Annotated in this window: 49 protein-coding genes (1 of these 49 only partly in view); 28 read left to right on the top strand and 21 right to left on the bottom strand. The window is 71.3% G+C overall.

Annotated features, from left to right (window positions below; translation table 11 throughout):
- Positions 1-294: the 3' portion of a hypothetical protein gene (locus ACFQU4_RS18000; RefSeq protein WP_377494356.1), read on the top strand. The gene continues 174 nt to the left of window position 1, outside the view; the window shows 294 of its 468 coding nt (coding positions 175-468); the start codon falls outside the window, past its left edge; its stop codon occupies positions 292-294.
- Between the two features lie 103 nt (positions 295-397).
- On the opposite strand, the gene ACFQU4_RS17995 is transcribed toward ACFQU4_RS18000, so the two are convergent.
- The 4 genes from ACFQU4_RS17995 to ACFQU4_RS17980 form a co-directional block, all read right to left on the bottom strand.
- Positions 398-1,504 carry an alcohol dehydrogenase catalytic domain-containing protein gene (locus ACFQU4_RS17995; protein WP_377494354.1) on the bottom strand — a complete coding sequence of 369 codons (1,107 nt, stop codon included), beginning with the start codon at positions 1,502-1,504 and terminating at the stop codon, positions 398-400.
- Positions 1,501-4,395 (bottom strand): FAD-binding and (Fe-S)-binding domain-containing protein, encoded by a 2,895-nt coding sequence (locus ACFQU4_RS17990; protein ID WP_377495148.1) that lies wholly within the window; start codon positions 4,393-4,395, stop codon positions 1,501-1,503. The genes ACFQU4_RS17995 and ACFQU4_RS17990 overlap by 4 nt, the downstream gene beginning before the upstream one ends.
- Positions 4,396-5,181: 786 nt before the next feature.
- Positions 5,182-5,949 (bottom strand): helix-turn-helix domain-containing protein, encoded by a 768-nt coding sequence (locus ACFQU4_RS17985; protein WP_377494352.1) that lies wholly within the window; start codon positions 5,947-5,949, stop codon positions 5,182-5,184.
- A gap of 315 nt (positions 5,950-6,264) precedes the next feature.
- Positions 6,265-6,732, bottom strand: a complete 468-nt coding sequence (locus ACFQU4_RS17980) for a MarR family winged helix-turn-helix transcriptional regulator (RefSeq protein WP_377494350.1) — start codon at positions 6,730-6,732, stop codon at positions 6,265-6,267.
- Between the two features lie 116 nt (positions 6,733-6,848).
- On the opposite strand from ACFQU4_RS17980, the gene ACFQU4_RS17975 reads away from it, so the two are divergent.
- Positions 6,849-7,400 (top strand): YceI family protein, encoded by a 552-nt coding sequence (locus ACFQU4_RS17975; RefSeq protein WP_377494348.1) that lies wholly within the window; start codon positions 6,849-6,851, stop codon positions 7,398-7,400.
- Here the strand turns inward: ACFQU4_RS17975 and ACFQU4_RS17970 are convergent.
- Together ACFQU4_RS17970 and ACFQU4_RS17965 are read right to left on the bottom strand one after the other, a co-directional pair.
- A complete protein-coding gene (locus ACFQU4_RS17970) occupies positions 7,390-8,109 on the bottom strand; it encodes a hypothetical protein (protein ID WP_377494346.1) in 720 nt (239 codons plus the stop codon). The genes ACFQU4_RS17975 and ACFQU4_RS17970 overlap by 11 nt on opposite strands.
- Entirely contained in the window at positions 8,106-8,429 is a 324-nt protein-coding gene (locus ACFQU4_RS17965; protein ID WP_377494344.1) for a PadR family transcriptional regulator, read from the bottom strand. Before ACFQU4_RS17965 ends, ACFQU4_RS17970 begins: the two co-directional genes overlap by 4 nt.
- Before the next feature lie 64 nt (positions 8,430-8,493).
- Here ACFQU4_RS17965 and ACFQU4_RS17960 point away from each other — a divergent pair, with 64 nt between their 5' ends.
- Entirely contained in the window at positions 8,494-9,147 is a 654-nt protein-coding gene (locus ACFQU4_RS17960) for a 3'-5' exonuclease (RefSeq protein WP_377494342.1), read from the top strand.
- Here ACFQU4_RS17960 and ACFQU4_RS17955 read toward each other — a convergent pair whose 3' ends face one another.
- Positions 9,148-10,299 (bottom strand): winged helix-turn-helix domain-containing protein, encoded by a 1,152-nt coding sequence (locus ACFQU4_RS17955; protein WP_377494340.1) that lies wholly within the window; start codon positions 10,297-10,299, stop codon positions 9,148-9,150. It lies immediately after the preceding gene.
- Positions 10,300-10,428: 129 nt separating this feature from the next.
- Between ACFQU4_RS17955 and ACFQU4_RS17950 the strand changes: the two genes are divergently transcribed.
- The 3 genes from ACFQU4_RS17950 (at position 10,429) to ACFQU4_RS17940 (ending at position 14,364) form a co-directional block, all read left to right on the top strand.
- The gene (locus ACFQU4_RS17950; protein ID WP_377494338.1) at positions 10,429-10,896 is read left to right on the top strand and encodes a hypothetical protein; all 468 of its coding nucleotides are present in this window, start codon (positions 10,429-10,431) and stop codon (positions 10,894-10,896) included.
- Positions 10,893-12,467: a multicopper oxidase family protein gene (locus ACFQU4_RS17945; RefSeq protein WP_377494336.1), complete on the top strand. Its 1,575-nt coding sequence runs from the start codon at positions 10,893-10,895 to the stop codon at positions 12,465-12,467. The genes ACFQU4_RS17950 and ACFQU4_RS17945 overlap by 4 nt, the downstream gene beginning before the upstream one ends.
- Before the next feature lie 82 nt (positions 12,468-12,549).
- Positions 12,550-14,364, top strand: a complete 1,815-nt coding sequence (locus tag ACFQU4_RS17940; protein WP_377494334.1) for an AMP-dependent synthetase/ligase — start codon at positions 12,550-12,552, stop codon at positions 14,362-14,364.
- On the opposite strand, the gene ACFQU4_RS17935 is transcribed toward ACFQU4_RS17940, so the two are convergent.
- On the bottom strand, positions 14,349-15,524 hold the full coding sequence (locus tag ACFQU4_RS17935; RefSeq protein ID WP_377494332.1) for a M20/M25/M40 family metallo-hydrolase: 1,176 nt from the start codon (positions 15,522-15,524) through the stop codon (positions 14,349-14,351). The genes ACFQU4_RS17940 and ACFQU4_RS17935 overlap by 16 nt on opposite strands.
- A 40-nt stretch (positions 15,525-15,564) precedes the next feature.
- Here ACFQU4_RS17935 and ACFQU4_RS17930 point away from each other — a divergent pair, with 40 nt between their 5' ends.
- A complete protein-coding gene (locus ACFQU4_RS17930) occupies positions 15,565-16,191 on the top strand; it encodes an SET domain-containing protein-lysine N-methyltransferase (protein WP_377494330.1) in 627 nt (208 codons plus the stop codon).
- Positions 16,192-16,264: 73 nt separating this feature from the next.
- Here the strand turns inward: ACFQU4_RS17930 and ACFQU4_RS17925 are convergent, their stop codons facing one another.
- The 4 genes from ACFQU4_RS17925 to ACFQU4_RS17910 are packed head-to-tail and all read right to left on the bottom strand — an operon-like array spanning position 16,265 to position 22,880.
- Positions 16,265-18,109 (bottom strand): beta-galactosidase trimerization domain-containing protein, encoded by a 1,845-nt coding sequence (locus tag ACFQU4_RS17925; protein ID WP_377494328.1) that lies wholly within the window; start codon positions 18,107-18,109, stop codon positions 16,265-16,267.
- Between the two features lie 22 nt (positions 18,110-18,131).
- A complete protein-coding gene (locus tag ACFQU4_RS17920; RefSeq protein ID WP_377494326.1) occupies positions 18,132-19,883 on the bottom strand; it encodes a hypothetical protein in 1,752 nt (583 codons plus the stop codon).
- A gap of 19 nt (positions 19,884-19,902) precedes the next feature.
- Positions 19,903-20,703 carry an amidohydrolase family protein gene (locus tag ACFQU4_RS17915; RefSeq protein WP_377494324.1) on the bottom strand — a complete coding sequence of 267 codons (801 nt, stop codon included), beginning with the start codon at positions 20,701-20,703 and terminating at the stop codon, positions 19,903-19,905.
- Positions 20,700-22,880, bottom strand: coding sequence for a hypothetical protein (locus ACFQU4_RS17910; RefSeq protein WP_377494322.1), 2,181 nt, complete (start codon positions 22,878-22,880; stop codon positions 20,700-20,702). The genes ACFQU4_RS17915 and ACFQU4_RS17910 overlap by 4 nt, the downstream gene beginning before the upstream one ends.
- Positions 22,881-23,045: 165 nt before the next feature.
- Between ACFQU4_RS17910 and ACFQU4_RS17905 the strand changes: the two genes are divergently transcribed.
- The 4 genes from ACFQU4_RS17905 to ACFQU4_RS17890 are packed head-to-tail and all read left to right on the top strand — an operon-like array spanning position 23,046 to position 26,921.
- Entirely contained in the window at positions 23,046-23,597 is a 552-nt protein-coding gene (locus ACFQU4_RS17905; RefSeq protein ID WP_377494320.1) for a CGNR zinc finger domain-containing protein, read from the top strand.
- Positions 23,594-24,535, top strand: coding sequence for a Gfo/Idh/MocA family protein (locus tag ACFQU4_RS17900; protein ID WP_377494318.1), 942 nt, complete (start codon positions 23,594-23,596; stop codon positions 24,533-24,535). The genes ACFQU4_RS17905 and ACFQU4_RS17900 overlap by 4 nt, the downstream gene beginning before the upstream one ends.
- The gene (locus ACFQU4_RS17895; RefSeq protein ID WP_377494316.1) at positions 24,532-25,662 is read left to right on the top strand and encodes an aminotransferase class V-fold PLP-dependent enzyme; all 1,131 of its coding nucleotides are present in this window, start codon (positions 24,532-24,534) and stop codon (positions 25,660-25,662) included. Before ACFQU4_RS17900 ends, ACFQU4_RS17895 begins: the two co-directional genes overlap by 4 nt.
- Positions 25,659-26,921, top strand: coding sequence for a M20 family metallopeptidase (locus ACFQU4_RS17890; RefSeq protein ID WP_377494314.1), 1,263 nt, complete (start codon positions 25,659-25,661; stop codon positions 26,919-26,921). Before ACFQU4_RS17895 ends, ACFQU4_RS17890 begins: the two co-directional genes overlap by 4 nt.
- Positions 26,922-27,033: 112 nt before the next feature.
- Here ACFQU4_RS17890 and ACFQU4_RS17885 read toward each other — a convergent pair whose 3' ends face one another.
- Entirely contained in the window at positions 27,034-28,095 is a 1,062-nt protein-coding gene (locus ACFQU4_RS17885; protein WP_377494312.1) for a LacI family DNA-binding transcriptional regulator, read from the bottom strand.
- A gap of 154 nt (positions 28,096-28,249) precedes the next feature.
- Here ACFQU4_RS17885 and ACFQU4_RS17880 point away from each other — a divergent pair, with 154 nt between their 5' ends.
- The 4 genes from ACFQU4_RS17880 to ACFQU4_RS17865 all read left to right on the top strand — a co-directional run bounded on the left by ACFQU4_RS17880 (position 28,250) and on the right by ACFQU4_RS17865 (position 35,642).
- Positions 28,250-30,823, top strand: a complete 2,574-nt coding sequence (locus tag ACFQU4_RS17880) for a family 78 glycoside hydrolase catalytic domain (protein WP_377494310.1) — start codon at positions 28,250-28,252, stop codon at positions 30,821-30,823.
- On the top strand, positions 30,823-31,989 hold the full coding sequence (gene rhaI / locus ACFQU4_RS17875) for an L-rhamnose isomerase (RefSeq protein WP_377494308.1): 1,167 nt from the start codon (positions 30,823-30,825) through the stop codon (positions 31,987-31,989). Before ACFQU4_RS17880 ends, rhaI begins: the two co-directional genes overlap by 1 nt.
- A gap of 164 nt (positions 31,990-32,153) precedes the next feature.
- Entirely contained in the window at positions 32,154-34,214 is a 2,061-nt protein-coding gene (locus ACFQU4_RS17870) for a bifunctional aldolase/short-chain dehydrogenase (RefSeq protein ID WP_377494306.1), read from the top strand.
- Positions 34,215-34,226: 12 nt separating this feature from the next.
- Positions 34,227-35,642, top strand: coding sequence for a rhamnulokinase family protein (locus ACFQU4_RS17865; RefSeq protein ID WP_377494304.1), 1,416 nt, complete (start codon positions 34,227-34,229; stop codon positions 35,640-35,642).
- Positions 35,643-36,221: 579 nt separating this feature from the next.
- On the opposite strand, the gene ACFQU4_RS17860 is transcribed toward ACFQU4_RS17865, so the two are convergent.
- Complete coding sequence (locus ACFQU4_RS17860; RefSeq protein ID WP_377494302.1) at positions 36,222-37,031, bottom strand: GNAT family N-acetyltransferase; 810 nt, start codon at positions 37,029-37,031, stop codon at positions 36,222-36,224.
- A gap of 60 nt (positions 37,032-37,091) precedes the next feature.
- Here ACFQU4_RS17860 and ACFQU4_RS17855 point away from each other — a divergent pair, with 60 nt between their 5' ends.
- The 5 genes from ACFQU4_RS17855 to ACFQU4_RS17835 all read left to right on the top strand — a co-directional run bounded on the left by ACFQU4_RS17855 (position 37,092) and on the right by ACFQU4_RS17835 (position 42,309).
- Positions 37,092-38,042, top strand: a complete 951-nt coding sequence (locus ACFQU4_RS17855) for a helix-turn-helix transcriptional regulator (protein WP_377494300.1) — start codon at positions 37,092-37,094, stop codon at positions 38,040-38,042.
- 52 nt (positions 38,043-38,094) lie between these two features.
- Positions 38,095-39,321: a Gfo/Idh/MocA family protein gene (locus tag ACFQU4_RS17850; protein ID WP_377494298.1), complete on the top strand. Its 1,227-nt coding sequence runs from the start codon at positions 38,095-38,097 to the stop codon at positions 39,319-39,321.
- A 22-nt stretch (positions 39,322-39,343) separates the two neighbouring features.
- On the top strand, positions 39,344-40,162 hold the full coding sequence (locus tag ACFQU4_RS17845; protein WP_377494296.1) for an acyl-CoA thioesterase: 819 nt from the start codon (positions 39,344-39,346) through the stop codon (positions 40,160-40,162).
- 83 nt (positions 40,163-40,245) lie between these two features.
- On the top strand, positions 40,246-40,845 hold the full coding sequence (locus ACFQU4_RS17840) for a GNAT family N-acetyltransferase (RefSeq protein ID WP_377494294.1): 600 nt from the start codon (positions 40,246-40,248) through the stop codon (positions 40,843-40,845).
- A gap of 156 nt (positions 40,846-41,001) precedes the next feature.
- Positions 41,002-42,309 carry a M20 family metallopeptidase gene (locus tag ACFQU4_RS17835; RefSeq protein ID WP_377494292.1) on the top strand — a complete coding sequence of 436 codons (1,308 nt, stop codon included), beginning with the start codon at positions 41,002-41,004 and terminating at the stop codon, positions 42,307-42,309.
- A 17-nt stretch (positions 42,310-42,326) separates the two neighbouring features.
- On the opposite strand, the gene ACFQU4_RS17830 is transcribed toward ACFQU4_RS17835, so the two are convergent.
- Complete coding sequence (locus ACFQU4_RS17830) at positions 42,327-42,809, bottom strand: MarR family winged helix-turn-helix transcriptional regulator (RefSeq protein WP_377494290.1); 483 nt, start codon at positions 42,807-42,809, stop codon at positions 42,327-42,329.
- A gap of 71 nt (positions 42,810-42,880) precedes the next feature.
- Here ACFQU4_RS17830 and ACFQU4_RS17825 point away from each other — a divergent pair, with 71 nt between their 5' ends.
- Together ACFQU4_RS17825 and ACFQU4_RS17820 are read left to right on the top strand one after the other, a co-directional pair.
- The gene (locus ACFQU4_RS17825; protein ID WP_377494288.1) at positions 42,881-43,933 is read left to right on the top strand and encodes an LLM class flavin-dependent oxidoreductase; all 1,053 of its coding nucleotides are present in this window, start codon (positions 42,881-42,883) and stop codon (positions 43,931-43,933) included.
- A 1-nt stretch (position 43,934) separates the two neighbouring features.
- Entirely contained in the window at positions 43,935-44,627 is a 693-nt protein-coding gene (locus ACFQU4_RS17820; protein ID WP_377494286.1) for an NADPH-dependent F420 reductase, read from the top strand.
- Positions 44,628-44,636: 9 nt separating this feature from the next.
- Here ACFQU4_RS17820 and ACFQU4_RS17815 read toward each other — a convergent pair whose 3' ends face one another.
- From ACFQU4_RS17815 to ACFQU4_RS17805, 3 genes are all read right to left on the bottom strand, one after another.
- The gene (locus ACFQU4_RS17815) at positions 44,637-44,972 is read right to left on the bottom strand and encodes a GNAT family N-acetyltransferase (RefSeq protein WP_377494284.1); all 336 of its coding nucleotides are present in this window, start codon (positions 44,970-44,972) and stop codon (positions 44,637-44,639) included.
- Positions 44,973-45,027: 55 nt separating this feature from the next.
- Complete coding sequence (locus tag ACFQU4_RS17810) at positions 45,028-45,408, bottom strand: DoxX family protein (RefSeq protein ID WP_377494282.1); 381 nt, start codon at positions 45,406-45,408, stop codon at positions 45,028-45,030.
- Between the two features lie 81 nt (positions 45,409-45,489).
- Entirely contained in the window at positions 45,490-46,080 is a 591-nt protein-coding gene (locus ACFQU4_RS17805) for a hypothetical protein (RefSeq protein ID WP_377494280.1), read from the bottom strand.
- A 114-nt stretch (positions 46,081-46,194) separates the two neighbouring features.
- On the opposite strand from ACFQU4_RS17805, the gene ACFQU4_RS17800 reads away from it, so the two are divergent.
- From ACFQU4_RS17800 to ACFQU4_RS17790, 3 genes are all read left to right on the top strand, one after another.
- Entirely contained in the window at positions 46,195-47,361 is a 1,167-nt protein-coding gene (locus ACFQU4_RS17800; RefSeq protein WP_377494278.1) for a sensor histidine kinase, read from the top strand.
- The gene (locus ACFQU4_RS17795; protein ID WP_377494276.1) at positions 47,358-47,963 is read left to right on the top strand and encodes a response regulator; all 606 of its coding nucleotides are present in this window, start codon (positions 47,358-47,360) and stop codon (positions 47,961-47,963) included. The genes ACFQU4_RS17800 and ACFQU4_RS17795 overlap by 4 nt, the downstream gene beginning before the upstream one ends.
- 78 nt (positions 47,964-48,041) lie before the next feature.
- Positions 48,042-49,079 carry an NAD(P)-dependent alcohol dehydrogenase gene (locus tag ACFQU4_RS17790; RefSeq protein WP_377494274.1) on the top strand — a complete coding sequence of 346 codons (1,038 nt, stop codon included), beginning with the start codon at positions 48,042-48,044 and terminating at the stop codon, positions 49,077-49,079.
- On the opposite strand, the gene ACFQU4_RS17785 is transcribed toward ACFQU4_RS17790, so the two are convergent.
- Positions 49,064-49,918 (bottom strand): helix-turn-helix domain-containing protein, encoded by an 855-nt coding sequence (locus ACFQU4_RS17785; RefSeq protein ID WP_377494272.1) that lies wholly within the window; start codon positions 49,916-49,918, stop codon positions 49,064-49,066. The two genes, ACFQU4_RS17790 and ACFQU4_RS17785, sit on opposite strands and share 16 nt — an antisense overlap.
- 96 nt (positions 49,919-50,014) lie before the next feature.
- On the opposite strand from ACFQU4_RS17785, the gene ACFQU4_RS17780 reads away from it, so the two are divergent.
- Positions 50,015-51,400 carry an alpha-glucosidase/alpha-galactosidase gene (locus ACFQU4_RS17780; RefSeq protein ID WP_377494270.1) on the top strand — a complete coding sequence of 462 codons (1,386 nt, stop codon included), beginning with the start codon at positions 50,015-50,017 and terminating at the stop codon, positions 51,398-51,400.
- Positions 51,401-51,406: 6 nt separating this feature from the next.
- Here the strand turns inward: ACFQU4_RS17780 and ACFQU4_RS17775 are convergent, their stop codons facing one another.
- Complete coding sequence (locus tag ACFQU4_RS17775) at positions 51,407-51,847, bottom strand: globin (protein ID WP_377494268.1); 441 nt, start codon at positions 51,845-51,847, stop codon at positions 51,407-51,409.
- A gap of 107 nt (positions 51,848-51,954) precedes the next feature.
- Between ACFQU4_RS17775 and ACFQU4_RS17770 the strand changes: the two genes are divergently transcribed.
- Both ACFQU4_RS17770 and ACFQU4_RS17765 read left to right on the top strand, forming a co-directional pair.
- On the top strand, positions 51,955-52,383 hold the full coding sequence (locus ACFQU4_RS17770) for an OsmC family protein (RefSeq protein WP_377494266.1): 429 nt from the start codon (positions 51,955-51,957) through the stop codon (positions 52,381-52,383).
- Between the two features lie 85 nt (positions 52,384-52,468).
- The gene (locus tag ACFQU4_RS17765; RefSeq protein WP_377494264.1) at positions 52,469-53,365 is read left to right on the top strand and encodes an alpha/beta fold hydrolase; all 897 of its coding nucleotides are present in this window, start codon (positions 52,469-52,471) and stop codon (positions 53,363-53,365) included.
- A gap of 4 nt (positions 53,366-53,369) precedes the next feature.
- On the opposite strand, the gene ACFQU4_RS17760 is transcribed toward ACFQU4_RS17765, so the two are convergent.
- Entirely contained in the window at positions 53,370-54,002 is a 633-nt protein-coding gene (locus tag ACFQU4_RS17760) for a mechanosensitive ion channel family protein (protein ID WP_377494262.1), read from the bottom strand.
- Positions 54,003-55,716 lie beyond the last annotated feature (1,714 nt).

The following is a 55,716-nucleotide window of genomic DNA, read 5'->3' as shown; positions in this document are numbered from 1 at the left end:
CTCGGTGAGGCCCTGACCTCGTTGCGCGAGGCCGGGCACACCGAGCTGGCCGACCGGATCGAGACCGAGCTGCTCGGCCGCAACGTGCTGCCCGGCCGCTGGACGTTCCAGATCGTCGAGGAGTACGACGACAACTACTGGTCGCTCTTCCGCTCGCTCGAACGCGAGGCCCGCGACCAGCTCCTCGGCGGCCGCCGGCACGTCTTCGAGGCCCGGATGAAGCAGGACGAACGCACCATCGGTCGGCTCGGCCACGAAGCGACCCCGGGCGACGTGGGCCACAACGTTCCCTGAGCTTGTCGAAGGGCCAGGCCAGGCCACAACGTTCCCTGAGCTTGTCGAAGGGCTAAGCCACGATCTGCCTTGGCCCTTCGACAGGCTCAGGGCACGAGGAGCCTCAGTCGAACATGATCACCTGGCGGATCGCATGCCCGTCGGCGAGCTCGTCCAGGGCGTGGTTGATCTCGGAGAGGGCGATCCGGGACGAGATCAGGGCCTCGACCGGGAGCCGGCCGTCCCGCCAGAGCTGGGCGTAGCGCGGGATGTCCCGCGCGGGTACGGCGGAGCCGAGGTAGCTTCCGGTGATCGTCCGCGCCTCGGCGGTCAGGCCGAGCGGCGAGATCGTGGCCTGGGCGGTCGGGGCGGGCAGCCCGACGGTCACCGTCGTCCCGCCGATCCCGGTCAGCGCGACGGCGGTCTCGAAGGCGCGGGCGTTGCCGGCGGCCTCGATCACCACCGGCGCCTTGAGCCCGGCGGCCAGGGCCTCGTCCGGCCGGTAGACCGCGTCCGCGCCGAGCCGGGTTGCGTAGTCCAGCTTCTCCGGTACGGCATCGACGCCGATCACCCGGCCGAGCCCGAGTGATCGCGCGGTGATCAACGCCGCCATGCCGACGCCGCCGAGTCCGACCACGACCACCGTGTCGCCGGCCGACGGGTGCCCGGCGTTGATCACGGCGCCGCCGCCGGTTAGCATCGCGCAGCCGAGTACGGCCGCGACGTCCGGCGGCACGTCCTCCTCGACCGGCACCATCGAGCGCCGGTTGATCACGGCGTGGGTGGCGAAGCCGGAGACGCCCAGGTGGTGGTGCACCGGGCCCTCCGGGCCGTGCAGCCGACGTTCGCCGCCGAGCAACGTACCGTCGTTGTTGGCGGCCGAGCCGACCGAGCAGGGCAGCCGGCCGTCGGTGCTGCAGCCGGCGCACTCGCCGCAGCGGGGCAGGAAGGCCATCACCACGCGCTGTCCGGGCTCAAGATCATCAACGCCCGGCCCGGTCTCGACCACCCGGCCGGCGGCCTCGTGCCCGAGCAGCATCGGCGTGGGCCGCGGCCGGTTGCCGTCGACCACCGACAGGTCCGAATGGCACAGGCCGGCGGTCTCGATCCGGACCAGCACCTCGCCCGGCCCGGGCGGGTCCAGCTCCAGGTCGATGATCTTGAGCGGTGCCGACTCGCGGTAGGGCCGCTCGGCGCCGATCCGGTCCAGCACGGCACCCTGGATGATCATGGTCGTCTCCGAACGTCGTCGTTGCGGGGCTCGGGTGAGCCGATCAGCGGCAGCTGACGCCGGACGGCGGGACCGACCGACGGGGGAGCCGGTGGGCGGGCGGCCGGGCGCGGCGCCCGGGCCAGCAGCTCGGCCAGCGTGATCGCCGGCTTGTCGGCGAGCTCGGCGAGCTGAGTCCGGCAGGAGAACCCGTCGGCCAGCACCAGGGCGTCCGGGTGCGCGGCGACGGCGGGCAGCAGGTCGTGCTCGGCGACCGCGACCGACACCTCGTAGTGGCCCTTCTCGACGCCGAAGTTGCCGGCCAGGCCGCAGCAGCCGCCGACCGTGGTCACCGTCGCTCCGGTCGAGGCCAGCAGCGCCGCGTCGGTCTGCCAGCCGATGATCGACGCGTGGTGGCAGTGCGGCTGGACGACCAGTTCGACCCCGGTCAGGTCAGGCGGGGTCCAGCCCTCGGTCCGCTCCAGCAGTTCGGCGAGCGTGAGCACGCCGGCGGCGACCTCGGGGACCCGCGGGTCGTCCGGCAGCAATTCGCCCGCATCGCTGCGCCAGACGGCGAGGCAGGAGGGTTCGACGCCGACCACCGGTACGCCGGCGGCGATCTCGGGATGCAGCACGTCCAGCGCCTGGCGCAGTTGCCGCCGGGCGCCGTCCAGCTGGCCGGTGCTGATCCAGGTCAGGCCGCAGCAGGCGTTGCGCTCCAGCAGCCGCGGCGCGTAGCCGGCGTCCTTGAGCACCTCCACCACCGCACTGGCACCGTCGCCGGTGAAGCAGTCGGAGAACGAGTCGACCCAGACGATCACCGGCCGCCCGGCACCGCCGGTGCGGCTGCGGACCCGCTTCCGGGCCGGCCGGCCGGCGAAGCGCGGCAGCTGCCGGCGCTGATCGACCCCTGCGCTCCACTTGATCACCGACCGGATGCCGGGCAGGCCCATCCCGGTGTTGATCACTCCGGCCAGCGCGCCGAGCTTGGTGATCAACCGGCCCCAGCGGGGCAGCCAGCCGAGCGTGTAGTGGCTGCGCGGCCGGAGCCGGCCGCGGTAGCTGTGATCGAGCACCTGCGCCTTGTAGGTCGCCATGTCGATCCCGGTCGGGCAGTCCCGCGCACATCCCTTGCAGGAAAGGCAAAGGTCGAGGGCCTCGTGCACCTCGGGCGAGCGCCAGCCCTGGTCCACCAGGCTGCCGTTGATCATCTCCTGGAGCACCCGGGCCCGGCCGCGGGTGGAGTCCTTCTCGTCCCGGGTCGCCTGGTAGGACGGGCACATCACACCCAGCCCCGGCGTGCCGTTGGCGAGGCACTTCCCGACCCCGGAGCAGTGGTGTACGGCCTCGGCGAAGTGATCGACCCGGCCGACGATGGCCGCGCTCCGGACATCGGCGTCGACCGGCCGCGGATCCACCAGGACGCCGGGATTGAGCCGGTCGTCCGGGTCGAAGATCGACTTCACCTTCCCGAACAGGTCGATCGCCTGCGCCGAGTACATCGCGGGCAGCAGCGCCGACCGGGCCCGCCCGTCGCCGTGCTCGCCGGACATCGAGCCGCCGTAGCCGGCCACCAGCTCGGCCGCGGCCTCGACGAAGGAGCGGTAGGTCGCCGCGCCGCCGGGATCGGTCAGCGGGAAGTCGATCCGGACGTGCACGCAGCCGTCGCCGAAGTGCCCGTACGGCAGGCCATCCAGACGATGATCGCGCAGCAGCGCGTCGAAGTCGCGCAGATAGCTGCCGAGACGTTCCGGCGGCACCGCGGCGTCCTCCCAGCCGGGATACGCCGGCCGGCTCAGGCTGACCCCGGCCAGCCCGGCGCCGTCCTCGCGGATCTTCCAGAGCGTGAGCGCGCGCGCCGGGTCGTCCACGACGAACCCGTCCAGCGCACCGGCTCCGGCCAGCGCCGCGTCCGCCCGGGCCCGCAACTCGGCAGGGTCGTCGCCGACCAGCTCGATCAGCATCCAGCCGTCGCCCCGGGGCAGCGGCGGCACGGCGGCGTCGCCCTTGGCCCGGCGGACCACGTCGACGATCCGCCGGTCCAGCCCCTCGCAGGCGGTCGGCCGGTGTTCCAAGATCAACGGCGTCGCGTCGGCGGCGTCGGCCATGCTCGGATAGCCGAGCGCGATCATGATCTTGTACGGGGCGTCGGCCACCAGCCGTACCGTCGCGCCGAGGATGACCGCCAGCGTGCCCTCGGTCCCGGCCAGGAACCGCGGCACGTCGAAGTGCCGCTCGGGCAGCAGATGCTCCAGGCTGTAGCCGGAGACCTGCCGGCCGAACCGGCCGAACTCGGTCCGGATGGTGCCGAGTTGATCACCGACCAGCCGGTTCAGCGCGGTCAGGGTGGGCGACGATGCGGGGGAGCCGTCCGGGCCGAGCCGCAGCCGTTCGCCGGAACCGGTGATCACGTCCAGGGCGATCACGTTGTCGGCCGTCTTGCCGTACCCGAGGGCGCGCGGGCCGCAGGCGTTGTTGCCGATCATGCCGCCGATCGTGCAGCGGGTGTGGGTGGACGGGTCCGGCCCGAACCGCAGCCCGAACGGCGCGGCCGCCGCCTGCAGCGAGGCCTGGACGACCCCCGGCTCCACGGTCGCGGTGCGCGCCTCGGGATCGACGGCCTCGATCCGGTTCAGGTGCCGCGCGGTGTCGAGGATCAGCCCGGGACCGACGGCGTTGCCGGCACACGAGGTGCCGGCGCCGCGGGTGGTGATCGGAACCCCGGCGGCGCGGGCGGCCCCGATCGCCGCCACCGCCTCGTCGATCGTGCGGGGCCGGGCCACGGCACGCGGGACGACGCGGTACAGGGAGGCGTCGGAGGAGTAGAGCGCCCGGGCCAGGGAACTGTCGTCGAAGATCTCGGCGATCCCGTTGCGCCGGAACTGCTCGGCCAGTTCGAGGTTCGCCGCCACCTGCTCGGTCCGCGTACTCACCCGTCGATGGTAGTGAGCGCCCGCCCGGCCTCGCTCGCCGCCCGCCGACCGGGACACCTGGTGGAGCACCAGACTGCAGCGCGCTCCGACCGTGCCGCGAGGGCGGGCGGGAACGGCTCGGCCCTTCGACAGGCTCAGGGCGCTGTGGCCGGTGGTGTCAGCGGTGTTTGCAGTAGGGCGGGACCCGGGCGATGTCTCCGGAGTCCGCTGCCGCCCAACGCGCGCAGCAGCTGGACCGCGGGCTGGACCAGATCGACCGGCTCTGGTCGGTCGGTGCCGACGGCCCGGCGCTCCGGCCCCCGCCGGTGCAGCGGCCCCGGATCCCGGTCTGGATCGGCGGCGCGATCACCCGGCCGGGCCCGCGGTCCCGGGCGCTGCGCTGGGACGGGTCCTGCCTCTATCGCATCCCGCCGGGTTCGGGCTGGGTTCGGCAGGGCGGGCACGGGGCGGCGTCTTTGGTGACTGCAGGGCGGTCGGCAGGTTCCGGTTGGTGGGGTGGTCTGGCCGCGGCCGCGGCCGCGGCTGCGGGGTGTCGCCTGCGCGTTGGCACGGGAACGGTCCGCAGGGTTCGGGCGCAGCCCGACCGAAGGCGCGGATTCGGACGCTGCCCCTCCGCCCGTCCTAGATCTTCGCCGAGTGGACGCGTTGACCTCGGTTTCGCCGTTTCCGCCGGTCAAGGCGTCCACTCGGCGAGGGAGCTGATCGGGAGGGTGAGCGGCGTGGGCGGCCGGGGCGGCCGAGGGGTCGGGGCTCAGTCCGGTCGGGTCAGTTGAGTTCGGCTTCGAGGTCTCGGCGGACCCGGTGCAGCAGCAGGGTGTGGGCGGTGGCGCCCAGGTGTCCGGCCTCGTCCACGATCGCCAGCGCGACCGGGCTCGGTTCGGGCGTCCGGACCATGATCGCGCCGGTCGCGTGCTGGGGTCGCAGCCAACCATCGAGGAGCAGGACCTCGTCGACGAGCAGTTCGCGGGCCAGCGCGAGGGTGCCGGCGGCGGTCTCCGGAACCACCTCGGGGCGCCCGCCCCAGCCGAGCCGATCCCGGGATCGATCCAGGATGGCCAGGGCCGATTCCTCGGGCAGTTCGAGGAGCAGCCGCAATCCGGGCGCCGACACGTTGAGCGGGTAGCCGCCGTTCCACAGCGAGTGCACCCGGCCCCAGCGGGATCGCAACAGGTGCAGTACGTCGTGCTCCCAGAGCATGCTGAACGTAATCGTGATGTCGGGGTAGTCGTTGTTGCGGATGCTGGCCCGTACCGCGGTCTCGAGCTGAGCCAGGAAGGGCTGCCAGGCGAGCGCGTCCGCCAGCCCGAGGACCCCGAACGAGCACTCGAACCGGCCCTGCGCGCCCTTGCGGACGTACCCGGTCGAGATCAACACGGCCAGGCTTCTCGAGGCCGAACTCTGGTGGATGCCCAGCCGCGAGGCGAGCTCGGTCGCGGTCAGCGGTCCGTTTTCGGCAAGGAGCCGCAGCATCTGCAAGCCGCGCGCCAGTGACTGGTTGCCGCTGGCGCTCGCCGACTCGGTGGATGACGACACGGCACAACTCTGCCACTCCGAGCCGGTCGTCGGCCGATTCTTTAGACGAGCTGCAACGAAACGCGGTCGAGGGAACGCGCGGCGATCATGGAACAGCGATCAGCACCTGATCATGGAATCCGTGCTCGACCCTAGGAGGGTGGTGGCGAACGGTGGCGGCAGCGAGCGACGCCCAGGCACGCACTGGACTGCGTTGTCGTCGGTCGACGTAGAACACCGCTACGCCTCTCTCCTCCGCCGTGTCCAGTACGCACCTGAACGCCGCTCGCCACCACCGCCGTTCGCCACCACCCTCCTAGCGGTGATCGTCGTGGGTCAGGAGGTGCCGATGGTGTCCGCGACCGAGGCGAAGGCGCGACCGAGGGCGGTGTAGTCGTCGGGGCGGACGGCCTCGACGAAGTTCTCCCGTACGGCGCGTACGTGATCGGGCGCGGCCTCGCGGAGCAGCGTCCGGCCCTCGTCGGAGAGTTCGGCCCAGACGCCGCGCCGGTCGCTCGGGCAGGTGGCTCGGCGGACCAGACCGGCCCGCGCCATCCGGGTGATGGTGTGCGTCAGCCTGGACCGGGACTGGTGCACGGCCCGGGCCAGCTCGGACATCCGCAGCCGGTGGCCCTCGGACTCGGCGAGGACCACCAGGATCTCGTACTCCGCGAGGTCGACGCCGAAGCGCCGCAGTCCCGCGTCGAGCAGTTCGTTGAGCCGTGCGCTGCCGAGAAGGTACGCCCGCCAGACTCGCTGCTGCTCCTCGGTCAGCCAGACCGAATCCTTGCCGTCGTGGGTCACCGAACCCCCTTCCCTTCGTCACTCCACGGTAACCCCAAGAAGTTGACCATTCAACTTCCTTGACCTATCCTGAAGTCGTTGAAACCTCAACCAATCTCTCTGAGGAGTACATGACCATGAGCCACGACATTCAGGCCGAAGCCCTGACCGCGGGAACCTGGGCGATCGACACCTCCCACTCCGAGGTCGGCTTTTCGGTCCGGCACCTGATGTCGAAGGTCCGCGGCACGTTCGCGGACTTCAGTGGCGAGATCATCACCAAGTCCGACGATCCCACCGAGTCCTCGGTGAACGTCGCGATCAAGGTTCCGTCGATCTCGACCAACAACAGCCAGCGCGACGGGCACCTCAAGTCGACCGACTTCTTCGAGGCCGAGTCCGGCCAGGAGATCACCTTCGCCAGCACGGCGATCACGGCGAACGGCGACGGCTACACGATCGCGGGCGACCTGACCATCAACGGCGTGACCAAGTCCGTCGAGCTGGCCGCCGAGTTCCTCGGGGTTGCCGGCGACGCCTTCGGGGCCGTCCGGCTCGGCGCGGAGGCCAGCGTCACGATCAGCCGGGCCGACTACAAGGTCGACTTCAACGTCCCGCTCGAGGGCGACCGGCTGCTGATCGGCGACAAGGTCGACATCTCGATCACCCTCGAAGCCGTCAAGTCCTGACCGTCTCCTCGAACGCCTGGCGGCCCGTCCCGAGGTGGCGGGCCGCAAGCAGGCTGAGGACGCAGCGCGCCGTCGCGGCGAGGATGATCACCTGCACACTGCCGGAGACCACCTCGACCACGTCGTGCGGCGACCATTCGGTCACCGGGAACAGGTCGAACTTCCAGGGCGACACCAGGTAGGACGACACCAGGGTGAGCGCACTGGTGCCGAGCGCGATGCCGATGACGACCCGCGCCGAGGTGGCGGCATTCCGCTGCCGCCGGGCCTCAGTTCGAAGCCGCAGTACGGTGAGCAGGCCGCCGATGACCGCGCCGAAGGCCAGACTCCCGAACCAGTACGTGATCACGCCCGGACCGTGCGTCGCCCAGGCCCCCGCGGCCGGACCGGCGAGGCCCAGCGCGAACCAGCCGGTGATCGTCACCAGATAGCCGATGATGATCAGGCCGGCGGTGAGCCGGCAGAGCCTGGCCAGGGCCGCGTTGGCGGCCTCCGCGGCGACGCAGTCGATCGGGCCGAAGTCGGCCACCGCGCGCCGGGCCGCCTCAAGACCTCCGCAACCCGCCCGGCGGTACGCGTCGGCCGCGTCCGTCAGGCCGTCCCGTACCTCGCGCAGCAGCCCGGCCGGACGCAACGGCGGCGGCAGCCGGTGGGCCAGTTCCCCGACCGCCTCCGCGATCGGATCCCGCCGCGGCACGCCGAGCCTCATCGCACTTCTCCCAGCACCCGCCCGACGGCGCCGGCGAACGCCGACCATTCGTCCCGCTCGGCGGCCAGGGCCTTCTGCCCGGCGTTCGTCAGCCGGTAGGTCCGCCGCCGCCGGCCGTCCACGGTGGACCAGCGGCCGCTGATCCAGCCGGCCTCCTCGAGTCGCCGCAGCGCCGGGTAGACGGTTCCGGTCGGCAGCGCCAACGAGCCGCCCGAACGCACCTGCAGTGCCTCGATCACGGCGTACCCGTGCAGCGGTCCCTGTTCGATCACCGCAAGCAAGAGCCCGTCCAGGTGGCCCTTGACCCGATCGCTCGCCATGCCGGCAACTCTACGGGGGCTGGCAGGATGCACCTCGGCAGCGAGGGCAACAGGAAGGCCGGCGGTGGAGACCTTTGTCGTGTTCGATCTCGAGTTCACCTCCTGGCCGGGCGCCAATGCCGCGGACTGGTCGGCGCCGGGTCAGCTCCGGGAGATCATCCAGATCGCGGCGCTCCGACTGGCGGCGGAGACGTACGAGGTCGTCGACCGGTTCGAGGCCCTGGTCCGGCCGGTCCGGAATCCCGTGTTGTCGCCGTACGTGAGCGAACTGACCGGGATCGAGCAGGCCGCGGTCGACCGGGACGGCCGGCCGCCCGCGGAGGCGCTCGGCGCGTTCCTCGGCTTCTGCCGGCATCAGATCGTCGTCTCGTACGGCAACGACATGGTCGTCCTCGGCGAGAACGTCGGCTGGGCACGGGACCGCGGCGAGCAGGTGGCTAACGGCTTCCTGGGCGCCGGTTTCCTCAACCTTCGTCCGTTGATCAACTCCCTCGCGCCGGCCACCGCGACCGCGAACGTCGGCCGGCTCTGGTCCGTCCTCGGGCTGCCGCGGCCCGGCGTCGCGGGCGGCGAGCACTCGGCCCTGTTCGACTGCCACTCCCTGGCGGCCGCCCTGCGGCACCTGGGCCGTGACGGCTCCGGACCGGTGGCCCGGCTGATCGACGCGTCGGTGCGCGGCGCCGCCGGGCTCGGCGCCGTCGACCCACTGCCCTCATGATCAGGAAGCCAACTGGAACCTCTCGAACCGCTCCAGCTCGGCCTCGATCGAGGCCCGGTGCCGGCGCTCGGCGCCCCGGCCCACCCAGGTCCACTGCTGCACCAGCAGCGTGCCCCGGTCGCGGTCGGTCTTGAGGTCGATCACCGCGACGACCTCGTCGCCGACCAGCACGGGCAGGGCGAAGTAGCCGTACCGCCGCTTCGCCTTCGGCACGTACGCCTCGAAGACGTGCTCGTAGTCGAAGAACCGGGCGAGTCGCTTGCGCAGAATGATCAACGGGTCGAACGGTGACAGCACGTGCACCAGCTCTTGATCAAGGTCCGGCGTTGCGTCCAGGGTTGCCGGCTCGGCCCAGTGCGGCACCTTCTCGGCGCCGTCGATGATCACCGGCACCAGCCGGCCGCGTTTGACCCGCGTGTCGATCTCGGCCTGCACCGCCGCCTTCACCGGCGGCCGCTGCAGGTGGCAGGTCGAGTCGATGCTCACGACGCCCTGGGCGGTCAGCGCGCGGTCCAGTCGATGCGCGTGCTGCTGCCGCTCGGTGGCCGGCCGGGGCAGCTTGTCCCAGCCGAAGTGCCGGCCCAGGAGTTCGTACGTCTTCACCATGCCGATCCGCTCGCTGACCGTCACCTGGCCGCGGGAGAACGCCACCTGGAGCGCGGACTTCGACGGCTTCCGGCTGGCCCAGGCGTGCGTCTTCTCGACCAGCACGTCGTCCTTGATGTCACGGATCGTCAGCGCCCCCTCGTTCTTGATCAGCCGCAGCACCCGGCGCACGTCGTCCTCCGTCACGGTGCCGAACCACTGCTGGGCGGGATGGCGCCGGTCCCGCAGCATCGCGGGGACGGAGAACCGGAAGTCCCGCGTCGGCACGTAGGCGAGCGCGTGGGTCCAGAACTCGAAGACGGACTTGTCGATCGTCTGGGCGCGGTGCAGGTCGGCCCGCCGGTACTCCGGGATCCGGCTCCAGAGGATGTGGTGATGGCAGCGCTCGATCACGTGGATCGTGTCGATCTGCACGTAGCCCAGGTGCTCGACGGCCGCGCGGGTCGCCTCGGGCCCGGCGCCGAACGGTGCCCTGGTGTCGAGTCGCTGCGCCCGCATCCAGATCCGGCGGGCGGCGGTCTTGCTGAGCGTGCTGGCGGTCGGCATGACGTCACGCTACCGAGCGGCGCCGACACTTTGGGCCGAATCTGACCCGGGAGGTCGCGGGGGAGCGGGGTGCCGGATTCGGGGTGATCACCCATGGATGTGTAGAGAGCCTACTTATAGGGTCGGGGCGTGTCCGCATCCACGTCTCCGCAGGCGCCACCGACGGCGCCCCGCCCGAAACGCCGGGCGTTCTTCGTCGTCACCCTCGTCCTGCTCCGCCTCGTCGCCGTGCTGCACGTGTTCTTCGCGATCATGCAGCCGATCACGATCGGCCAGTACCTCAGCGGCTCCTTCGGCATGCTCGAGATGCACTCGGTCTTCGGCCACCTGCTCTCGGTGGCCGCCTTCCTGCTCGCCATCGTCGCCCTGCTGTACGCGATCGCCGGCGGCCGGGTCTGGATCCTGATCACGACGGTGCCGCTGTTCTTCGTCGAGGGTTTCCAGGTCGGCATGGGGTACGCCCGCCTGCTCGGCATCCACGTGCCGCTGGGCGTCGGCCTGGTCACCCTCGCGGTGCTGCTCGCGATCGCCGTGTTCCTGCCCTCGGCCGGCCGCGACCGAGGCCGCCGGGCCGCGCGGACGGCGACCGCCTCATGATCAGGAACCGGAGGGTCGTCAGCCGGCGCACGCTGCTGGTCGGCGGCCTCGGACTGGGCGTTGCCGGCGCGACCGTGCTGGCCGGCTGTGCCTCCGGCGAGGCACCGGAGCAGACGGCCCGGCTGCTGCCCAGCGCGGCGCCGCTGCCGGACCGGTTCAGCCGCCCGTTCGCCGTACCGCCGGTCAAACGACCCACCGGCAAGGCCGACGGTGCCACCCGGTACGAGATCACCCAGCGGGCCGCCACCGTCGAACTGCTGCCGGGACTGCGCACCGAGATCATGGGCTACGACGGCCTGCTGCCCGGCCCGACGATCAAGGCGCGCCGCGGCGAACGGGTGATCGTCCGACACCGCAACGAGCTCACCGTGCCGACGGTGACCCACCTGCACGGCGGGCACACCCCGGCGGCCAGCGACGGCTACCCGGTCGACCTGGTGCTGCCGGCCTCGGGTTCGTACGGGCACGGCCACCAGTCCCACACGGCCGACGGGGAGATCACCCGCGGCGTCCGCGACTACGAGTATCCCCATGATCAACGGGCCGCGACGCTCTGGTACCACGATCACCGGATGGACTTCACCGGGCCGCAGGTCTGGCGCGGCCTGGCCGGGCTGCATCTGATCACCGACGACGAGGAGGAGGCGCTGCCGCTGCCGGGCGGGGACCGGGACCTGCCGTTGCTGGTGATGGACCGGTCGTTCGCGGCCGACGGCTCGCTCGCGTACCCCTCGCTGGATCCCAACCTGGCTTCGATTCCCGGCGTGATCGAGGACTACTCGCCGGGCGTGCTCGGCGACGTGGTCCTGGTCAACGGGGTGCCCTGGCCGGTGCTCGAGGTGGACGCGGTGCGCTACCGGTTCCGGATCGTCAACGCGAGCAACGCCCGCCGCTACGAGTTCGCCCTGGACCCACCACCGCCGAGCGGGCCGGCGTTCGTCCAGGTGGGCAGCGACGGCGGCCTGCTGGCCGCTCCGGTCGAGCACAACGAGATCGTGGCCGCGCCGGCGGAACGGTTCGACGTGGTGATCGACTTCGCGGCCTACCCGGTCGGCACCGAGGTGACCATGATCAACAAGCTGGGTGTCGGCAGCACCGACGCGGTGCTGCGGTTCCGGGTGGTCCGCAAGGCCGCCGACGATTCGGCGATCCCGGCCAAGCTGAGCACGATCGAACCCCTCCGGCCGGGCCCGGACGCGCCGGTCCGGGAGTGGCGGTTCATCCGGGAGCGGAACGAGGGCCGGGCGCACTGGCGGATCAACGGCCTGGACTTCGACCCGGGACGGATGGACGCGGAGCCGCGGCTGGGCGAGGTCGAGATCTGGCGGTTCTACTCCGATCTGCACCATCCGGTGCACGTCCACCTGGACCCGTTCCAGGTGATCCGGCGGGGAAACCGGGAGCAGGGCCGGTTCGACGCCGGCTGGAAGGACACCGTCGACCTGCGGCCCTGGGAGACGGTCGAAGTGGCGGTCAGGTTCACCGATCACGCCGGGCGTTTCGTGCTGCACTGCCACAATCTGGAGCACGAGGACATGATGATGATGGCGGCCTTCCGGACGCTCCGTTGAGGTAACGAGTCGGATCCAACCCCGGTCCGGCCGGCGATCTTTGGCTACCCTCTGCATAGACCGAGCAGATGAGGTGGAGAGAGTGGCGGAGACCACGGGTGCAGAGCTGACCCGGCCGGCGTCGGTTGGCGCGATGCTGTTGGAGCGGGTCGAGAAGTCGGGAACCCAGGAGGCGTACCGGTATCTGGAGGGCGATCGCTGGGTCTCGTTGACCTGGCGGGAGACCAAGGACCGCGCGTACGTCATCGCCGCCGGACTGCTGGCGGTCGGCATCGAGCCGGAGGACCGGGTCGCGATCGCGTCGGGGACCCGGATGGAGTGGATCCTGGCCGACCTCGGCGTGATGTGCGCCGGTGCGGCGACGACCACGGTCTATCCGACCACCCAGCACGCGGACGTGGCCTACATCCTGTCCGACTCGGCGTCGCGGGTGATCTTCGCCGAGAACCCGGAGCAGGCCCGCAAGGTGCTGGACCACCGGGCCGAGCTGTCCCAGGTGATCGCGATCGTGTTGATCGACGGCGAGTTGGACGACGAACTGGTGATCACCTGGGCCGAGCTGGAGCGGCGCGGCCGGGAGTTCCTGGCCGAGCACCCGGAGTCGATCGACCACACGATCGGCGGCATCCGGCCGGAGCACCTGGCCACGTTGATCTACACCTCGGGCACCACCGGCCGGCCGAAGGGGGTCCGGCTGACCCAGGACTGCTGGACGTACGAGGGCGTGTCGATCGAGGCCTACGACCTGATCCACGCCGACGATCTTCAGTACCTCTGGCTGCCGCTGTCGCACGTGTTCGGCAAGGCGCTGATCACGATCCAGCTCCGGATCGGGTTCGCCACCGCGGTCGAAGGGGCGATCGACAAGATCGTCGACAACCTGGGCGTCGTGCAGCCGACCATGATGGCCGGCGCGCCGCGGATCTTCGAGAAGGTCCGGGCCCGGGTCATGATGGGTGCCTCGCACGGCCTGCGCGGCAAGATCTTCAACTGGGCCTTCGCCGTCGGCCGCAAGACGATCCCGATCCGGCTCGAGGGCCGGGAGCCGACCGGGCTGCTCGCGTTGCAGTACAAGCTGGCCGACAAGCTCGTGTTCAGCAAGCTGAAGGCGCGGATGGGTGGCCGGATCAGGTTCTTCGTGTCCGGGTCCGCGGCGCTCAGCCGCGAGGTGCAGGAGTGGTTCTACGCGGCCGGTCTGTTGATCTTGGAGGGGTACGGGCTGACCGAGACCAGCGCCGCCACGTTCGTCAACCACCGCAGGGCTCCGCGGCTCGGCACGGTCGGCCCGCCGGTGCCCGGCACCGAGGTCAAGATCGCCGAGGACGGCGAGATCCTGATCAAGGGACCGGGCGTCATGTCCGGCTACCACAACCAGCCCCAGGCGACCGCCGAGGTGCTCAGCGAGGACGGCTGGTTCGCGACCGGCGATCTTGGCGAACTGGATGATCACGGCTACCTGCGGATCACCGACCGCAAGAAGGATTTGATCAAGACCTCCGGCGGCAAGTACGTGGCGCCGCAGAAGGTGGAGGGCATCCTGGTCGCGGCCTGCCCGTACATCAGCCAGATCGTCGTGCACGGCGACGGCCGCAAGTACATCAGTGCGCTGATCACCCTCGACCCGGACGCGATCACCACCTGGGCCAAGGAGAACGAGGTCGAGTTCACCGACCTGGCCACCCTGGTCGAGCAGCCGGCGGTCCGGCAGCTGATCGACGGCTACGTCGAGGACGCCAACCGCTCGCTGGAACGTTGGGAGACGATCAAGCGGTTCGCCATCCTGCCCGGCGAGCTGAGCGTCGAGTCCGGCGAGGTGACGCCGAGCCTGAAGGTCCGCCGGAAGGCGGTCGAGCGCAAGTACTCCAGCCTGCTCGACGGCCTCTACGACGCCGACTGAGCCGGCCGGCCGGCGGCCAGGATCAGGCCGGCCAGCAGGGCCGTCCGCGGCGCCAGCTGATCGAGCAGGACGTGCTCGTCGTCGGCATGCGCGCCGCCGCCGACCGCGCCGAGCCCGTCCAGGGTCGGTGTGCCCACGGCGGCCGTGAAGTTCCCGTCCGACCCGCCGCCGACGGCGACCTCGGCCAGCGGCGGCAGCCCCAGTCGGCCGGCGAGTTCGCGTGCGGTGTCGTACCACCCGGCCGCCATCGTCCGGGCCAGCGGCGGCCGGCTGATCCCGCCGTGCACCCGTACCGTGGCGCCGGGGTGGACCGGCGTCAGCGCGGCGAACCGTTCGTGGATGCGTTGCTGGGCGGCGGCGTCGTCGGCCCGGACGTCGACCATCAGCTCGGCGCCCGCGGGCACGGTGTTCGTGGTGGTCCCGGCCGACAGCACGGTCGGCGTGACCGAGGCGCTCGGCTCGGCGAACTCGACGATCCGCAGCAGCTGCCGGGCCAGTTCGACGCCGGCGTTGACCCCGCGCTCCGGCTCCAGCCCGGCGTGTGCGGCCCGGCCGGCGACCTCGACCCGGTAGTTGGAGACCCCGCGCCGCGCGGTCTTCACCGCCCCGCCCGGTCCGGCGGCCTCCAGGACGAAGGCCGCGACCGCGTCCCGGGCCGCCGCCTCGATCAGCGGCCGTGAGGTGGCGGACCCGGTCTCCTCGTCGGCGGTGATCATGATCGTCACCGGCGCCGGCTCCGGCAACAGCGCCACCGCGTGGAACAGCTGGACCAGGCCGGCCTTCATGTCGAAGCAGCCCGGTCCGCGGGCCACCCGGCCGTCGGGCCCGGCCTCGACCCGCCAGGGCAACCGGGCCAGGGTGCCGACCGGCCACACGGTGTCGTGGTGCCCGAGCAGCAGCGCGGGCCGGCCGCCCGAGCCGAGCCGCCACCGCAGGTGCGGAAAGCCGTCCACGACGATCCGCTCCGCCGGCCGGCCCAGCAGCCGGGTCCCGATGCGGTCCACCAGGTCGGCGCTGTCCCGCAACCGGTCCGGGTCGGACGTCGGCGACTCGCAGCGCACCAGCGCCTCCAGGTCGGCGATCATGGCGGGCAGCCGCGCCTGGGCCGCCGCCAGCAGCCGTCGATCGGCATCGGTCCCGGATCCGTTGATCTCTGCCACACCTGAACGTTAGGCGACCCGAGGGCGTAGCCTCGCCCCGGTGGACGACGTGAGGCTCGGGTCTGGGTCACTGGCCGGGACCGGCGTGTACGCGGCGCGGGACTTCGCGGCCGGTGAGGTGGTGCTGGACTTCGAGCTCCGGGCGATCGACGAGAGCGAGTATCTGGCGTTGCCGCCGGGCGACGACCTCTTCGTGCACAGCTACGGCGGGCGGCGGTATCTCTACCCGGAGCCGGCCCGGTTCGTGAACCACGCCGACGACCCGACCTGCGTTCAGGACTTCGAGACGTCCCGCAACGTCGCGCTGCGGCCGATCGCGGCCGGCGAGCCGATCACGATCGACGCCCGGCAGGAGACCGCGCGGGAGCTGGACACCTTCCTGGACGCCTACCGGGCCGCCCTGGTCGAGCCGTCACCGGACGGCCTGGGCGGGTTGGTCGACCGCGACGCGGTCCTGTGGCGGTCCGGCACCGCGCACCGCGGGCGGGCGGCCGTCGTCGCAGCCCTGCTGGCCGGCGACCCGTTGCTGCCCGCCGGGCCGGAGTGGGAGGTCGGTACGGGCCGCTGGGAGGCTCTCTGTTCCGCCGGCGCCGGCGGCCGGCACCTGACCCTGCTGCTCAAGATCATCGAGGGCAACTGGCAGCTGCGCTACCTGCACCTCGACTGACGGTGATCAGTCGTCCAGCACGATCAGCTGGTAGCCGTCGATCCGCGGCAGCTCGATGATCACCCGCCCGTCCTCAAGCCGGTACGGGACCGGCTCGCCGCCCGGGGCCAGCCGGACGGCGCCGACCCGGTCGGCCCGGTCGGCCCGGACCGAGACGAGGGCACCGACGACGGTCGGGTAGTCGGCGACGACGTTGAGCGTGCCGCGCGGCTCGGGATGGGTCAGCTTCACGTGCAGCAGGCGCCGGCCGGGCTGCCGGGTCAGGGTCACCCGGGCACTGGACGGGATCCCCTCGGTGCGCAGGACGGGATCGGGGAGCAGGGTCTCCAGACAGCTCCAGAGCAGCTCGGTCAGGGCCGGTGCGGCGGCCCGGAGGTAGTTGGCGAACAGCCCGGAAGGCGATCTGGATCACCGGGCCGGAGCGGGCCGCGGCCGGACGTCCCGAGGGCCGGTCCGGCGGCGTGTAGAAGTAGCCGTGGAAGCCGTCCCAGGTCCGCTGGAAATAGGCGTCGACGTGCTCGGACAGCCGCTCGGCGGCCGGGTCGGACCGGAGCAGCACCCCCGCCTCCGTGTACGGGCTCAGCCGACCGTCCGGCAGCGAGTAGTAGCCGATCGTCGCCGGATCGAGGCCCTCACTGCCCATCCGCCACTCGTCCAGCGCGAACTCGTCGTCGCTCGTTCGCAGGCCGGACGTCCCGGTGCTGATGATCTTGCCGCCGGCGGCGAGATAGCGGTCGAGCCGCTCGGCGTACCGGGTGTCCAGTCGAAGATCATCGGGCAGGATGATCACCCGGTACCGCTCCAGGTCGTGCCGCTCGTCGACCAGGTCGTACGTGACGTGCAGCTGGCCGAGCATCCGTACCGCGCCGTCGTGACTCTCCGTCACCGCATGATCGGGACCGACGAGCACCCCGACGTCGGCGACCGCGACGGCACCGAGGGTCCACGGCTCGAGCGCCTCGACCTCGCGGTAGATCCGCCCGACCACCTCGTAGACGGCGGGCTCCAGCCCGTCCCGCGGATGGGTGTGATCACCGATCGACGGCTGGGCGGCGTTGCTGATCGCGTCCCAGCAGTCGTTCCGCAGCGACGCCTCCTCCTTGAGCCCGCCGAACTCGCCCCAGGACTCGACGAAGCGGCCGGTCATGTAGAGCACCTGCGGATCCAGGTTGCGGGCGTAGGCGACCCGGGCCGGGAAGTAGTCGTAGCCCCAGCTGCCGGACGGCAGGCATTCGATCTCGCCGTGCGTGCGCAGGTCGTCGGTGATCGCCCAGGGCAACCCGTTCGGCGTGAAGAAGCGGTCCGGGCCGACCAGCTCCTTGACCTCCCGGGTGAACGAGAGCCAGACCTCCTCGGCGAACGCGGTCAGGTCGGCCTGGTCCAGCGGGTCGCCGCCGCGCTCCCGTACCGCCTCGGCGCATTCGTTGCCGGAACAGGGCCGGATCACCATGCAGTCCAGGAAGATCCCGTCGATCGGGTAGGCCTGGACGACCTCGGTGATCATGCCGAGCAGATAGTCCCGGTAGGGCGTGTTGAGGCACAGGTTGCGGAAGAAGTTCTGGGTACGGTCGCCGTAGATCACCTGGCCGTCGGCGTTGACCACCGTCCAGTCCCGGTGCAGCCGCGCCATCTCATGATCAAGTCCGACGTTGAAGTAGGCCGTGACGCCGATCCCTCGCCGCCGGCACTCCTCGACGGTCCGGCCGAGCAGGTCGACCTCCAGTCCCGGATAGGGGATCCCGATCTTGGTCGGGTAGTAGGCGAAGCCCAGGTTGCACTTCGCGAACACGTTCACGTAGTCGACCCGGGCGTCGGCGAGGGTCTGGGCCAGGGCGGCCGGGTCGAGGCCGGCGGCGAAGTCCTCGATACCGGGCATGGTGTGGAAGTCCAGATGCACGGCACGGCGCAGTTCGCGCATGATCAAGTCCTCTGTCGAAGAGTCAGCGGGGGCGGTTGTCGTACGCCTGCTGGTAGAGCTCGAGATAGCCGGGCAGGTTCATCTCCTCGAACGTGCGCTGGTAGGCCTGCCAGGCCGCGTCGTCGTCGATGTCGTTCTCCGCCGTGACGAAGGCGGCCAGGCTCTGCTTGACGTGGCCGTCGATGGTCTGGGCCAGATCGGCCTGCTGGGCGGCCTGCGCCTCGTCGAAGATCAACGGCGGCAGCCACTGGTCGCGCGGCTCGGCGAACGGCTCGTAGGCCGTGGTCGCCTGGTAGAGCTCCTTCTCGAAGTCCGAGCTCTTCGGGTTGGAGTACTGGCCGTTGCGGAAACCGCTGGACAGGTAGTAGATCTGGCGCAGCGACCAGCTCTGGCCGGCCGGCGCCGGCCACTGCTTGGCCCGCCAGACCGCCTGCTCGCCGTTCAGCCCCGGGTCGCCCTGCTTCGCCCAGTCCCAGTTGTCGCCCTGGACGCCGGCATAGGCGTTGCACTGGGCGGTCAGGTCCAGCTGGGTGTCGGCCCACTGGACCAGCAGGTCGGGCGCGGCACAGGAACTGGTGATCACGAACGGCGGCCCGGTCAGCAGCGTGTAGTCCCAGCCCGCGTACTGGACGCCCTGCGGGCCCTTCAGCGGCGGCACCGCCACGTAGTCCCGCCACGGCGAGTCCGGTTCAAGATCGACATCGATGAAGTCGCCCTGGTAGTAGCGGCGGGCGAAACCGATCCGGCCCTGGTTGCCGGCCTTGAGCACGGCGTCGTTGGTCATCGTGAACGATTCCTTGGTCAGCGTCCCGTCGTCGTACAGGCTGTGCAGGAACCGGATCCCCTCCCGCCAGGCGTCGGTGTTCGCGACGAACTCGACCTTGTCGGCGTTGAGCCGCAGCCAGCCGCCGGTGGCCCGGCCGCCCGGGTTGTAGAGGAAGGCGTTCAGGAAGTACGAGTCGAGGGAACCGTTGACACCGGCGGCCAGCGGCAGCATCGCCCCGGTGCCGGACGGGTCGCGGTCCTTGAACAGCCGCAGCACCTGACGCAGTTCCTCGGTCGTCGTCGGCATCTCCGCGTCGACCCGCTCCAGGTAGCGCTGGTTGATCCAGGCCCGGGCCGGGCTGACCTTGCAGTGGTAGCAGTCGCTGAGCGCCTTGAACTGGTAGATCTTGCCGTCCAGGGACTTCTGGTTCGCGGTGAGGTCCGGGTAGTCCTGCCGGGCCTGCCGCATGGCCGGCGCCAGGGTCTCGATGTATTTGTCCAGCGCCACGAAGACGCCCTGGCTGCCGTACAGGGAGATCTGGGCGGCCGTGAACGGGATCCCGAGGAAGGCGTCGGGCAGCTCGCCGGAGGCCAGCATCGCGTTGATCTTGGTCAGGTCGGCCGAGCCGTCGGTGTTCTGGGTCAGCACGGCCTGGTACTCGACCTTGACGCCGGTGGTCTTCTCCATCCAGGCGCTGAACGCGTTCTTGTTCCAGTCGCCGACCACCGAGGCGTCCTGGGAGACGACGATCTTGAAGGTCCGGGAGCCGTCGGCGAACGGCTTCAGGTCCCGGGCCCGCGGGCCGACATAGCCGTCCGGGTAGAGCGGGCCGTCCAGCTCCGCGCCGAGCTCCTTCCGTTCGGCGCCGTCCAGCCCCTTGGGCTGCTCGGGTTCGGTGTCGCCCGGGCTGCAACCGGCGACGGCGGCGGTGCCGAGGCCCAGCGCGCCCGCGCCGAGACCTGACATCAAGGTGCGGCGGGACAGCCGCGGGGTGTCGGGCATGATCATCGTGGAAACCCTTCCTTGGCTACGAACGCGGCGCGAGCAGGGCGGCGAGATTGCCGCCGAGGACGTCCGGCCGGGCGGCGCCGAGCCGGCGGCCGAGCCAGTCCGGCAGCCGGGTCAGCTGATCCGGGTCGACCGCCTGCAGGGCCGGCGTGAAGTCGGAACCCCAGAGCAGCTTCCCGGTCTCGGTGCCGGCCAGCAGCGCTTCGACCGCGCCCTCGGCAGCGCGGTGCGGATACTGCGGATCGATGGCGTACAGGCCGGACAGCTTGACCCGAACCTGATCATGACGGGCCAGCCGGAGCACCGGAGCGAGGCGCCCGGCCGCCTCCGCCGCGCCGACGCCGGCGATGGCGGTGCCGGGTCCGCCCAGGTGGCTGATCATGATCGTGCTCCGGGTCAGGCCGGCCAGCACCGGCTCGGACCGGACCAGCGAGGGTGGGTCGGCGTTGACGCTGAGCAGCGCTCCGGACAGCGCCGCGAGGCTGTTCGCCGGCCAGGCGTCGAGGCCCGGTTCGGCCCCGGCCAGGTAGAGCGAGAAGCCGGCGAATCCCTGCTCACACAGGCGATCCAGGGTCGCGGGGGCGGGTGCCTCGGTGACGTCGAGGTACGCCAGCGGCACGATCCACGGATGCTTCCGGGCGACGGCGATCACGTAGTCGTTGTTGCCGCGGAACTGCGGCAGGCCCTCGTAGCCGACGACGACCGCCCGGTCGATCCCGGCCGCCTCCCGGATCGCGAGGTAGTGGCGCAGCTCGTCGTCGGGCGCGGTATCCAGTCCGTACCCGGTGCGGAACAGGTGGATGTGGGCGTCGTTGATCATGATCGGCTCCGGAGCCGGAGCGAGGCGCGGTAGTCCGGCAGCTCACGCTCCAGGACGCGGCGCAGGTGGGCCAGCTTCCAGCGGACGTGGTCGGCGTCGCCCAGATAGTCCATCGACGGCTCCCAACCGAGGCGGGAATCGGCGTCCAGGCAGGGAATCGTCTGCTCGGCGTTGATCAACTCGGCGGCGCCGATCGCGGCCAGCTCGTCGATCAGCTGGTCGGCCCAGTCCGGGTCGTCCTCGACCAGCAGCCGGGACCGGGCCAGCCACCACCGCTTGACGTTGATCGTCGTCCGCACGCAGTGCCCGATGTAGGCGCCGAGGTTGGCCATCCGCTCGCTCTCGGTGCGGCGATGGGGCGGGGCGGCGGCGACGGCCTCGGCCAGCAGCGCTCGACCCTCCTGCCAGGCGGCCGCCATCCGTTCCAGACTGGCCAGTTCTCCCTTGATCCGCAGGGGATTCGCGGTGACCGGCCGGCTGCCGCCCTGATCCGGACGGTACGGGATCGTCACGATCAGGTCGCCGAACATCGCATGATCGGCGACGCTGAGCGACGGGACCCGGAACAGGGTCAGCGGGTAGCTCGGGCCGATCCGGAACGGCCCGTACTGGTCGGCGTTGGTCGGCACGTAGTCGGTGAACGCGTCGCTCCACCGTTGCCAGGCGGCGACGGCGTGATCGGCACCGGCTCCGAAGTCGCGCCGGGCCAGCGCCTCGATGGTGAGCGCGCCGACGGGGGAGGGCTCCCAGTAGTTCCACTTGGCCAGGTCGCTGATCACCGACGGCCACCAGCCGTAGTGGTGGTTCTCCATCAGACTGGTCAGGCCCCAGTCCTGCCGGGCCCGGACCACGGCCCGGTGCCGCCGGTCCCACTGCTGCGGGATCGGCTGGTAGTTGATCACGCCGATGTCCCAGGTCAGGCCGCCGGTGTTGACCATGGACGACAGCCGCAGCCCGCGGGCGTGCACGGCAGCGGCCTCACCGGCGAAGTAGCGGCCCGGCCCGACCGCGGAGGCGGTGTAGTCGACACAGGCGTTGATCACGCCGTCGTGCTCGACCGCCTCGAACATCTCGAACGTGGCCTGGACGGTGATGTCGCCGGGCAGCCGTTCGATCAGCCGGAGCCGATCTTGTTCCGGAGCCCAGCCCCAGTTGTAGGTCCAGAAGATGATCTCCGCGTCCGGGTTGTACCGGCGGCAGGAGTCGCGCACCATCGCCACCCAGTCCGGGTAGTCCTCGCACGGCCACCAGCCGGGACTGGGCCGGTCGTCGGGCAGCCCGTCCGGGGCCGGGTCGAGCCGGAGCCGGCCGGTGGTCCGCGGGTCCCGGCTCGGGAACTCGATCGACTCGCCGACCAGGATCAGTCCCTTGGCGTCCGGGCAGGCCTCGAACAGGGCGCCGTAGGTCCGGTCGTAGAACTCGGCGGCGCCGGGGTCGGCCGGGTGCGGCGCCCGGAGGCCGTGCAGGTAGGCGTAGAGGTAGACGTCGAGCCCGTACCGCCGGCAGCGCCGGACCAGGTCCGCGAAGCGTTGATGCCGGCCCGGGCTGTGCCGGTCCGGGGCCCGGTTGATCAACTCGTCCGGGGTCCGGTCCGGTCCGGAAGCGAACAGGACCACCGCGTCCATCCCGGAGTGGGCGATCTGGTTCAGGTAGTCGTCGGGGAAGTCGTCCAGGCCGTAGCCGGAGTGGGTCATCCGCGGCGAGAACAGCGGCTGCCGGACCGTGCGCTGCGGTGAGAGGTACGGCCCGGTCCGCAGGTTCAGCAGGTCTTCCAGGAAGTAGCAGCCCTGGGCCGTGCCGCGGGGATCGGCCCCGCTGATCTCGATCCGGTCGGGCTCGACCATGATCAGATAGCTGCCGGGCGAGCTCGGCTCGGCCGCGGTGCTCGGGCCGATCGTGATCACCGGCCGACCGGGCTCGGCGACCCGGGCCAGCGGTACGTCGAGGCCCATGCTGATCGCCAGGTAGTCCTGCAGATCACGGGCCGCGTGCCGGACCGGCTCCGGCGCGTCCGGGGCGACGATGATCATCCAGCGTTCGTCGAGCACCAGCTCATCCGGTTCGGGCCGGGCCGCGGGATCGCGCCGGTCGGTCCGGTGCACCGTGGTCAGTCGCTCCCGGAAGGCGTACGGCGGTTCGGCCGCGGATTGCTGGGGCGTTGCGTCGGCGTCCGTCATCCCCGACCCTCCCTGGTCCCGGCGCATCATGAGTGCAACGAGATAGCACCTGACGACGAGATTAGGAGCGCTGCGCGAGCAGTGTCAAGATCTTCTCGAATTACAAGGAAGAAACAACGACCGTGGCTCTGTCCGCGAAGGAGGGGAGCCGTTACGATCATGGGCATGGTGCTGACGGACCACGCTCGGGTGCTGCAGGTCGCGGCCGACCTCGTCAACTCCGCGCCGCACGGCGACCAGGGCGAGACGATGGGCGACGCGGACGCGCTGGCCGAGCTCGCCCAGTCCTGGATTGTGACCGAGGTGCAGCCCGCCGCCGACACCGACGTGACGCGGCTGCACCGGTACCGGGAACGGCTGCGGGCGATCTTCCTCGCCCCGGACGAGCCGACCCGGATCATGATCGTCAACCAGCTGCTGGCCGCCACCGAGGTGTATCCGCGGCTGGTCGAGCACGACGGGCTGGACCTGCACATCCACTACTTCGCCCCGTACGCACCGCTGTCGGAGCACCTGATCGCCGACTGCACGATGGTGCTGGCGCTGCTGTTCGAGAGCGGGGAGGGATCCCGGCTGAAGCACTGCGCGGCGCCCGACTGCGGCACCGCCTTCGTGGACCGGACCAAGAACCGGTCCCGGCTCTACTGCGACAGCCAGGCCTGCGGCAACCGGCTGCACGCCGCCGCGTACCGGGCTCGCGCGACGAGGAACGGATGACGCCCCGGATCGCCGTGCTCGGGCTCGGGGCGTTCGGCCTGCTGCACGTACGCGGACTGGTCCGGGCCGGGGTCGCGCCGGTCGCCGTCGCCGATCTTGATCATGATCGGGTGCTGGCCGGGCTCAAGGTGGGCCCCGGTGCGGCCGGCTTCGAGGACCCGATCGCACTGCTGGAACAGGTGCCGCTGGACGGCGTCGTGGTCGCGACCCCGGCGGCCACCCACGTCGACCTCGCCGTGGCGGCGGCCGCCCGCGGCATCCGGGTGCTGCTGGAGAAGCCGATCGCGGTCGACGCCGCCGGGCTGGACCGGCTGGCCGCCTCGGCGGGGTCGGAGTTGATCACGCCCGGTCACGTGCTGCGGTACGAGGCGGCCCACCGGGAGCTTCGGGACGGAGTCGCCGGCGGTCGGCTGGGCGAGCTGCGCGGCGTGTCGGCCAGCCGTGATCGGGAGCGCGGCCACCTGCGCTACGGCGAGCCGGATCCGGTGTTGCTGACCCAGGTCCATGATCTTGACCTCGCGTACTGGCTGACCGGGGCGGCACCGACCGAGATCGGTGCGGCCGGCGGCCGGGAGTTGATCTTCAGCCAGGGGACCGCCGGCGGGGTCGTCTGGTCGCTGCGGGCGTCGTACCTGCTGCCCGAGGGCGCGCCGGCGCGGGACCGGCTCGAGGTGTACGGCAGCGCCGGCACGTCCCGGCTGGCCGTGAGCGGTCGCGGAACCACACTGACCTGGCCGGACGGCGAGCAGCGGCACTGGCCGCCGAGCGACGCGCCGGGCCTGGACGCCGAACTGGCCGGCTGGCTCGGTCTCGTCCGTGACGGCGGGCCGGTGGTGATCACGCTGGAGGAGGGGATCGCGGTGGTCCGGACCGCCCTGGCCGCGCGGGCGTCGGCGGGCGCCGGCGGAACGCCCGTCTCCGTCGCGGAGCGCCGGTGACCGAGCCGCTGATCGGGCCGTCGGCCTGGGCCGGGCTGACCGGCAGCTACCTCTACACGGCGGCCCAGGCGCCCGCGCTGACGGCGGTCGTCGACGCGGTCGCCGAGGCGGTGGCGGCGCAGAGCCGCGGCCCGGCCGGTCGGGAACGGCTGTTCGCGATCGAGGACGAGGCGCGCTGGGCCGTCGGCCAGACCGTGGGGTGCGACCCGGACCGGGTCGCGTTCGTGGGCGACGCCTCGACCGCCTGGAACCTGGTCGCCGGCGGGCTGTCCTGGCGGCCCGGCGACAACGTCGTGATCAACGACCTGGAACATCCGAGCGTCACCTTCCCGTTCCAGCGGCTGGCCGGCCACGGCCTCGAGGTCCGGGTCGTCCGCCATGCGCCGGACTGGTTGATCAAGGCCGCTGACCTTGCCGCCGAAGTCGATCACCGGACCCGGGCGATCGCGATCAGCGACGTCTCGTACGTCAACGGCGCCCGGCACGACCTGGCCGCGATCGCGGACGTGGCCGATGCGGCCGGCGTGCCGTTGTTCGTGGACTGGTCGCACACCCTCGGCGTGCTGCCGGTCGACCCGGGGCGAGCGGCGATCGGGATCTCGGCCTCGTACAAGTGGTCACTCGGGCCGTACGGTGTCGGCATCCTGGTCTGGAACCATGATCGGCTTCCCGGCTTCGTCCCGGGCGGGGTCGGCTGGCGCTCGACGCCGGACTTCTTCACCGATGATCGTTATCGGATGATCACGCTTGATCCGACCGCGGGGCGGTTCCGGCTCGGCGCCGCGTCGTTCGCCGGGATCGCCGGCCTGACCGCCGGGCTGACGGCGCTGCAGCGGATCAGTCCGGAGCGGGTCGCCCGGCACGCCCTGCGGCTGGCCGGACTGGCCGCCGCCGGACTGGTCGCGGCCGGGCAGCGGGTGATCACCCCGACGGCACCCGGCCGTGGTTCCGGCAGCGTCGCCTGGCTGCATCCGCGCCCGCTGGAGCTGGCCGAACGGCTGGCCCGGCGGGGAGTCCTGGTCTGGGCCGGCGACGGCCGGGTCCGGGCCTCGTTCCATGTCATGAACGGCGAGCGGGACGTCGCGGCCCTGCTGGCCGGAGTCGCCGAGGAGGAGCCCACCCGATGATCACCGACGAGCCCGTACCGGAAATTGATCAGGCGCTGGACGACACACTGGACCGGAGCGCCGGCGACCTGCTCGCCCTCTGCCGGCAGTTGATCATGATCGACAGCCAGATCCCGCCGGTGGCGAACGAGGTCGCCGTGATCGACTTCCTGCGGGAAACCCTGACCGGCCTCGGGCTGCCCAGTGGCGAGGTGATCGCCGAGCGGCCCGAACGGCCCAACCTGGTCGCCACCGTGCCGGGCTCGGCCGGCGGTCCGCGGCTGCTGCTGTGCGGCCACGTCGACACGAAACCGGTCGGCGACGCGGGACACCTGTGGCGGACCGACCCGCTCGGCGCGGAGATCGTCGACGGCCAGCTGTACGGCCTCGGCGCCAGCGACATGAAGTCCGCCTGCGCCGCGATGATCTTCGCGCTGCACGCCGTCCGGGAGGTGACCGGCGGCCCGGCCGGCGACGTGACCCTGGCCCTGGTCGCCGACGAGGAGGCCGGCGCCCGCTACGGCGCGCGGTTCCTGGCCCCGCTGATCGCCGACCGTGCCGACGCCTGCCTGATCGGCGAACCGAGCGGCTGGGAACGCGACTTCCAGGCGCTGCACCTGGTCTCCCGCGGCCTGCTCTGCTTCCGGGTCGACGTCACCGGCACCCAGATGCACAGCAGCCTTTCGGACCGGATGCCGTCGATCAACGCCAACGTGAAGCTGGCCCGGCTGCTGGCCGACCTGGCCGACTTCGACGGCATCAGCTACCGGCCGCACCCGCTCGGCGACGTCCGGCCGACCCTCAACGTCGGCACCCGGGTCGAGGGCGGCGTCTACTACGGCGTGGTACCCGGCTCGGCCCGCTTCACCTGCGATCTGCGGGCGCTGCCCGGGATGACCGAGCAGGGCGTGCTGGCCGACCTGAACCGGTGGCTGTCCGAACGGAAGGCGGCCGACCCGGAGCTCGACGCCGTGATCACCGCCGAGCCCGAGCTGCCCTGGATCCCGCCGAGCGAGATCCCCGCTGATCATGATCTGGTGACCGCGCTGCGCCGGTCCGCCGCCGGAGTGCTGGGCGAGGTACCGCCGCTCGGTGTCTTCCCCGGCGCCACCGACGCCCCCTGGTTCGACCTGGCCGGCCTGCCCACCGTGCCCTCCTTCGGCCCCGGCATCCTGACCTGCTGCCACGGCCCGAACGAGCGCGTCTCCGTACCCGCGATCCTCCAGGCCGCAAAGGTCTACGCCCGCACCATCCACCACTTCACCCACCCCCGCGCCTGACCCGCCGGCCCCTTTGCGCAGCCGCGATTGTTCCTCGCGTTCGCGACTCTTGCAACGGTCGCGGATGGGTGCAGCGGTCGCGGCTGCGGAGCGGTGGGGGTGGGCCCGGGGGTCAGGGGGTGCGGCGGCTGGACTCGCGGATGATCAACTCCGGCGGGAAGACGACCTGCTGGCGGTCCAGGGCTCGGCCCTCGGCGAGGGCCTCGGTCTCGGCGAGCAGGAGTTCGACGGCGGTCTTGCCGATCAGCTCGGACGGCTGGCGGATCGAGGTCAGCGGGACGACGGTGGAGCTGGCGAAGTCGATGTCGTCGTACCCGACCAGCGCGATGTCGTCGGGCACGGTGAGCGGCCCGAGCAGGGAGAAGGCCTGCAGGACGCCGACGGCGATCAGGTCGTTGGCGGCGAAGACGCCGGTGGGGCGGTCGGCCGGGGCTCGTTCGACGATCTCCTGGCCGGCGTCGCGCCCGGCCCGTACGGTCAGGTCGGGTTGGGACAGGACCTCGAGCTGGACCCCGCGGGTCTCGGCCGCGGCCTTGGTCGCGCCCTGCAAGCGGTCGGCGACCTGGAGGATGTTCAGCGGGCCGCCGACGAAGGCGATCCGCCGGCAGCCCTGCTCGATCAGGTGCCGCACCGCGAGGTAGCCGCCGCCGACGTCGTCCACCGACACCGAGGAGAAGTTGCGGCCCTGGGAGAGCCGGTCCACCAGCACGGTCGGCATGCCGCGGTCGCGGAGCCGGGTCAGCCGCTCGTCGACATCCCCGACCGGTGAGAGCAGCACGCCCTGCACCCGCTGCTGCTCGAACAGATCGATGAAGCCCGACTCCCGGTCGGTGCGCTGGTCGCTGCTGCCGAGCAGGACCGACAGCCCGGCCTCGGCGGCTCGGTCGCCGGCCCCGCGGGCCACGTCGGTGAAGAACGGGTTGCCGACGTCGAGCACGATCAGCCCGATGGTGCGGCTCTTGCCGGCCCGGAGCTGCCGGGCGGCGTCGTTGCGGACGAAGCCGAGGTCGTCGATCGCGCGCTGCACCCGTTCCCGGGTCGCCTCGGCCACCTTCTCGGGACGATTCAACACGTTGGAGACGGTGCCGAGGGCGACGCCGGCGCGTTCCGCGACGTCGCGGATGCTCACCTGCGGCTTCGGTCCCCGAGCCGGCGTGCGTTCGTCTGCTGACATGCGAGAAACCTAATCCCGGGCCCGGGACGGCGCCACCGACAGGCGGAGACCGTATTGACAGAGGACGCGGGTGCGCATAGATTGACCGAAAGTCTGAAACGATTCAAAGCTGCGCGTGTGTGACACCACCCCACGACGACGAAGGATGGGCTCCATGACGGTGACGGCTCCGACGGCACTCCGGGTTTCCCGAGTGCTGCTGGAACACAACGACGACCCGAGCACCCTGGGTACCGCGACCCCGCGACTGAGCTGGGCGGTCGAGACCGGCGATCCGGGCTGGCAGCAGCAGGCGTACGAGATCGGCTTCACTCCGGCCGGCGGCGAGGAGCAGGTGGCCCGGGTCGAGTCGGCCGAGCAGCTGCTGGTCCCGTGGCCGCTGGAGCCGCTCACCTCGCGGGCCGGCGGCACCGTCACGATCCGGGCGTACGGGCCCGACGGCGCGGTCGCCGAGAGCGAGCCGCTGTCGATCGGGGTCGGGCTGCTGGAGGCCTCCGACTGGCAGGCCCGGTTCGTCGGGCCGGCCGGCCAGGGGCTGGAGGATCCGGCGCCGATCGTCTTCACCACGGCGGAGATCGCCGGCGAGATCACCTCGGCCCGGCTGTACGTGACCGCGCTCGGCTGGTACCGCTTCGCGATCAACGGGACCCGGGTCGGCGACGAGGAACTGGCCCCGGGCTGGACCGCGTACCACGGCCGGCTGCGCTACCAGAGCTTCGACGTCACCGAGCTGCTGACCAGCGGCGAGAACCGGTTCCAGGCCGTCCTGGGCAACGGCTGGTTCCGCGGTCAGATGTCCTGGGACATGCACCGCGCGCACTACGGCGACAAGCTCGCGCTGCTGGCCCAGCTGGAGATCACGAAGGCCGACGGTTCGACGCAGGTGATCAAGTCCGACGAGACCTGGCAGTCCTGCGCCAGCGGGATCCTGGCCGACGACTTCTACGACGGCCAGCGGACCGACCTGTCGATCCCGCTCGATCCGGCGGGCAAGGAAGCGAAGAGCGTCGAACTGGTCGAGTGGGACCTGGACACCCTGTTCGCCCCGTACGGTCCGCCGATCCGGGTCGTGGAAACCCTTCCGGTGAAGGAGATCATCACCTCGCCGTCCGGGAAGACGATCATCGACTTCGGCCAGAACCTGGTCGGCTGGGTCCGCCTGAAGACGCGCGGCGAGGCCGGTGCCGAGGTGATCATCCGGCATGCCGAGGTGCTCGAACACGGCGAGCTCGGCGTGCGTCCGCTGCGCAAGGCCAAGGCCACCGACAGCTACCTGCTGTCCGGCGGTGACGACGTCTGCGAGCCGCTGTTCACCTTCCACGGCTTCCGGTACGCCGAGGTCAGCGGCGTCGCCGATCTTGATCCGAGCCGGGTCGAGGCCGTCGCGATCAGCTCCGACCTGCGCCGCACCGGGACCTGGGCGAGCTCTCATGATCAACTCAATCAGCTGCACCAGAACGTGGTCTGGGGCATGCGGGGCAACTTCCTCGACGTGCCGACCGACTGCCCGCAGCGCGACGAGCGGCTCGGCTGGACCGGTGACATCCAGGTCTTCTCGCCGACCGCGAGCTATCTCTTCCACACCGGGGGCTTCCTCTCCAACTGGCTGGCCGACCTGGCCGTCGACCAGTGGGAGGACGGGTCGGTGCCGAGCGTCATCCCGAACGTGCTCGGCGAAACGCACAACGGCGCGGCCGCCGCGGCCTGGGGCGATGCAGCGGCTGTGGTGCCGACCGTGCTCTGGCAGCGCTTCGCGGACCGGGACCTGGTCGCCACCCAGTTCCCGAGCATGAAGGCCTGGGTGGACAAGTTGATCAGCCTGGCCACCGAGGACGGGCTCTGGCTCGGCGGTTTCCAGTACGGCGACTGGCTGGACCCGACCGCACCGCCGGAGAACGCGGCCAAGGCCCAGGTCAGCCCGGACGTGGTCGCCACGGCCCACCTGATCCGGTCCGCCGCGCTGGTCGCCGACGCGGCCGAACTGCTCGGCAAGGACGACGAGGCGAAGCACTACCGCGGGGTGTCGGAGCGCAGCCGGCAGTCGTTCATCGACGAGTTCGTGACCGGTTCCGGCCGGGTGCTCGGCGACTGCCAGACCGCGTACGCGATGGCCCTGGTCTGGGACTTCCTGCCGGAGGACCGGCGTGATCATGCCGGCCGGCGGCTGGCCGACCTGGTCGAGCGGGCCGACTTCAAGGTGAGCACCGGCTTCGTCGGTACGCCGTTGATCCTGGACGCGCTGGAGCTGGCCGGCCGGCCGGACCTGGCCTGGAAGATGATCACCGCGACCGAGAACCCGTCCTGGCTCTACCCGGTCACCATGGGCGCCACGACGATCTGGGAACGCTGGGACTCGATGCTGCCGGACGGCACCATCAACCCGGGCCAGATGACGTCGTTCAACCACTATGCGTTCGGCGCGGTCGCGGACTGGATGCACCGGCGGCTGGCCGGTCTGGCGCCGGCCGAGCCCGGCTATCGCAAGATCATCATCGCGCCGATCGTGCCGATCGTGCCGGACGGGCTGGACTGGTGCGAGGCCTCGTACGACAGCGGCTATGGTCCGATCACGGTGCGCTGGCAGCGGTCCGGCGACGCGGTGGAACTGACCGCGACAATCCCGCCCGGGGTCACCGCGGACGTCCGGCTGCCGGACGGCGCGGAGCACCAGGTGTCGCACGGTGATCATGCGTGGACCGCCGTACCGAAGACGAAGGAGGAAGCCTGATGCGTAGCTTTGCCGACATCACCGACGCGCTGGCCGAACAGGCCATCGAGCTGCCGTCCTGGGCGTTCGGGAACTCGGGCACCCGGTTCCGGGTGTTCGGCCAGCCGGGCGTGCCGCGGACGCCGGAGGAGAAGATCGCCGACGCGGCCAAGGTGCACGAATACACCGGGCTGGCGCCGACCGTCGCGCTGCACATCCCGTGGGACAAGGTGGACGACTACGGCAAGCTGGCCGCGTTCGCCCAAGATCACGGAGTCGCGCTCGGCACGATCAACTCCAACACGTTCCAGGACGACGACTACAAGTTCGGCAGCCTGACCCACGTGGACGAGCGGGTCCGCCAGAAGGCGATCGCGCACATGCACGAGTGCATCGAGATCATGACCGCGACCGGTTCGCAGGATCTCAAGATCTGGCTGGCCGACGGCACCAACTATCCGGGCCAGGGTGATCTCCGGGGCCGGCAGGACCGGCTGGCCGCGTCGCTGGCCGAGGTCTATGCCCAGCTCGGAGATGATCAACGGCTGGTGCTGGAGTACAAGTTCTTCGAGCCGGCGTTCTACGCCACCGACGTGCCCGACTGGGGCACCTCGTACGCGCACTGTGTGGCGCTCGGCGAGAAGGCGTTCGTCTGCCTGGACACCGGCCACCATGCGCCGGGCACCAACATCGAGTTCATCGTGACGCAGCTGCTCCGGCTCGGCCGGCTCGGCTCGTTCGACTTCAACTCGCGGTTCTACGCCGACGACGACCTGATCGTCGGCGCGGCCGATCCGTTCCAGCTGTTCCGGATCCTGTACGAGGTCGTCCGCGGCGGGGGCTACGGCAAGGACAGCGGGGTCGCCTTCATGCTCGACCAGTGCCACAACATCGAGGCGAAGATCCCGGGCCAGATCCGGTCGGTGCTGAACGTCCAGGAGATGACCGCCCGGGCCCTGCTGGTCGACACCGACGAGCTGCTGGCGGCGGAGAAGGCCGGCGACGTGCTCGGCGCGAACCAGCTCCTGATGGACGCCTTCTACACCGACGTCCGTGGCGATCTCGCCGAATGGCGGTCCGGCCGCGGGCTGCCGGCGGACCCGATGAAGGAGTTCCTGGCCAGCGGCTACCTTGATCAGATCGCGGCCGACCGGGTCGGCGGCGACCAGGCCGGTTGGGGCGCCTGACCCCCCCACCCCACCTGTCCCGCTCGCCTCAAGTTTTTCACGTAACGTGAAAAACTGGCGCTTCCCGCGAGTTATATCTCGCGGGAAGTGCCAGGAAGTGTGGGGAAGTGGTGCGGGCAGGGCCGGATCGGGCGGATGAGTCCACTAACTCGAGGAAAGTGAACGTGAACCAGCAGACCAACAGCACCGTCACCGAGTTGATCACCCGGTCCAACCGGCTCGGGGCCGATCCGCGGAACACCAACTACGCCGGCGGCAACACGTCGGCGAAGGGGACCGCGGTCGACCCGGTGACCGGGACCGACGTGGAACTGCTCTGGGTCAAGGGCAGCGGCGGCGATCTGGGCACGCTGAAGCCGGCCGGGCTGGCCGTGCTGCGGCTGGACCGGATGCGGTCGCTGGTCGACGTGTACTCCTCCTGGGGTGAGCGGGCGATCGACCGCGAGGACGAGATGGTGGCGGCCTTCGACTACTGCCTGCACGGCAAGGGCGGGGCCGCCCCGTCGATCGACACCGCGATGCACGGGCTGGTCGACGCCCCGCACGTGGACCACCTGCACCCGGACTCCGGGATCGCGATCGCCACGGCCGCGGACGGCGAGAAGCTGACCGCGGAGATCTTCGGCGACAAGGTGGTCTGGGTGCCGTGGCGGCGGCCGGGATTCCAACTGGGGTTGGACATCGCCAAGATCAAGGCCGAGCACCCGCAGGCCATCGGCACCGTCCTCGGCGGCCACGGAATCACCGCCTGGGGCGCCACCAGCGACGAGGCCGAGGCCAACTCGCTGTGGATCATCAACACGGCGCAGGCCTACCTTGATCAACACGGCAAGGCCGACCCGTTCGGTGCCGCGCTGGACGGCTTCGCGGCGCTGCCGGAGGCCGAACGGCGGGCCAAGGCGGCCGCGCTGGCGCCGCACCTGCGCGGCCTGGCCTCGACCGACAAGCCGATGGTCGGCCACTTCACGGACTCGGCCGAGGTGTTGGAGTTCCTGTCCCGGTCCGAGCACCGCCGGCTCGGCGAGCTGGGCACGTCGTGTCCCGATCACTTCCTGCGCACCAAGGTCAAGCCGTTGATCTTGGACCTGCCCGCCTCGGCGACGATCGAGGAGTCGGTGGCGCGGCTGCACGAGCTCCATGATCAGTACCGGGACGACTACCGGGCCTACTACGAGCGGCACGCCGACGCGGACTCCCCGGCGATGCGGGGCGCCGATCCGGCGATCATCCTGGTGCCGGGCGTCGGGATGTTCTCCTACGGAGCGAACAAGCAGACCGCCCGGGTCGCCGGCGAGTTCTACGTCAACGCGATCAACGTGATGCGGGGCGCCGAGTCGATCTCCAGCTACGCGCCGATCGACGAGTCGGAGAAGTTCCGGATCGAGTACTGGGCGCTGGAGGAGGCGAAGCTGCAGCGGATGCCGAAGCCGCGGTCGCACGCGGGCCGGATCGCCCTGGTGACCGGCGCGGCCAGCGGCATCGGCAAGGCGATCGCCACCCGGCTGGCTGCCGAGGGTGCCTGCGTCGTGATCGCCGATCTTGATCTGGCCAAGGCCGAGGAGGCCGCCGCCGAGCTCGGCACCACGGACGTGGCGATCGGGGTCCAGGCCGATGTCACCGACACCGATCAGGTGCAGGCGGCGATCGACGCCACCGTGCTCGCGTACGGCGGAGTCGATCTTGTGGTGAACAACGCCGGGCTGTCGATCTCCAAGCCGCTCACCGAGACCACCGACGCCGACTGGGACCTGCAGCACCGGGTGATGGCGCGCGGTTCGTTCCTGATCGCGCGGGCCGCGGCGGCGGCGCTGATCGCGCAGGGGATGGGCGGCGACATCGTCTACATCTCCAGCAAGAACTCGGTCTTCGCCGGCCCGAGCAACATCGCCTACTCGGCGGCCAAGGCCGACCAGGCGCACCAGGTCCGGTTGCTGGCCGCCGAACTCGGCGAGCACGGCGTCAAGGTGAACGGGATCAATCCGGACGGGGTGGTCCGCGGCAGCGGGATCTTCGCCGGCGGCTGGGGGGCCAAGCGGGCCGCCGTGTACGGGGTCAAGGAGGAGGAGCTCGGGGCCTACTACGCGGGCCGTACCCTGCTCAAGCGGGAGGTGCTGCCGGAACACGTGGCGAACGCGGTCGCGGTGATCACCTCGGACGAACTGAGTCACACCACCGGGCTGCACGTGCCGGTCGACTCGGGCGTCGCGGCGGCCTTCCTGCGCTGAGAGGCGATGATCATGACCCTTCGACAGGCTCAGGGCACAACCGGTCCGGTGTTCGGGGCGGTCGACATCGGGGCGTCCGGCGGCCGGGTGATGGCCGGCCGGGTCGTCGACGGCCGGATCGAGCTGGAGCTGGTGCACCGCTTCGGCAACCAGCTCGATCATCGGGCGAGGGGCCTGTTCTGGGACTTCGAGCGGATCCACCGTGATGTGATCGAGGGACTGACCCGGCTCGCGGCCCGGTACGACCAGGTGGTCAGCATCGGCATCGACACCTGGGCCGTCGACTACGGCCTGCTCGACGCCGACGGTGCTCTGATCGGCGACCCGTTCGCGTACCGGGACGACCGGACCGCTGCGGTGATCGAGGACGTGCACGGCAAGATCGACTTCGCCGAGCTGTACGGGATCGCCGGGCTGCAGTTCCTGCCGTTCAACACGCTCTACCAGCTGGCCGCCGAGCAGCGCGGCGACCGCTGGGCCCGGGCCCGGACGATGCTGATGCTGCCCGACCTGCTGGCCTACCGGCTGACCGGCCGGCGGCAGGCCGAGGCCACCAATGCGTCCACCACCGGGCTCTTCGACGCCACCGCCCGGGACTGGTCTCCGGTGATCATGGAACGGCTCGGCCTCGACGGATCCCTGCTGCCGAAGGTGATTCCGTCCGGTACGGTGCTCGGCCCGCTGCTGCCCGACGTCGCGGCCCGGACCGGCCTGTCCCGGTCCACGGTGATCACGGCGGTCGGCTCGCACGACACGGCATCCGCGGTGGCCGGCACCCCGCTCCGCTCGTCCGCGGCGGCCTACATCTCGTCCGGCACCTGGTCCCTGGTCGGCGTCGAACTGGATGCGCCGATCCTGACCGCGGAGAGCCGGCTGGCCAACTTCACCAATGAGGGCGGCGTCGACGGCACCGTCCGCTACCTGCGCAACGCCGGCGGGCTGTGGCTGCTGTCGGAGTGCGTCCGGGAGTGGGAACGCGACGGCGGTCCCGTTGATCTTGGTCGGCTGCTCGGCGAGGCCGCCGAGGTGCCCGGCCCGGTCGCGGTGATCGACGTCGACGCGGAGGAGTTCATCGCGCCGGACGATATGCCGCGCCGGATCGCGGCGGCCTGCGCACGGACCGGCCAGCCGGTGCCGCGGACCCGGGCCGAGTTCGCCCGCACGATCTGCGAGTCGCTGGCGACGGCGTACGCCTCGATCGTCCGGCAGGCCGGCGAACTGTCCGGCCGGGCCGTCGAGACCGTCCACGTGACCGGCGGCGGCTCCCAGAACGCGCTGCTCTGCCGGCTCACCGAGGAGGCCTGCGGCCTGCCCGTGATCGCCGGACCGGTCGAGGCGACCGCGATCGGCAACGTCCTGGTCCAGGCCCGCAGCCACGGCGCCCTGTCCGGATCCCTGGCCGACCTGCGCACCGCCATCCCGACCTGATCTTGGTTGGGACTTAAGACCTCAGCTTGGTGCGGATTCACCGATTCCTGCTCAGATCGGCGGGCAAGCTCACGTGCGTCATCGAGGTCACGGACTACGCGGACCTCTGATGATTCGCCCGAGGGCCGACTTCCAGAATCTCGTGATCGTGACGTTGTTCGGGCTCGTCGTGGTCGGTTGCTCCCAGCAGCAGGCGCCGGACTCCTTGTGACCGAGAACGGCTTCGCGCGGGTGAACAGCGACGATGCCACACTCTGCAGGAAACCGTCGGGGAGGCGCCGTCCTGGCACCGAACGAGGATGACTGAAGGAGCCAGCTGCTCGGGGCGCGCAGGGGTCTCGACCGCAAGATCTCTCGTCGGCCAGGAAACCGTCATCACCGAGTGGACGGAAAGACCGCCCGGCGACGCTTGACGGCGGTCAAAGCGTCCACTCGGTGTGGGCCCGATCGGTGCCATCGGTGCCGTACCGCAAGATCTTCGGGATCCCTGCTCCGATCAGCCGCGGTGCGGCCAGTTCAGGGGGAGCAGGTTTTCGATCACGGCCTCCAAGATCGACTTCGCCAAGCCCGACGCCTTGATCAGACCTTGCGGCGCATGATCAGCCAGTGGCCGGGGTAGCGCGGGTCCTTCGGGGTCCCGTCCCCGGCCAGGCCGGCCACCTCGAAGCCGAGCTTGGCGTACATCGACATGATCCCCGAGTGGCCGATCGTCTTGCTGGTGGTCAGGCAGGCCTCCACCCGGCCGACACCCGCGATCTCCCGGCTGGGCCAGTTGTCGCGCAGGTAGTTGATCACCTCGGCTGATCCCCAGCCGAAGGTCCGGCGCAGCTTCCGTACCATCGGATCGTCGTGCGGGAAGGACGCCGGGGTCGCCTCGACCCAGCCGCCGCCACGCTTCTTGATCGCCCCGACCGCCGCCGCCAGTGCCGCGGTCGCGACGCCGCGCCGCCGGTGGTCCATCCGGGTGGTCAGGCAGGTGATCCGCCAGTCCGAGGTCGGGTCCCGGGCCAGCAACCTCGCCGGCGTGCTGTCGTCGCGGACGACCGGCAGTTCGTCGGCGCGGCCGAAGTTGCACCAGCCGACCGGCTCGCCGTTCGCGTACGCCAGCATCCCGTGGGCCTTTCCTTGATCGACAAGCTCCTTGACTGCGGCCAGTTCGCGCTGACGCATCAGGTCCCGATGCGGGAAGTGCCCCTTGGCCCGGTCCGGCGCAGTCCCGAGCAGCCGGGCCCGCTCCTGGGCGGACCCGGACAGCGGTGTCAGATGCCGGCCGAAGAAGTAGAGGGTGCAGGCGCAGCCGTGGACCCGGTGGAAGAACTCCGAGAAGTCGTCGAACGTGCGCCGTGACAACTCCTTGGTGGTGACTTTCAGCGGCGGTCGGGTGGCCATGCGCTCAGCTTGACCGACGGAAGGGGACATCTGCTGTCCGGTACGGGCAGAATGTGAGCCATGCGTGCCGATCGGCTGCTCCGGATCGTCTTCCGCCTGCAGGGCAGGGGAGTGGTGTCGGCGCCGACGCTGGCCCGCGAGCTCGAGGTGTCCAGCCGGACGATCCGCCGCGACATGGAGGCGCTGTCGTCGGCGGGCATCCCGGTCTACTCGGTCCGTGGCGGCGCCGGCGGCTGGGCCCTGGTGCAGGACTACCGGACCACGCTGACCGGCCTGTCCACCGGCGAGGCGCTGGCCATGATCGTCGGCCATCCGCGCGGGCTGCTCAGCGATCTCGGACTGGACGATCCGGGCGAGGAGTTGATCATGAAGCTGCTGGCGGCGATCGCCCCGGCGGCTCGCGAGCAGGCCGAGCACGCCCGGCAGCGGATCCACCTCGACCCGGACCGGTACTGGGAGCCGACCGCCGGCGACCCGCCGCCGCTGCTGCCCGGGCTGCTCGCCGCGATCTGGTCGGACAAGATCATCGAGGTGCGGTACGGCAGCGGTCGCCGGACCACCAGGATCGAGCCGTACGGCCTGGTCCGCAAGGGAACCCGCTGGTATCTCGTCGGCCGGGGCAGCGACCTGGTGCGCACCTACCGGGTGTCCCGGCTGCACGAGTTGATCACGACCGAGGAGACCTTCGTCCGGCCGGACGGCTTCGATCTCGGTACGCACTGGCGGCAGGCCCGGCAGGCGTACGCGGAGCGGTTCGGGTCCTTCCAGGTCCGGCTGCGCCTGCGCGGCGAGGCGCTGGTCCGGGCCGGCTGGGCGTACGCCAGGAGCAAGATCATCGCGGAGCCGGACCAGGACGGCTGGGCCGACGCGGAGTTCGACACCGAGGACTGGGACGGCGCGGTCGCCCTGGTCGGCGCGCTCGGTGGCTCCGAGGTCGTCGTGGTCGCGCCGGACAAGCTGCGGGCGCGGGCGGCCGAGGGCGCACGGCGCTTCCTCGAACTCAATCCCTAATTGTGGACGCCGCTTATTGCTGATTAGGGGCTAACCCTTTTACGATGGTCCGGTGGTGGACACCATGATCAACGTTCCCTTCGAGGGGCGTGACCGGATCCGGATCGGACTGATCGGGGCCGGCAACCGGGGCAGTTCGCTGCTCGGCAACCTGTTGATCATCGACGGCGCCGAGGTGCGCGCGGTCTGTGACGTCTCGGCCGAGCGGGCCGAGGCGGCCGCCGACCGGGTGGCCGGCGCGGGTGGGCGCCGGGCCGATGCCGTGACCGACGCGACGGCGGTGATCGAACGGGACGACATCGATCTGGTGATCATCGCCAATCCCTGGGAGCTGCACACACCGCTGGCTGTCGCCGCCATGGAAGCGGGCAAGCACGCCGCGGTCGAGGTGCCGGCGGCGCTGACTCTGGACGAGTGCTGGCAGCTGGTGGACACCAGCGAGCGGACCCGGCGGCACTGCGTGATGCTGGAGAACTGCAACTACGGCTACAACGAGCTGCTGGTGCTCAACCTGGTCCGGGACGGGGTGCTGGGCGACCTGCTGCACGCCGAGGCGGCCTATCTTCATGATCTTCGCCGGCCGCTGATGACGCAGACCGCCTGGCGGCGCAAGGCCCACGTCGACCTGGACGCCAATCTCTATCCGACCCACGGCCTCGGCCCGGTGGCGGCCTACCTCGACGTCAATCGCGGCGACCGGTTCGTCCGGATGACGTCGATGAGCTCGGTGTCGCTCGGCCTGGACGCCTGGCGGGACAGTCATCCCGAGGAGCTCGACCCGAGCACCGCCGGCGAGGTGTATCGCTGCGGCGACATCAACACCTCCATCGTGGCCACCGAGCGTGGTCGGACGATCCTGCTGCAGCACCAGGTGGTCGGTCCACGTCCGTACAGTCGGAGGAACGAGATCGTCGGCACCAAAGGGATCTTCACCGACTTCCCGCCGCGGATCTTCGTCGAGGACCCGGACGATCCTGCCCAGGTCGAGGAGTACGTGGAGCTGGACGGGTTCCGCGACTACGAGCACCGGTTGTGGACCGACGAGGGTGCGCGGGCCCGCGAGGCCGGCGGGCACGGCGGCATGGACTACCTGATGCTGCTCCAGTTGATCACCACGATGCGGTCCGGGGAGGTGCCCGAGATGGACGTCTACGATGCCGCGGCCTGGAGTGCGCCGTCCGCGCTGAGCTTCGCCTCGGTCGCCGCCGGCGGTGCTCCGGTCGAGTTCCCCGACTTCACCCGAGGTCGCTGGGCGGAGGCCCGTCCCGGCATCCGTTGACCGGCCTTGGCAGGATGCCGGGGTGACCTACAGCTATGACTGCCCGCTCCGCTGGGGCGACATGGATGCGCAGGCCCACGTCAACAACGCGGCGTTCGTCGACTATCTGCAGGAGGCCCGGGTCGCCTTCCTGCACTCCGGGCCGCCGGCGATGCGGGAGTTGCTGGACAGCGGTGTGATCGTCGCCGGGCACCAGGTCGAGTATCTGGCTCCGGTGGTGTTCGCCGGCCGGCCGCTGCGGATCGACCTCTGGGTCGACGCGGTCGGCGCCGGCCGGTTCGTGATCGGCTACCAGGTCCACGACGGCGACACGATCGCCGTCCGGGCCCGGACCGTCGCGACCCCGTTCGACCTGGCCCGCAACGCGCTGCGCCGGCTGACCCCGGACGAGCGGTCCTTCCTCACCGAGCATCTGGCGCCGGCCGAACCGCTCCGGGCGGTCGGTTCGGGCAAGATCAACTTCACCGGCACGGGCCACCGCTCGCCGATCCGGGTCCGCTGGTCCGACCTGGACTCCTACGGTCACGTCAACAACGTCCGGTACTACGACTACATCCAGGAGGCCCGGATCGCGATGGTCGCCGACGAGCTCGGCGACGGCGACCGCTGGGTCGTGGTGCGGCAGGACGTCGACTATCTGAAGCCGATCGACTTCGCCGTCGAGCCCTATCGGGCCGAGACCGTGGTCACGGAGATCGGCCGTCGCTCGGTGTCGCTGGCGGCGGAGATCCGCGACGACTCCGGAACGCGGTACGCGGCCGCCCGTACCGTCCTGGTCGCCGAGCGGCCGATCGACGACGAGCAGCGGACCGCCTTCTCCCGCTGGCTGGTCGCTTCCTGACGTACGGGACGGCCGGCGAAGCCAGGGAACGCCGGGTGGGATCACGCACGCGCTCGGCCCGGCGACCGGGGCAGAGTGAAGCCATGACCAGGACGACGATCGAACTGCGACCGGTCGGCGCCGACGAGACCGAGGCGGCCGTCGGGGTGCTGGCCCGGGGGATGCGGGACAACCCGGGCCACGTCGCGGCCTTCGGCCCGGACCCGGAGACCCGGCAGCAGTGCCTCACGTGGATGTTTCGCGGGCTGCTGCGGGTGGCGGTCGACCGGGAGACGCTCGGCGCCTACGACGGCGGGACGCTGGTCGGCGTCGCCGCCGCCGCGGCGCCCGGCCGGTGCCGGCTCGGGCCCGGCCAGCAGGCCCGGGCCGCCGCGATCATGATCAACGTCGGACCGCGGCGGCTGCTCCGGGTGCTGGCCTGGCAGAGCGCCTGGGAACGGCAGCACCCCGACTGGCCGCACCACCACTTCGGGCCGATCGCGGTGGATCGGGACCGGCAGGGCCAGGGGATCGGGTCGTTGATCATGAACGAATTCGCCGCCCGCTGGGACCGGACCGCCGAGCCGGCGTACCTGGAGACGGACAAGCCGGAGAACGTCGCGTTCTACCGCCGGCACGGCTTCACGGTGATCGGCGAGGCTCCGGTGCTCGGCCGGCCGAACTGGTTCCTCCGCCGTCCCTGATCTTGATCGCGGTTCGACGACAGGCAACAGAGCCCGCGGGTGGGGACAACCCCCGGCCCCGCTGGTGGGTCAGCAGGCTGGGAACCGGTAGCCCATGGGATGACGCTGGAACCGGGCTCGGGCAAAGGCCCGGAGCCGACGACGTCAGGAGTTGCCGTGATCAGCAAGGAACCGCAGAACCTCCGCCGCAGGAGCCTTCTCCAGGCCGGCGCGGCGGCCGGCCTGGCGACGTTCGCTGGCCTGGCCGCGCCCACCGCGGCGACGGCCGGCCCCGGACCGGCGCACCGCCCGGTGGACCAGCCCTCGATCGACGCGGTGACCGGCACCCTCGAGCCGGACCTCGTCGCGCTGCGGCGGACCATCCACGACCATCCCGAGGTCGCGGGCGAGGAGCGTCGTACGGCAGCGCTGGTGGCGGACCGCCTGCGCGCCGCCGGGCTCAGCGTGACGACCGGCGTCGGCGGTCACGGCGTGGTCGCCCTGCTCCGGGGCGCGCACCGGGGCGGCACGGTCGGCTATCGGGCCGACCTGGACGCGGTACCGGCGGGCGGCACGGTCGGCGGCTCGGTCGGCGCCGGCCACCTGTGCGGGCACGACCTGCACACCGCGATCGGGGTCGGTGTCGCCGAGGTGCTGGCCCGGCTCCGGTCGCGACTCAGCGGGACGTACGCGTTCCTGTTCCAGCCGGCCGAGGAGAATCTCGCCGGTGCCCGCGCGATGATCGACGACGGCGTGCTGCGCAGCACCGGTGTCCGGGAGCTGCACGCGCTGCACTGCGGCCCGCTCCCGGTGGGCACGATCGCCGTCACGCCCGGGTACGGGATGCCGGGCCTGGACCGCGGCCGGGTCGTCCTCACCGGCCCCGGTGCCGCGACGCGGGCCGAGGCGCTGGCTGCCGACCTGCTGCGGCTGGCCACGGTGGCTCCGCCCACGACGCTGGCGGCGATGGAGCAGCTGGTGGTCGACCTCGGGACACCCGACGGACCGCTGGCCCGGTTCGTCAACATCCAGCACGCGACGCCGCACGAAGAGGCGGACGGCTCGGTCACCGTACGGCTGTCCTATCGGTGCTGGCCGGAGGACCGCTATCGGGAGGTCCGCCGGAGCATCGGCACGGTCGCGGGCCGGTACCGCGGGCGGGCCGAGTTTCCCGACCCGCCGTTCCCCGCCCTGGTCTGTCCGGAACGTGACGGCGCCCGGCTGGAGCGGCGGCTGCGCCGCGAGTTCGGCGCCGGGCAGGTCGCCCGGATGCACGCCGCGCCGCCGTTCAACGGAGAGGACTACGCGTTGTTCGGGCAGCGGATTCCGGTCACCTACAGCTTCGTCGGGGTGCGCTCGCCCGGCGCGCCGGTCACCGCCGCCTTCCCGCACCATGTCAACTTCGACCCGGACGAGGGTGCCATCAGCACCGGCGTGCGCGCGATGGCCGGCTGGCTCGCCGAGCGCGGCCGGGTCGCTCGCTGACCGACGCTCCGTCGCCGCTAGGGATCGAGGTGACTGCCCAGGGCCGCCGCGAGGTCGGCCGCGGCGGCCAGCTGCTCCGGGGTGAGGGCGTCGACGAACAGCTCCCGTACCGCGCGGAGGTGGGGTACGGTCGCGCGCCGGAACGCCTCCGCGCCGGCGGTCTCGAGGACGACCTCCGCACCGCGGCTGTCGGTGGCGCAGTCCTCGCGGCGGATCAGCCCGCGCCGCTCCATCCGTCCGAGATGGTGGGACAACCGGCTGCGCTCCCAGCGGATGCCGGCGGCGAGCTCCGAGGAGCGCAGCCGCCGCCCCGGCGCTTCGCTGAGGGCGAGCAGCACCGCGTAGTCGCCGGTCGAGAGTCCGCACTCGGACTGCAGCCGTGAGGCGAGCTCGGCCCGCAGCGCCTCCGCGGTCTCGATGAACTCCCGCCAGACCCGCAATTCCTCCTTCGTCGGCAGCCGCCGCTTCGCCGGCCGCCCGGCCGCCCGTTCTCTCGCCATGGCCACTCCCTGGTTGATGTGTCAATCACAGGGTATATGATTGATGCGTCAACTACTTGGGAGGCGGGACCATGCCCGATCTGATCTTCGGACTCGACACCTTCGGCGACGTCCCGGAGGACGACACTGGCAAGCTCGTGACGTACCCGGCGGCGATCCGCCAGGTCGTCGAGGAGGCGGTGCTGGCCGACGAGCTCGGCGTCGACGTGATCGCGCTGGGTGAGCATCACCGGCCGGAGTACGCCATCTCGACGCCGGAGACCGTGCTCGCCGCGATCGCCGCCCGCACGTCGCGGATCCGGCTGTCGTCGGGGGTCACGGTGCTGAGTTCGGACGACCCGGTGCGCGTCTTCCAGCGGTTCGCGACCGTCGACGGGATCTCGGGCGGCCGGGCCGAACTGATCCTCGGCCGCGGCTCGTTCACCGAGTCCTTTCCCTTGTTCGGTTACGATCTGGCCGATTACGACCGGCTGTTCGAGGAGAAGCTCGATCTCTTCGTGCGGCTGCTGGACGAGCAGCCGGTGAGCTGGAGCGGTGACCTGCGGGCCCCGTTGGACCAGGCCGACGTCTTTCCGAAGTCCGAGTCCGGACGGCTGCCGACCTGGGTCGGGGTCGGCGGCTCGCCGCAGTCCGTGATCCGTACGGCGCGGTACGGATTGCCCATGGTGCTGGCGATCATCGGCGGCCCGCCGAGCCGGTTCGCCTCCTACGTCGAGCTCTATCGCCGGGCGGCCGAACAGTTCGGCACGCCCGCGCACGGCGTCGGCATGCACTCGCCCGGCTTCATCGCCGACACCGACGACGAGGCCAAGGAGGTGTTCTGGCCGCGCTACCGGGTCATCCATGATCGAATCGGCGCGCAGCGCGGCTGGCCGCCGCTCCGCCGCGACCAGTACGAGGAGGAGATCGCGTACGGCTCGCTCTACATCGGCTCGCCGGCCACGGTCGCCACCAAGATCGCCAGGACGATCACCACGCTCGGTGTCGAACGCTTCGATCTGATCTACACCGCGGGCTCGCAACCGATCAGCGCCCGGCTGCGGGCCGTCGAGCTGTACGGGACCGAGGTGATCCCGCGCGTGCGTGAGCTGGTCGCCGACCGGGCCGTGAAGGCCGGGGTGTGAGGTGACCGACCTGGACCTGCCGACCCTCGGCATCCTCGGCGCCGGAAAGCTCGGCACCGTGCTGGCCCGGCTCGCCCTGGCGGCCGGCCATCGCGTGCTGATCGCCGGCTCCGGTGACCCTGAGCGGATCGCGCTGACCGTCGACGTCCTCACTCCGGGGGCCCGGCCGGTGCGCGCCGCCGAAGCCGCTGTGGCGGATCTGGTGATCTTGGCCCTTCCGCTCGGCCGGCATCGCGAACTCCCGGTCGCGGAGCTGCACGGCCGGTTGGTCGTGGACGCGATGAACTACTGGTGGGAGATCGACGGGGTGCGGCCCGATCTCACGGATCCGCGGACCTCGTCGAGCGAGATCGTTCAGGCGTTCCTGGCCGGCTCCCGGGTCGTCAAGGCGCTCAATCACGTCGGCTACCACGATCTCGAGGGCCGGGCGCGGCCGGCCGGTGCCGCCGGCCGGTTGGCCGTCGCGATCGCCGGCGACGGGTCGGCCGACCTGGCCGTTGTTGCGGACCTGGTCGACCGGCTGGGCTTCGACCCGGTGATCGCCGGGCCGCTGGCCGAGGGGGTTCGCTTCGAGCCGGGCACCGAACTGTTCGGTGCCGATGTCGACGCCGCGGAGGTACGGGCGCGGCTGGACCGCTTCGAGGGTACGGAGCGGGGGCGGGCCGTCGCCCTCGCCCGAGCCGGCGTCGCCTGAGTCCAGGCCTCAGCCCAGCTCTCGCTCCAGCCAGCTCAGGACGTCGGCGGTGACCGGGTCGGCGAGGTCGGCGAACTCGGGGTGCCGCTTCACGAACCGGGTCACGTAGGCGCAGACCGGCACCACCCGCAGGCCCGCGGCCCGGGTGTCGGTGAGGGCCTGCTGGACCAGCTCGCCGGCCAGGCCCTGGCCCGCGTACGCCTCGTCCACCTCGGTGTGGAAGAAGATCCGCTGGCTGCCACGGTCGCGGTACTCGGTCATCCCGGCGCGGGCGCCGTCGACCGAGATCTCGTACCGGTGCCGGGCATCGACGCGCTCGACGACGGGGTTGGCTGACTGATTCATGATGACCCTTCGACGGGGGACTGGGCAGGAACCACGGTAGGCCGGTCGGTGCGGCTCAGCTGAACGGCACCGGGCCGAACCGGCCCACGGCGACCAGGCCGGCCAGCACGAACAGGACGAGGTTCATCACGATCGGCTGCCGCTCGCCGCGTCGCCCGTGCGTGATCATGGCGCCGATCATCATCAGCATCAGGCCGACCGCCGCGAGCGGCACCAGGACCGGCGCGATCCCCAGCAGTCCGGGCAGGATCAGGCCGATTGCCGCCAGTACCTCGAGGGCGCCGATCAACTTGATCACTCCGGGCGGGAAGTCCTCGGTCCAGGTCATGTTCGGCGAGGCGCCGAGCTTCTCCCTCGGCGTGATCACCTTGATGCCGCCGGCGGCCAGGAAGAGCAGGGCCAGCAGGCCGGCGGCGATCCAGAGTACGACGGTCATGATCATCCTTCGGCGATGTGATTGATGCGTCAGTTACCTGCTCCAATGTAGCTGACGTGTCAATCAGGGCTGGTCCGGTGCTCAGAGAGACAGCCAGGTGACGATCAGGATCACGGCGCCGAGGCCGAAGTCGAGGACCGCGCAGAACTCGGCGAACGAGCGCCCGACCACTCGGTTCCGCCGGTGGTGCAGGACGTCCCAGGCGCCGTGGCCGATCGCGGCCAGCGCAGCCAGGTGGGCGGCCAGCACCGGGTCGGCCATCATCGCGACCAGGCCCAGGCCGGTGAAGCCCACGAAGCCGGCCGCCTGGAAGCCGAGTTCGTGCCATTCGGGCCGGGGTCGCCGGATCAGGCCGAAGATCACCAGTGCTGCGGCGGCCAGGATCAGCAGCAGGATGGCGTCGAGGGCGGTCAGCATGCCGACGGTCACCAGTGCGACGCCGGCCGGGATGGTGATCCAGGCCGCGGCGGGCCGGTCGGTCGCGGCGGCGGCGAGGTAACTCAGGGCGGCGATCATGATGACCGTCGCCGTCACGTGGGCGTCGACGCCGCCGGCGGAGGTGGCGATCAGGGCCGCCAGCCCGACCAGGCTGGGCCAGCGGGCCAGGATGGCGGCCAGTGGACCCGGGTGCAGGTGAGTGGGGTTCTTCGCGGGGTCTGGGGTCGTGTTCATGGGTTCAGCGTGGTGCGCCTCGGCGGCGGGGACATCGGTCGGGCTGTCATCGGAATTCATGCACTGCACATACCCGGCCGGGGTATGGTGGCGACGACGAGGGAAGGACGCACGATGGGGTACGACGACGCCGACCGCCCGGTTCGCCGGGCGCGGGCCGTGGCGCTGGTCGCGCTGCTCGCGGCGCCGGCGTCGACGGCGATCATGCCGGGCCTCGCGCTCGCCCGGGACCCCGGGCCGGGTCGCGCCATCCCCGGCGCGATCGGCATCGCCCTGGTCACCGTGGCCCTCGCCGCGGCGCTCTACCGGTCGCTGATGCAGGACGAGGTGGCGGCCGGGGGAGCGGTGCGGCCGGCCCCGACCGATGTCGCCCTCTGGCTCGCGTTGCTGGCCTCGATCCCGCTGGCCGCGCCGCTCGGCGGCGCCGACTGGTCCACCTGGGCCTGGCTCGGCGGCTCGGTCGGGGGTGCGCTGCCGCTGATCTACCGGCGGCCGGTGGTGCTGATCGGCGGCTGGCTGGCGCTGTTGGTGGCGGTGCTCGCCGTCGGGTCCTGGGTCGGCGACCCGCTCGGGTACGGGCTCACGGCGATCTCGGTCGGCGGGACGGTCGCGTTCATGTGCGGGCTGCCGTACGCACTCTGGCGGCTGGTCGGCGAACTCCGGGCCGGCCGGGAGGCGCGGGCCAGGCTGGCGGTGGCGGAGGAACGGCTGCGGTTCGCGCGGGACATCCACGACCTGGTCGGCCACTCGCTCTCGGTGATCGCGCTGAAGGCGGAGCTGGTGGAACGGTTGCAGCCGAACGATCCCGGCCGGGCCGCCGCCGAGGCCGGGCAGCTCCGCGGGCTGACCGCCGACGCGCTGGTCCAGCTGCGGTCCACGGTGGACGGCTACCGCGGGATCGACCTTGATCAACAGGCGGTCGCGGTCGGCGAGGCGCTCGCGTCGGCCGGGATCCCGTACCGGATGGAGCTTGCGGCCCGCCCCGATTCGGCGGCGGTGTCCCGGCTGCTGGCGATCGCCCTGCGTGAGGCGAGCACGAACGTGCTGCGGCACGGCCGGGGCACCGAGTGCGTGATCACGCTCGACCGGGCCGGTCGGGACCTCCGGCTCCGGGTGGTCAACGACGCCGCCGAGTTCCCGGCAGAGTCGGGCCGGGCGGGCACCGGACTGGCCGGGATGCGGGAACGGTTCGCCGAGTTCGGCGGATCGGTCCGGGCTGGCCGGGACGGCGAGCGTTTCGTCTTCGAGGCGACGGTGCCGTGCCAGACTGGGCCGTCATGATCAAGCTTCTGCTGGCCGACGACGAGGCGCTGATCCGGGACGCCGTGGCCACCCTGCTCGATCTCGAGCCGGACCTGTCGGTGGTCGCGGTGGCGAGCGACGGACGGCAGGCGGTGCAGGCCGTCCTCGACCATCGCCCGGACGTCGCCGTGGTCGATCTGGACATGCCGAAGCTGGACGGGATGGGCGTCAGTACGGAGATCGGCCTGGCGCTGCCGTCCTGCCGGGTGATCATCCTGACCGGCCGGGGTCGGCCGGCCCATCTGCGTCGCGCGCTGCGGGCCGGCGCGTCCGGATTCGTCACCAAGGGTGCGCCGGCGGGCCTGCTCGCGCAGGCGATCCGCCGCGTCCACGAGGGCGCGCGCTACGTCGATCCGGAGCTCGCGGCCGAGTTGTTGATCAGCCCGGACTGCCCGCTCACCGAGCGGGAACTCGAGGTGCTGGCCGCACTGGCCGAGGGTGGCACGCCGACCGTGATCGCCCGCCGGGTGGGGCTGTCGGCCGGGACCGTACGCAACTATGCGGCGGCGATCATGACCAAGCTCGAGGTCCCGGACCGGGCCGCCGCGATCCAGGTCGCCCAGCACCACGGGTGGATCTGAGCCTGTCCCTACGCGGAGCGGGGGTCCAAGGGGGTCGTCCGCCTTTGCTGATCAACTCGGAGGGTTATCGTGTCGATCATGACCGCAGACCTGCCGAACGAACAGCCGCGCTCCCTGCTCCGCCGGGCCGGTGAGGTGGTGGTCGACACCGCGCCGGTCCCCGAGCCGGGGCCGGGCCAGGTCCTGATCGAGGTCGCCGCGGTCGGCGTCTGCGGCTCCGACGTGCACTATTTCGATCATGGCCGGATCGCCGACTTCGTGGTCACCGAGCCGCTGGTGCTCGGCCACGAGGCGTCCGGCGTGATCCGCGGCGTCGGCGCGGGCGTTCCGGCGGACCGGGTCGGGCAGCGGGTCGCGCTGGAGCCGCAGCAGACCTGCGGGCGTTGCACCCAGTGCCTGTCCGGGCGCTACAACCTGTGCCCGGACGTCGAGTTCTTCGCGACGCCGCCGGTGCACGGGGCGTTCGCCCGGTACGTCGTGCTGGCCTCGCACCGGGCCCACCCGGTCCCGGACACCCTGTCCGACGAGGCGGCCGCGCTGATCGAGCCGTTGTCGGTCGGCGTCTGGGCCGGACGCAAGGCGGCGATCGAGCCGGGGGACCGGGTGTTGATCACCGGTGCCGGCCCAGTCGGGCTGCTCTGCGCCGACGTGGCCCGGGCCCGGGGCGCCTCCTGGGTCGCGGTGAGCGACGCGGTCGAGCACCGGCTCGACGTCGCCCGGCAGCGCGGCGCGCACCAGGTGATCGACGCGACCGCGGGTCCGCTGACCGACAGCCTGGAGCCGGTGGACGTGATCATCGAGTGCTCCGGCGCGGCGTCGGCGGTCCGGTCCGCGTTCGAGGTGGCGGCGCCGGCGGCACGGATCGTCCTGGTCGGCCTCGGCGCACCGAACCTGGAGCTTCCGGTGGCCGAGATCCAGATCAAGGAACTCGTCGTCACCGGCACCTTCCGGTACGCCAACTGCTACCCGGCCGCGATCGCGCTGGCCGCCTCCGGCGCCGTTGATCTTGACGGGCTGGTCACCGGCCGGTTCGGCCTGGATCAGGTCGCCGAAGCGTTGCAGGCGTCGAAGACCGACCCGCACAGCCTCAAACCGGTGGTCTATCCGGGGCGCTGATGCCGGCGCCGGTAGTCGCCGGGCGAGGTGCCGCAGTAGCGGGTGAACTGTTCGTAGAAGCTGCTCTGTGAACTGAAGCCGGCGGCGTGCGCGATGTCGATCATGGCCAGGCTGGTGGTGATCAGCAGCCGCTGGGCCTCGGCGATCCGGCGCCGCGCGAGGTAGCGCCCCGGGCTGGTGCCGAGGCTGCGGCTGAAGATCATCGCGGCGTGGCTGCGGTTCAGATGCGCCGCGGCGGCGATGTCGCCGATCATGATCGGCTCCCGGAAATGCTCGACGATGAACCGGGCCATCGTGGCCACCGGCCCGAGCGCCCCGTCCGGCCCGGGCTGCTGGTCTGGGCGGTCCGGCCGCCGCTCCGCGTACCGCAGGACTCGGCTGATCATCGCCTGGATCTCCAGCAGGGCGGGGATCCGGGCCGCCGGGTCCGACCCGCCGAGCTCCCGGATCCAGGTGCCGAAGAGGACGATGGCGTCATGCCCGAGGCAGCTCTGTGGTGCGATCACCGGCGTCAGCGAGAGCAGCCGGGCGACGTCGGAGTCGGCCAGGTTCCAGCCGAGCGCGGTGCCGAGCGGCAGGTGCAGCCAGCAGCCCTCGGTCTGCTCCGGGCCGGGCAGCAGATGGTGCGGTGTCGCCGCCCAGAAGACGGCGACCTGGCCGGCAGCCACCGAGAGCCGGTCGCCCCCGAAGAGGTAGTCCAGCCGGCCGCGCAGCACGAGGTTCACCTCAAGATCGTCGTGCCGGTGCGGCCGCGCCATCGACGGCGGCGCGCCCCGGTGCAGCCACAATTCGGACCCGGTGACGTCCACCGGGTCGGGCAGCGGTCCAGCGCCGGACATGCCGCGATCCTAGTGTCCCGCCCCAGCGGAGGATCCCGGAAGGGTTGCCGAGGCGGCCGGAGGCGGACCCGGCGGATCGGCGCCTAGCGTCGCGGTATGGCCTCAACGATTCTGCGACCCAAGATCACCATCATCGGCGCCGGTGGGTACGTGTTCCCGTTCCGGCTGATCGGTGACCTGCTGAGCTTCCCCGCGCTGCGCGACGCGACCCTGTGCCTGATGGACATCGACGAGACCCGACTGACCCGGGTCGCCAAGGTGTCGCAGGAGTTGATCACCCACCACGGTCTCGGCGCGACGCTGGAGGCGACCACGGACCGGCGGGAGGCCCTGCGGGACGCCGATTTCGTGATCATCACGTTCCAGGTCGGCGGCCTCGACGCGTACCGGCACGACGTCGAGATCCCGCGCCGGTACGGCGTCGACCAGACCGTCGGCGACACCATCGGGCCGGGCGGCGTCTTCCGGTTCCTCCGCTCGGTGCCGGCCTACCATGGCATCGTCGAGGATGCCCGCGAGCTCTGCCCGAACGCCCAGTTCATCAACTACGCCAACCCGATGGCGATGGCGACCGGCTACCTCAACGCGATCGGCGCACCGACCGTCGGGCTCTGCCACAGCGTGCAGGGGACCACCCGGATGCTGGCCCGCACCCTGGACGTCCCGTACGAGGAGGTCGCCTACCGCTGCGCCGGGATCAACCACCAGGCCTGGGTGCTGGAGTTCCGGCAGGGCCGGACCGACCTCTATCCCCGGCTGCGCGAGGAGATGGCCCGGCGCCACGTCCGGTCCCACGGCGCCGAGAAGTTGATCACCGACGACGGGGACCACAGTGGTGCCGCGGCGGCCGCCAGCAACTACGAGGGCGGCAACGAGCAGGTCCGAACCGCCCTGATGAACATGTTCGGGTACTTCGAGACCGAGTCAAGCCACCACGCCTCCGAGTACCTGCCGTACTTCCGGAAGAACGCGGAGTTGATCAAGGAATACATCCCGCAACGCTGGGACTACTACGAGATCTGTTCGGCGCACGACGAGGCGGGCGACCTGGGCGCCCAGCTGGACCGGCTGAAGGCCGAACTGTCACCGTCGGTCGAGTACGGCGCCAGCATCGTCAACTCGATGGTGACCGGCGAGCTGAGCGTGATCCACGGCAACGTGCCGAACCGCGACGGCGCGATCAGCAACCTGCCGCCGGACGCGTGCGTGGAGGTGCCCTGCCTGGTCGACGCCAGCGGCGTGCAGCCGACCACGATGGGAGCGCTGCCGCCGCAGCTGGCGGCGCTCAACCGGACCAACATCGCCGTCCAGACCCTGGCCGTCGAGGCGGCGCTGACCGGCAACCGCGAACACGTCTACCACGCCGTGGCGCTGGATCCGCTCACCGCGGCACTGCTCGATCTTGATCAGATCCGGGCGATGACCGACGAGCTGCTCGCCGCCCACGCCCCGCTGCTGCCGGAGGCGTTGCGTCCGGCCTGATCCGGATCAGGGCCGGGGCTGGATGATCAGCCCCGGCATCGCCGGCGGGCCGTCGTTGTCGAGGGTGTTGACCATGAACTGCGCCGCCCGCTCCAGGTACTCCCAGAGGATCGCGTGCTGTTCCTCGGTCAGGCTCAGCGAGTCGACCGCGTCGCGCATGTGCTTGAGCCAGCGGTCCTTCTGCACCGGCGTCACCGCGAACGGCGCGTGCCGCATCCGCAGCCGCGGGTGCCCGCGTTCCTCGCTGTACGTGGTCGGGCCGCCCCAGTACTGCTCGAGGAACATCCGGAACCGTACCTCCGCCGGCCCGAGGTCCTCCTCCGGATACAACTCGCGCAGCGGCGGGTCGTCGGCCACGCCCTCGTAGAACCGCTTGGTCAGGGCGACGAAGGTCTCGTGTCCGCCGATCTCGTCGTAGAACGACTGGCGGTCCTCAGTGTGCGTCATCGCCACCCATTGTTCCTCACGTTCCCACCGACATCGGCCCGGCGGGTGCCTGGCAAGATAAGCGGCGAACACCACAGACGCACACATCCGCCGAGAAGGAGATCGTCATGGCTACCGTACGCACGGCCAACGCCCACTGGGAAGGCTCGCTGATGGAGGGTTCCGGCACCGTCGAGCTCGCCTCGTCGGGGATCGGTATCTACCCGGTCAGCTGGCCGGCCCGGGCCGAGCAGGCGAACGGCAAGACCAGCCCGGAGGAGCTCATCGCCGCCGCGCACTCGACCTGCTTCTCGATGGCGCTGTCGCACGGCCTGGCCGGCGCCGGCACCCCGCCCACCACCGTCGACACGTCCGCCGACGTGACCTTCGTGCCGGGCACCGGGATCACCGGGATCAAGCTGACCGTGAAGGCCGCCGTGCCGGGGCTGACCGCGGAGCAGTTCCAGCAGGCCGCCGAGACCGCGAAGGCCAACTGCCCGGTGTCGCAGGCGCTGGCCGGAACCGAGATCACCCTCGAGGCGACCCTGGTCCAGTAGGGCCTCTCCTTACGCCCGCTGCCGTAGCAGCAATACGTCCGTCGGCCGATGCGCCGGCGGACGTTGGCGTTTCATGATCGTGATCATGGAATTGCCACCCTCGACGCGCTGGCCGACGCTGCGCGGCTACCCGGACCGCGGCGACCCGTACCGCCGATTCCTCTACCGCTACTACGCGATGCTGGACCGCTGGCCGGCCGCGACGACCGAACACCTGGACTCGCGCTTCGGCCGCACCGCGGTCACCGTCGCCGGCCCGCCGGACGCCCGGCCGCTGGTGCTGCTGCACGGCGCCGGGGCCACCTCGACCATCTGGTACGCCCTCGCCGGCCTGCTCGCCCGGCGCTACCGGATCCTCGCCATCGACCGGCTCGGCGACGCCGGGCTGGGCGGCGCCGACCTGCCGATCCGCAGCGGTGCCGACCTGCTGGACTGGCTGACCGGGGTACTCGACGGCTGCGGCGTCGACCAGGCGGCTGTGGCCGGACACGGCAGCGGTGGCTGGCTCGCGCTCCGGTACGCCCTCGCGGCGCCGGACCGGGTGTCCGCCCTCGCCCTGCTGGACCCGGTCGACTGCTTCGACCGGCCGCGGGCCGGCTACCGGAGCCGGGAATGGGCGCTGTCCCTGACCAGCACGCCGGCCCGGGCCCGCGCCCTGGTGCGCTGGGAGTCGACGGGCGTTCCGGTCGACGAGGACTGGCTGGAACTGTTCGCGGCCGGCACCGGGGTGCCCCGGCAGCTGCCGCCGCGGCAGCACCGGCCGAGCGCCGCCGAACTGCGCAGCCTCACCGCGCCGACCCTGATCATGCTGGCCGGGATGTCCCGAGTGAACGACGCCCGGCGGACCCGGCTGGCCGCGCTGCGCCGACTGCCCGGGGCCGAGGTCGCCGTGATCGGGCACGCCTCGCACCACTCGCTGCCGTACCAGCCGGCGGGTGAGGTCGCCGCCCGGCTGTCCGGCTTCCTCGGCCGGACCGGCTGAACCGCTACTCCGTCAGGGATTCCTCGGGTTCGGGCTCGGGCTCGGGTGGCCGGCCGGGCCCGCCCTGCGAGTAGTTGCCGACCCGGAGCACCTCGCCGTTGCGGACGTACCAGACCGTGCCGTCGTCGTCCCGCAGCTGGGTCACCCGGAGGCCGATCTCCTCGACCGTGCCGGAGGCCTTCTCCATGTCGACGAAGTCGCCGACCCCGAGTTGATCTTCGATGAGCATGAACACACCGGCCAGGAAATCCTTGACGATATTCTGCAACCCGAAGGCCAGCGTGACGCCGATCAAGGACGTACCGGCGATGATCGTCGTAACGTTGAAGCCGAGCTCGGTCAAGATCATGATCACCGTGATCACCAGGATCACCACCGTGGTCACGCTCTTGGTCAGCGACCCCAACGCCTGGATCCGTTGTGCCCGGCGCTCCGCCGGCAGCCGCGCCGGCACCGTCAGCGCCTCGATCGCCCGATTGCGTTGTCGCGGCGTCGCGTTCATCGACTTGCGGATCGTACGGTCGACCAGCCGGTGGGCGATGTAACGCACGACGAGCGCGACGATGATCAGGAACGTGATCCGCAGCGGCGCGAAGACCACCACCGCAGCGAAGTCCTTCGGAAACCAGTCGGGCACCGGCCCAGACTAGCCGCGCCCTCCCCGCCCCCCGCCCCACCCGCCAATCCGCGCCGCCCACGACCGCAGCCGCGATCGTTCCTCGCGTCCGCGACCGGTGCATCGATCGCGGATGGGTGTGCGGGTCGCGGTTGTGTTCGGGTGGGTGCGGGCCGCCGGATTGGGCGCGGGTTCGGTGGCCGGCCGAGCGGGGATCGGGGTCTTGCCGCAGTCGGGATCGCGGCATCAGCTACTGATGGGCGGGGTCGCGGTTGCGTTCGGGTGGGCGCAGGCCGCCGGATCGCGGGCCCGGTCCCTGCGGCCCGCCAATCCGGGGCTCGGTTCCTGCCGCAGTCGCAACCCTCGATCCACGTGCCCTGCCCGCCTGCCTCGCCCTCCGTCCGAGCCCCGGGGTCGCCGAGTGGACGCCTTGACCTCGATTTCGGCCGTTCTGCCGGTCAACCCGTCCACTCGGTGACGTCGCCCGAGGCTCTCGGCTCGGGGCGGGGGTTCGCGCCGCTTGGCGACCCGGAAGCGCAGCCCACAAACCACAGCCGCGATCGTTCCTCGCGGATGGGTGTGCGGGTCGCGGTTGTGGTCGGGTGGGTGCGGCCGCCGGATTGGGCTCGGTCTCGGTGGCCGGCCAAGCCGGGATCGGGGACTTGCCACAATCGGGATCGCGGCATCAACTACTGATGGGCGGGGTCGCGGTTGCACTCGGGTGGGTGCAGGCCGCCGGATCGCGGGCCCGGTCCCTGTGGCCCGCCGAGCCGGGATCCGGGTCTTGCCGCGGTCGCGATCGCGGCATCAGCTGCTCATGGGGCGGGCCGCGGTTGCGTTCGGGCGGGTGCACGCTGCCGGTCGAAGTGTGGGCCCGGTCCTGCTCGCCGATCTGGGGGCTCGGTCCATGCCACGGTCGGACACGTCGATCGGCGTGCCCGCCGTCCTTCGTCGCCTCGCCCTTCGTCCGAGTTCCGGGTTCGCCGAGTGGACGCCTTGACCTCGATTTCGGCGGTTCTGCCGGTCAACCCGTCCACTCGGTGATGTCGCCCGAGGGTCTCGCCGAGGGCGGATTCGCGCCGTTTGGCAACCGGACGGTCAGCCCACAAGCCGCAGGCGCGATCGTTCCTCGCGTCCGCGACCGGTGCATCAGTCGCGGATGGGTGCAAGGGTCGCGGTTGCGGTCGGGTGGGTGCGGGCCGCCGGATTGGGTGCGGGCTCGGTCTCTGTGGCCCGTCGAGCCGGGATCCAGGGTCCTTGCCGCAGTCGCGATTGCGCCATCAGCCACGGCTCGGCGGGCCCGCCGAGGCGTTCGGAGGTGTGCACGTCGCCGGTCGAGGTGTGGGCCTGGTCTCTGTGGCCGGCCGAGCCGGGATCGGGGTCTTGCCGCAGTCGCGATCGCGGCATCAGCTACTCATGGGGTGGGCCGCGGTTGCGTTCGGGTGGGTGCACGCCGCCGGTCGAAGTGTGGGCCCGTTCCCTGCTGCCCGCCAGGTCGGGGTTCGGTCCATGCCGGAGTCGCGGCCGTCGGTCAGCGTGCCCAGCCCACTGGCCTGCGTCGCCTCGCCCTTCGACCGCGCTCCGGGTTCGCCGAGTGGACGCCTTTGGCTCGATTTCGGCCCTTCCAATCACGCGCTGATCGCAACACCTGTTCGTGGAGGTGTGGGATGGCTCGTATTGGTCGGCCGACTGTGCCGGGCGAGGTGCGTCGGGTGTTTTGGTCCGGGATTCGGTC

This window comes from Microlunatus sp. GCM10028923 (assembly GCF_042666975.1).
In the GTDB taxonomy this organism is placed as follows: domain Bacteria; phylum Actinomycetota; class Actinomycetes; order Propionibacteriales; family Propionibacteriaceae; genus Microlunatus.
This window is presented reverse-complemented; position numbering and strand designations above follow the sequence as displayed.

What these genes read in the sequence shown, in the direction of transcription:
- ACFQU4_RS17995 (WP_377494354.1), bottom strand. Translation starts at nt 1,504, where the DNA reads ATGATCATCCAGGGTGCCGTGCTGGACCGGATCGGCGCCGAGCGGCCC.
- ACFQU4_RS17975 (WP_377494348.1), top strand. Translation starts at nt 6,849, where the DNA reads ATGAGCCACGACATTCAGGCCGAAGCCCTGACCGCGGGAACCTGGGCG.
- ACFQU4_RS17970 (WP_377494346.1), bottom strand. Translation starts at nt 8,109, where the DNA reads ATGAGGCTCGGCGTGCCGCGGCGGGATCCGATCGCGGAGGCGGTCGGG.
- ACFQU4_RS17965 (WP_377494344.1), bottom strand. Translation starts at nt 8,429, where the DNA reads ATGGCGAGCGATCGGGTCAAGGGCCACCTGGACGGGCTCTTGCTTGCG.
- ACFQU4_RS17955 (WP_377494340.1), bottom strand. Translation starts at nt 10,299, where the DNA reads ATGCCGACCGCCAGCACGCTCAGCAAGACCGCCGCCCGCCGGATCTGG.
- ACFQU4_RS17945 (WP_377494336.1), top strand. Translation starts at nt 10,893, where the DNA reads ATGATCAGGAACCGGAGGGTCGTCAGCCGGCGCACGCTGCTGGTCGGC.
- ACFQU4_RS17925 (WP_377494328.1), bottom strand. Translation starts at nt 18,109, where the DNA reads ATGCGCGAACTGCGCCGTGCCGTGCATCTGGACTTCCACACCATGCCC.
- ACFQU4_RS17920 (WP_377494326.1), bottom strand. Translation starts at nt 19,883, where the DNA reads ATGATCATGCCCGACACCCCGCGGCTGTCCCGCCGCACCTTGATGTCA.
- ACFQU4_RS17915 (WP_377494324.1), bottom strand. Translation starts at nt 20,703, where the DNA reads ATGATCAACGACGCCCACATCCACCTGTTCCGCACCGGGTACGGACTG.
- ACFQU4_RS17910 (WP_377494322.1), bottom strand. Translation starts at nt 22,880, where the DNA reads ATGACGGACGCCGACGCAACGCCCCAGCAATCCGCGGCCGAACCGCCG.
- ACFQU4_RS17905 (WP_377494320.1), top strand. Translation starts at nt 23,046, where the DNA reads ATGGTGCTGACGGACCACGCTCGGGTGCTGCAGGTCGCGGCCGACCTC.
- ACFQU4_RS17900 (WP_377494318.1), top strand. Translation starts at nt 23,594, where the DNA reads ATGACGCCCCGGATCGCCGTGCTCGGGCTCGGGGCGTTCGGCCTGCTG.
- ACFQU4_RS17890 (WP_377494314.1), top strand. Translation starts at nt 25,659, where the DNA reads ATGATCACCGACGAGCCCGTACCGGAAATTGATCAGGCGCTGGACGAC.
- ACFQU4_RS17885 (WP_377494312.1), bottom strand. Translation starts at nt 28,095, where the DNA reads ATGTCAGCAGACGAACGCACGCCGGCTCGGGGACCGAAGCCGCAGGTG.
- ACFQU4_RS17880 (WP_377494310.1), top strand. Translation starts at nt 28,250, where the DNA reads ATGACGGTGACGGCTCCGACGGCACTCCGGGTTTCCCGAGTGCTGCTG.
- rhaI (WP_377494308.1), top strand. Translation starts at nt 30,823, where the DNA reads ATGCGTAGCTTTGCCGACATCACCGACGCGCTGGCCGAACAGGCCATC.
- ACFQU4_RS17865 (WP_377494304.1), top strand. Translation starts at nt 34,227, where the DNA reads ATGACCCTTCGACAGGCTCAGGGCACAACCGGTCCGGTGTTCGGGGCG.
- ACFQU4_RS17860 (WP_377494302.1), bottom strand. Translation starts at nt 37,031, where the DNA reads ATGGCCACCCGACCGCCGCTGAAAGTCACCACCAAGGAGTTGTCACGG.
- ACFQU4_RS17855 (WP_377494300.1), top strand. Translation starts at nt 37,092, where the DNA reads ATGCGTGCCGATCGGCTGCTCCGGATCGTCTTCCGCCTGCAGGGCAGG.
- ACFQU4_RS17840 (WP_377494294.1), top strand. Translation starts at nt 40,246, where the DNA reads ATGACCAGGACGACGATCGAACTGCGACCGGTCGGCGCCGACGAGACC.
- ACFQU4_RS17830 (WP_377494290.1), bottom strand. Translation starts at nt 42,809, where the DNA reads ATGGCGAGAGAACGGGCGGCCGGGCGGCCGGCGAAGCGGCGGCTGCCG.
- ACFQU4_RS17825 (WP_377494288.1), top strand. Translation starts at nt 42,881, where the DNA reads ATGCCCGATCTGATCTTCGGACTCGACACCTTCGGCGACGTCCCGGAG.
- ACFQU4_RS17815 (WP_377494284.1), bottom strand. Translation starts at nt 44,972, where the DNA reads ATGAATCAGTCAGCCAACCCCGTCGTCGAGCGCGTCGATGCCCGGCAC.
- ACFQU4_RS17810 (WP_377494282.1), bottom strand. Translation starts at nt 45,408, where the DNA reads ATGACCGTCGTACTCTGGATCGCCGCCGGCCTGCTGGCCCTGCTCTTC.
- ACFQU4_RS17805 (WP_377494280.1), bottom strand. Translation starts at nt 46,080, where the DNA reads ATGAACACGACCCCAGACCCCGCGAAGAACCCCACTCACCTGCACCCG.
- ACFQU4_RS17800 (WP_377494278.1), top strand. Translation starts at nt 46,195, where the DNA reads ATGGGGTACGACGACGCCGACCGCCCGGTTCGCCGGGCGCGGGCCGTG.
- ACFQU4_RS17795 (WP_377494276.1), top strand. Translation starts at nt 47,358, where the DNA reads ATGATCAAGCTTCTGCTGGCCGACGACGAGGCGCTGATCCGGGACGCC.
- ACFQU4_RS17790 (WP_377494274.1), top strand. Translation starts at nt 48,042, where the DNA reads ATGACCGCAGACCTGCCGAACGAACAGCCGCGCTCCCTGCTCCGCCGG.
- ACFQU4_RS17785 (WP_377494272.1), bottom strand. Translation starts at nt 49,918, where the DNA reads ATGTCCGGCGCTGGACCGCTGCCCGACCCGGTGGACGTCACCGGGTCC.
- ACFQU4_RS17780 (WP_377494270.1), top strand. Translation starts at nt 50,015, where the DNA reads ATGGCCTCAACGATTCTGCGACCCAAGATCACCATCATCGGCGCCGGT.
- ACFQU4_RS17775 (WP_377494268.1), bottom strand. Translation starts at nt 51,847, where the DNA reads ATGACGCACACTGAGGACCGCCAGTCGTTCTACGACGAGATCGGCGGA.
- ACFQU4_RS17770 (WP_377494266.1), top strand. Translation starts at nt 51,955, where the DNA reads ATGGCTACCGTACGCACGGCCAACGCCCACTGGGAAGGCTCGCTGATG.
- ACFQU4_RS17765 (WP_377494264.1), top strand. Translation starts at nt 52,469, where the DNA reads ATGGAATTGCCACCCTCGACGCGCTGGCCGACGCTGCGCGGCTACCCG.